The following is a 54,514-nucleotide window of genomic DNA, read 5'->3' as shown; positions in this document are numbered from 1 at the left end:
GGCTCAACCACGCCGGATACCTCTGGGCCTTCGCCGCTCCGAACGGATCCCCCGGGGCCAAGGCCCACTACCGCCGCCGTCGCGACGAGCACGGAGACTGGAACGCCGCCGCCCGGAGGAACCTGTTCAACCGAATGCTCGGCCAGCTCTACCACTGCCTGCAGAAGCACAAGTTGTTCGACGAAGGCACCGTGTTCCCCATCGAACTCGCGGCTGCCGCTTGACACCTTGGCAACGTGAGGTGTCTGGCGGGTCCTCACCAAGCTGCGCACCGACCCGCCCGCGCCACATACCTTCTGCGCGCCCTGCTTGTCTTGACGAACCTCGAATTGTCTTGACGAACCTCGAAGTCACCCGCTGAAGATCGCCTACCTCACCTGCGCCGTCGGCGGCGGTGGCGTGAGGGAGTCTCGCTGCTGGTCTCGCCAGGTGCGACACGCCGCAAGACGAGCCTCAACCCATGGATCGCTCTCGAGCACGGGAGGCAACTTGGTCTCCTCATCAAGCACGGATCCCGCCAACTGTTGCGCCGTAAGGCCGGTGGTGTCCCTCACATCTGCTCCACTGAGGTCAGCGCCGAGCAGCGTCGCCTCGCTGAGCAGGGCGCCACGCAGATCGGCTCTGGCCATGAGTGCTTGGTCGAGGCATGCTCTCGCGAGGCATGCGTGACGCAGGTCGGCGCTGGTAAGGATGGCACCACTGAGCTCGGCACCCCGCAGATCAGCGCGGCAGAGGTCCGCCCACGTCAGCAGCGCCCGGGAAAGACGGGGTGGAGCAGGGAAGTCGAAGCTGCGGAGCGACAATCCGACAAGCTGCGTAGATCGAAGGTCGACCCGGCGGGCTTCCTCCCGCTCGGGTCGGCGGGCGAGAACCTCTACAGCCGCCCTGATGTCGGCGGAGGGCTCTGTCCCCCACTCGGGTACTGGGCGCGATGTTCTGGCTTCGTCTGAACCGGTCGGCACAGGGGGATCGGTCCTCCGCACCTTTTCACGGATGAATGCGGACAAGACGCTCACCGCTGTGGCGTGTTCCTGAGGTGACTCCGCCATGACGTGCTCCAGGCCGTATATACCGCCCAGCCGTTCTTCGAGCTTGTCGGACGCCAACTGTCCGACAGCCCTGCTGAACCGTTCGGTCACCTGCCCACGCCGCGACAGCTGATAGGTGCGAGCGGTGTATCCCAGTCCGAACAGTACGGACGCCCCAGCGAACCCGGCCAGCACCGTCTGGCGCACAGCATTCAGCGCGTCGGCCCGGTCTTTGCCATGAAGATCTCCAACCGTGTCACCAGCCACCCACCACGACAGGGGTCCCAGAACTACGAAGATGCCCACGACAACGACAGCCGTCCCCACTGCCAGCCCGAGGGCCGCCCGGTGACGACGTATCAGGCGAACCGAGTGTGATCCGATCCTTGCGAGAGGGCAATTGGCCATGGGGCCTATTCCACCGCACGAAGCCCTGCCAGACGTTGCGTCTTCAGGTTGGCGGAGGTTCGCTCTTGGTCATTGCTCCCTGTGTCCGGCGCGATGGCCTTGCCGGCAGTGCTGCGCGCACGGTCGCAGGCTCACATCGCGATGCGGGGTCAGCCGGGCAGCTCGGTGTGCAGCCGGATCGTGGTGCCCTCTTGGGGGGTGGAGCGGATCTCGACGAGGTCGCACATCTGGTGCACCAGCCACAGTCCTCGTCCGCCGATCTGCGTGCGGGTGGGTCTGGTGCGGCCGGCGAGGGGATCGCTGATGTAGCCGGCGTCGCGGAACTCGCACACCAGGCGATGGTCCTCCCTCCAGGTGCGCAGCACGCCCTGGCCGCCGCCGTGGCGGATGCTGTTGGTGGCGACTTCGGTGGCGGCCAGGTGCAGCTCGCGCAGCCGCCGGCCGCTCAGGCCGAGCAGTTCGGCGCAGGTGGTGATCTTCTCCCGCAGCGCGGGCAGGTCTCCGCTGGCGTAGGCGAATTCCTCGTACGGGTCGCAGGGGTGGGTCAGCGGGGAGAAGTCGAACGGGGCCTGCGGGTCGAAGCCGGTGCAGGGGGCGCTACGGCCGTCGCTGCGGATCTCGGGGTGGCAGCGGGTCATCTGCTCCAGCGCCGCCTGCTCACCAGCGAGGTCGTAGGGGCACAACAGCCACCAGGCCGGACCATTGACGAACGCCCTGTTCAGCAGCCACTCGTGGTAGCGCAGCTCCTCCACCTCGGCGCGGGAGCGGGCCTGGTCCCAAGGGGACTCGCCGATCCCGCGCACGGGCCGCCCCTGCGCGGCATACTCTGCGATCCACTCCTGCCAGGCTGCGATGAGCCGACCCGGATGGTGCGCCAGCGGGCTGGTGTCGACGTACTGCACCGCGTCGTCGTCGGGGATCTGCGCCCGCAGCAAGGACGCCTTGTCCCCAGGGACGGCCACGACGACGGCCTCGCCGCCGTCGACGGCCTCACGGATGAAGCCCACGGTGCCCTCGAGGAACTCCTGCCGGCCGTGGTAGGGGTACAGCTCGTGCCGGTAGCCCTTGCCCGAGGTTTCGGTGCGGGAAAGGGAGGGAGTCACGGCGCCATCACCACCGGAATCGAAGGGTCTGCGAAGCCCGACAGCTCCCAGGCCAGGCGGACGGTCTCGTTCGTCCCCTCCAGCACCACCTTGCGGTCGGGCAAGCGCCTGGCCGCATCGGCCAGCGCGCTCATCCCCGCGGCGTCGAGAAAGTCCAGACCATGGCACAGCAGGCGCACGGTCGCCGTCTGCTCCAGCAGTGTGCCCAGGACGGCGGCGAAGGCCGGCGCCCCGTCCGCGTCGACAACCCCGCTCACAGTCCAGCCGTCCTTCCCCGTCCGGTACACCTGGAATGCGGGGGATGCCGGACGACTGCCCAGGTGGTGCGGGTGTACGCACCCGGCGTGTTCGGGTGCACCAGCGCCGCCGTCGCCGCGCGGGTAGGCGCACACCACCAGAGCTCCGCTGTCCGCGGCGAACTCCTCCAGATCGAGCTCGCTGCGCAACAACCGCTCCGCGCTGCCCGCGGAACCGTCGCAGGTCGCCTGGTGCAGCACACGCAGCGAACGGTATCCCTCACGCTCGGCGCTGGCGGCCTCACGCCGCACCGCGGAGATCAGAGAGCCGTCCAGCCGCGCGGGATCAAGCACCACCGGCGCGAAGGCAGCACTCGCCCGGGAAGCGGAGCCGATGATCAGCACCTTGTCGCCGAAGAGAGCCCCATCCGCGAGGAACGCACGGCTGCAGTCCACGACGTCATCTGCAACATCCAGCACCTGCAAAACGTGGTCACCGGCCCCGACCTCATCGAGCGTCGCCAACGTGCGTGTGGCTCTCATGCCATCCTCCCCTCGCCCTTCCCAATGCCCACCCTACTGACCAGCACTCACGTGGAACGTTGTGTGCGGTCAGGGGGTGGAAGGGACCGCGCGGCGCAAGGGTTCGAGGTCTCCGTAGAGAGCGGCGTGGAGTGCGGCGGCGAGTTCGCGGGCGCGTTCCTCGCTTTCCACGCCATGTATCAGGAAGTAGACCGGTCCGGCGTAGGCGTCCAGGTCGACCTCGCGGCTGTTAACCAGGCGAGTGATCGCATCCCGGACTGCCTCGTTGACGGCGTCCGCGACCGTGTGGCCGGGACCGGCGGTGAGCGTGTCCGCCTTCACGGTCCACCGCCGGCGTGCTTCGAATTCAATAGCGACGAATACGGCGTTGCGCGCCATCGCGTTGCGGTAGGCGTCGTGGAAGGCATCGGTGCCGGTGCCGGTGGCATCCGGGATCAGGTGGGCGGGGCAAGGAACCGGCATCGGCTGCACGAAGGCAATTGTGCCAAGAGCCGAGATTCAATCGCATCCGCGACCCGCGGGCGCCCGCGGGCACGTCAGACGCCGCCGTCACGCCTCACACGCCCGGTGACGCACCCTTGCGTGGGGCGCGGAACGTCTCGCTGGCGAGGCTGACCCCGGTGGACGGATCAGCACAATCGGTGTGACACTTGCGGCTTCCGGCGCGCTGTAACCGGTGAGCCGTGATCACAGCCGTGCAATGCCCCGCTCCCCCCGTGCGGGGCATTGCGCTCCGGGGCGGGCAGGTGCACTCCCCCGTCGCCTGCCCGCCCCCCTTCCGTAAACGGACGAGACCTGGCAACCAGGGAGCCACGTCGCGCAGCTTGACGTGGTGGTGCTGGGATACGTGGCGCAGCACGCTGAAAGCATGGTCGGGTCACCCAGTGGCAGTGACCCCTTTCGTTGACGTGAAGGCCACCATCGAGACCGTTACGGGAGCAGCCGCTCGCACTGCCCGGCTCGGCGTCGAATCCTCAGCCCGTGACCGCAATCCCTGTCATGGCGGGCTTGTCGCCATCATGGTGAGGTAGACCCCGAATGCCAGGGAGAACGCCGCGGCAGGCGCCATCAGAACGCACGCGTTACGCAAGCGAGCCCTGGAGGTCGCCAGCGCCGCGGGGAGCAGGAGAGGGAAGGCGAGGAAGAGCAGGCGCGGCCTGCTGGTGAAGAAGTGAGCCCCGGCGAGAGCCATCACGATCAGCGTCACGCTGTAGACCAGCAGGGGGAGCGGCTGCCGGTCGAGGAGGCTCAGGACGAACAGGAGCACCGTCCCGGTGACGACGACCGCAGCCGTGTACTGGCCCAACGATCCCTTGGCCAGCATCAGCTGCTTGAGTTTGGCCTCGATGATCCGGGCGATGGCCTCGGTGTAGCGGTCCTGGAAGTCGGGGCCCTCCAGCCTGTCCACGGTCATGGTGTCCATCAGCGCCAGGGCGCTGTCGATCTCGTCCTCGGACACCTCGACCGGCGGCGGGAGCAGCTCGGTCGGATCGCGGATCTCGTCCGGCCAGCGCATCGCGTGCAGGACCAGGACGTCGTCGCGGACCCGCAGCAGGCCTAGTCTCTCCCTGCCGGACCAGGCGTACTTCGCCACCGCCACCTTGCTGGAGCGGCCGAGGGCCTGGACGAGGAGCTTGTACGGCTTGGCCGCGACCTGGCCGGCCGGCTGCAGGTAGTAGCCCTCGGCGATCCGGATCGGGTCGATGAACTCCAAAGGCACGAAGGCGTCGATCTCGATCGCCTTCGCCGTCGGCAGCGGCAGGTTGCTCAGCTCCTCGTCCGTGATCGCGATGACCTGGGTCTTGGTCAGCTCATAGCCCTTGCCGATCTCGGACTGGTCGACCTCACGGTCCTCCAGCTCGCACACCTTCCGGTAGCGCACCCGGCCCATGTCCTGAAGGTGGTACTGATGGAAACGGATCGAGTCGTCCTCCGTCGCGCTGACCACGTTGATCAGCACCGTGACCAAGCCAAACGAGATAGCGCCGCTCCAGATCGTTCGGGGCATGGCGGACCTCCGAAGCAGCCCCGAGCAACAGCAGCCCACGAGCGCCACAGCCCGAACGCATCCACGAAGGCAGCCGGCTCAGCCGAGCGATACGGCGTCCGCCTCTGGTCCACGAGAAGGGCGTTCGGCCTGTTCAGGCGCTGGGATGCGAGGCTTCCTTCAGCTTCCAGCCGCTGCCGCTGCAGCCGTCCTGCAACGGCGGGAACCGATGCCCCTTCACGTCGGTGCTGTACCGGTGGCTTTGCCCGCAGTCGCACTCGTAGATCCCTGAGGCGGGACGATCTCGCCGGGGTGGAAGACCTTGTCGCTGTCGTCGCTCATACGACCTGTGTACGACGCGAGCGGCCACGCGGCGACCGCAGCGCACCGGTCACGTGCGGGAGGGGCTCCGGGGCCGGGCACGGTCCAGGGCCCCTCGTCTGCATACGCGTCCACACGGAGAGGGGATTTGGTACGCGTTGCCATGCCCAACGGGCGGTGGTGCAGAAAGGTCACGCCGTACCCGGTGCCGGGCACGGGAATGTCCACCGGGGCTGTGGGGTCGAACAGCACGTGATGGTGAAGGGGACAGTGTCCCCGGGCCTCATCTAGCGCATGCGGGGACGATCGTTCGGCTGAAGCCCCGCATAGCCTTTCGCCGCGTAGGCGACCGCCCTTCACGATCACACCCCTAGCGGGTAAAAGCGCCGGCCACCATCGGCCCGGGGCTTTTTGCTTCACCCCAGCAGGCCCAGGACCGTGTCCGGACGGCAGTGGACGCACGCAGGCACCTGCCGGCACAGCGCATCGAGCGCCTGCTGCCGGGTCGCCGGGCGGCACCGGCCGCTCTTGGCCACCGCCCAGCAGTCGCCGGTGTGCACGGCGTCCACGTTCCTCCGGTTCAGCCCGTACTGGATCAACCAGTCCGGCAGCGCCGGCCGCATCTCCTCACCCCGGCGACGCTCAGCCTGGCGCCGCTCCTCCTCAGCGATCCAGCGGTCGATCAGCGCCAACTGCCGGACAGCCTGCTGCGCCACGACACGCCGCGCGAAGCGCAGCGCATCAAGACGCGAGAGTGGCTGCTCACCACTTGTCCTGTGACAGCGAACCTTGACCGATTGCCACTGAAGTCTGACCGCCCGGGGGCGCTCTACTGGCGGACCGCCGAGATCAGTCCGCCGGGCCGCTCCTCGCGCTGCGGAGGGGCGCTGATCGGGCGGCCGTAGGCGGCGGCGCGCTCCCGCACGGTATGGCAGCTGGCCTCCCAGCCATGCCCGGCCAGCCAGCCCACCGGGTCGTCGGGCATCTCCGAGACCCACATGGATGCCGCCGATCCCGGCACGGCGTCCGCACCGAAGCGCTCGATCACGCCGCGCGAGCCCAACGTCAGCCCCATCCGACTGCCTGCCGCCGACTGCGCGCTGATCCGGGCCAGCAGCAGCTCCACCGCGTCCTCGGGCAGATAGATCAGCAGTCCTTCGGCGATCCACACGGTCGGCACCGCCGGGTCGTGCCCTGCGGCCGCCAGCGCGCGTGGCCAGTCGTCACGCAGATCCACTGCGACGGTGATCCGCTCGCAGCGTGCGACGGCCCGCTCTTGGCGCAGCACCGAAGCCTTGAAGTCCAGTGGCGCGGCAGTGTCGACCTCGAACAGGCGGGTGCCCTCGGGCCAGTCCATCCGGAAGGCCCGGCTGTCCATGCCGGCGCCGAGCAGCACGACCTGCCGGACCCCGGACGCGGAGGCCTGCTGCAATAGGTCGTCGAGGAACTTCGTCCTGATGACGATGGAGAACGACACGGCCAGCCGGCGGCGGCGCGCGGCCTCGTCATCGGGCTGCGGCGGCGAGGAGGGCCACAGGCCGCCAGCGGTGGCGAAGGCCTGTGCCAGTGGGTCGCGGAACAGCGCGTTCTCCCGCTCGGTCTCCAGCGCCCGCACTCTGGCCACCCCCACCGCCGTGGCCCACACTCCCGACGGCTGCACCCGCTCCTGCTCATCAGTCACCACGCCAGCCTAGGCGGACCGCCCGGCGGCCTGATCTGGGCGGTCCTCCAGCAGCGCGCCTTCAGGCCGGTCGAACCTCCGGTGGCAATCGGTCAAGGTTCGCTGTCACAGGACACCCCTCACCTGCCACTCCCATGCTGGATGTGTCTTTACTTGCCCAGAAATTCGAACAAGCGATCTAATTACGATTATGCACCGCGTGGACTACCTCACCGACACCCAGGAGCGCATCCTGCGCTGCATCCGGCAGGCGATCACCGATCACGGGGAGGCACCGACCGTGGCGGAGATCGGAGCAGCACTCGGCATGCGCAGCCGCGCCAGCGTCCACTACCAGCTGGTGGAGCTCGAGGCGAAGCAGGCGATCGTCCGCGAGCCGCACCGGCCGCGCGGGATCCGACTGGCATGACTGAGGAAGCCGACCGCTATCACCTGCTGCTGTCCCTCGGCGGCCGGCCGGCGCAGCACGGATGGTGGGCGCGCGAGACCACAGCCCGCAGCAAGTTCAACAGGTGGGTGGGATCCGCCGGCACCACGGGGCAGCCGCGGGTCACCCTCACCGACCAGGAGACGGGCGAGGTCCTGGCCGTCTGGCCCGACCAGCCGTAGCCGCCGGCCGGCTACTCGTCGGCCCGGCCCTCTGGGGGGTGGCGTACGGCCTTCTTCACCGCCTGCTCCAGCCCGTAGCGGTTCTCCCCGGTCTTCGCCGCCCGCGCGGTGACGGCCGCCCGCACCGCCGTCGACACCTCAAGCCACCGGCGCCACTGCACCTCGTAGGCCCACCGCCAGGCCCGTGAGCTTCGCATGCTCCCCACCGCGGGTGGGAGCGTCAGCCCTGCGGCGGATATTCGGTGGTGTACTCCTCCACAGGGCCGGCCCGGTCCGCGGCGTACTCCGCGCGCGCCTGGCGGTCTTCGTCGCTGAGCGCGGGATGGACGGGTGGCGTGGCCGGTGCGGGCCACAGTTGGACCAGGTGCCGTTCGCCGTGGTCGCCGATGCCGGGTTCGGGGTCATCCGCGTGGCAGTACAGGCCCATCCGCACCCAGGACTCCTGGTCTGGCGAGGTGGGAAGCGACAGGGGCGGTTCCTCTTTCGGCCAGGCGTCTGTGATCTCGTCGGGATCGAGGGTGGCGAGGTGAACTCGACCGCTCTCGGCGTGCAAGCTGAGCTCCTCCGCCGGCTCCCACGCGTCGTCCGCTTGTGAAGCGGGCTCACTGTCGTGTATCTGGACGGTGAGTTGCAAAGGCCCGGTGTCGGTGGTGGTCAGGACAACGGCGCTCGAGGAACCGGCGGGTCCGCAGCGCCAGCCGTAGGGCGTCTCGTCGGGGTAGTCGTCGTGCTCGGTGAAGCCGATGAGGTATCCGCTTTCGCCGAGGTCGACGGTGAAGTGTGCTTCTTGCACCAGCATGAGGGCTCCCGTTCGCACTGCGAGGGTGCTCCTCCCCGGCGAGCGTGGGAGGAGCACCCTCGGTCTAGCACAGGGTGGTGCGGTGGTTCAGACGATCACGTAGAAGGGGTCGTGGTCCATGACGTGGAAGGCGCGGCGCCAGTTGGTGATGGTGGCTCCCTGGCTGTCGTTCTCGGCCTTCTTCACCCAGGTGATGGTGCGCTGCCGAAAAGGCCGTACGCCGACACCCACGCTGCGGATCATCGCCGAGGACATCGCCGGTAACGCGAACTTCGACGCCTTCACGGCCAGTCGGTAGACGATCCGCAAGATGCTGCGAGGTCGGACTGTCCCGCCGAACTGGGCAGTGGTCGACGCAGTCCTGTCGGTGCTGTGTGCCCGTGCTGGCATCGGGCCGGACCTACAGCGCTGGACGGGTGGTTTCAACGAGGACTCGACCACACACCGAGAGAACCTACGGAACCTGTGGAACGAAGCGCTGGACGCTCCGGTCCCTTCGCCCGTGCGGCCCTCCGGCTGGGGAGCCGCAGCCACTATCTACTCCTACGAACCGCCGTTCTGACACCGCAAACTGTGGAGGCCGGACCGCATCATGCGGTCCGGCCTCGACGTCTCCGTCCTGGTTCCAGGCCCCAACAGCCGGTCCGTCAGGTCTTTGGAGGAGATACGCCCGAAGGGCGCCCCCGCGAGGGCGCCCTTCGGGCGTATCTCCTCCAAAGAAGACCCCAAGCCTGTTGTTGGGGCTCATCCCTCGGCTAGTGAATACGCAGAGTGATGACCGAGAAGAGAACGCTTCTCTTGCCCGCTGCCACCTATGCCGGTTTCAGACCGACCGGCAAATGGAGGGTGGCGTCGCCTGGCGGCGGCGGACGACGGGGGCTGATTATTCGTCCGCCCACCGGTTGCGGTCATGCTCTAATCGCCGGATGACGAAGATCGAATCAGAGCTGATACGACGTTGGCTGAACGGCTGGACCGTGGCTCGCTCCCTGCCCGAGGCCGAGCCGGTCGAGTCCGCCGGGGACGGCCTGCGGTCCAAGTGCGACCAACCCGGCCGCGAGGTCGAGGTGTTCGCGCTGCGTGCGGACGAGGAGCCCGCGTCCTTGGCACGGCTGGCGGCAGCCGTCGCCACCGCGAGGCAGACCACCTGGCTCACGGTACCTACGCTGCGCCCAGGCACCGTCGAAACCGTCGTCGGCGCCGCCGGACTGGAGTTGCTCCACCGGTCAGAGTGGTTCATGACGACCAATCTGACCGAGCACCCGCAGCACGCGCCCACCGCGCCGTACGAGCGCGAGGTCCGCACGGAGGGACCAGTCACGGTCGTCTCCCTCCACGCCTCCTCCGGAGAGGTGGCGGCGCGCGGCACCATCGCTGTGGTCGGCGCCGATGCGATCGCCGATCGCATCGAGACGGACGCGGCGCACCGGCGACGCGGCCTGGGCCGCGCCATGATGAGCGCTCTGGCGGAGGCCGCCGTGGCCCAGGGCGCCCGTACCGGTCTTCTCATCGCCAGTGAGGAAGGCCAGCGCCTCTACTCCTCCCTCGGCTGGCGCCACGAAGCCGACGTCCTGATCGCCAGGGGACCGGTGGTCCCCTCCAACCGGTAGGACTGGCTCACGCCGGCTGATCCGGCCTTACGCACGGCGCACTCCTGCGGATCCCACCGAGCGAAGATGTGCGGATTTACCGCGATTGCCTGTTCCGGCTGTATTCCGGTTGACCGCCAATCTCGGCTGCCCCAGAACTGCAATGAAGACTTCATGGCAATGGGCTTACCACGGCCGGCGACGAAGCGCTGCTCTGAATCGACCGGTGGCACCGCCCCCGCGCCCCCGAGATAGACCGCCCTCGGCTCCTATGACGCCCCCACCCTCACGGAGCGCATGTGAAGTCGCCCAGTCGCTTCCTCGCTGAGGTGTTGAGGTCATGGGGGCACCGGGTTCGGGGCGATGATGCCGAGCGCGCAGCGCAAGATGCGTCTGACTCCCCCAACCACTGGAGACCGGGCCCCGCCCAGCTCAGCACCGGGGGCCTCCCCCAGCCCCAACCGCGACCCACAGTGCCTGACATGGCCGGTCGCCGACGGGAGTAGCCGAATCCGGTTCGTCAGCGGGAGCCGAGCCGTTGCCTGACGGCGCGTGTCCGTGGCATTTTCGGCCACACACCGGCGGCGTCCGGATGCGCCGCGTAACCTCGCAGGCATGGAGGCACCCACACCCGGTGCAGCGCAAAACGCCGCAACGCAGGATGTCCAGAACGAAGCGCGTCGGCGGCTGGACGCGTACACCTACCTCAGCGCGCCCGAGCGGCTGGAGCACCTAGCCATCTTGCGGGTCTTCTGCGGGACCCTGCTGGCGGACCTGGCCGTGCCGGACCTCCTGGCGAAGCTCCGCCAGGCCGGGGGCCCTGCCGCCGGGCTCGACGCCGACACCCTCGCCGTCCGGCTGGAGCAGCTGGTGCGGTGGGGAAACTTGTTGCGCAGCAGCCACACCGTGAAAGCGTCCAGCATCAGCGAGTACCAGCGGTCCCGTGCTCGCTACCAGCTGTCGAAGCTGGGCGAGCGCATCCAGCGGGACGCCGATGGCGTCCTGGCCGAGGCGGACGCGGCCCGCGAGGTGAGCAACGAGCTGCTCGCCCTGGTCGAGCGCGGGCTCAGGGAGCTGGCCGAGCTCGTGACCGCGCCCGGCGGCATCGAACCGCAGGACGGGCTGGAGCGGGTCAGCACGCTGTTCGTGCAGTTCACCGAGTTCGCGGATTCCGTCCGTGACTTCTACGCCTACCTCGGCCAGGTTCTGGCCCGGTACGACCTGGACAGCGCCGAGTACCAGGGCTTCAAGGAGCTGCTCCTCGACTACGTCGAGGCGATCACGGAGGACGTGGCGTTCCGCGCGCCCCGGATCTCGGCGGCGCTGGACACGCTGTGGCCGCACGTCCTGGGTCTGCTGGCCCGGCTGGACGCCCACGCACAGGGTCTCACCGGGCTGTCGCCGCAGGGCGACGGCCGCCCGGAGACACGGGTGCAGCGCAGCCGTGGGCGCGAGTTCGCGGACTGGGGGGGCCTGCGCGGCTGGTTCAGCGACACCGACGGGCAGGGCAGCCAGGTGGATCTACTGCGGGACGCCACTCTGCGCGCGTTGCAGTCGCTGCTCGCCAACGCCAAGCGGATGCTGCGGTCGGCCACCGGGGAGATGTCCCGGCGCAAGGACCTGCTGCGGCTGGCCCGATGGTTCGAGGAAGCGGCGCCGCAGGACGCGCATGACATCGCTGTCGCCGCCTTCGGGCTGTACGGCTCCCGTCATCTGGGCATACCCCCGGCCACCGACGAGGTGGTGCCCGCCTACACGAGCTGGTGGACCGGGCCGGTGGTCGAGGTGCCGGTGGCCCTGCGGGAAAGGGGCAGCCGCGCCCAGCGGGGCCGGACGTCCGCGGTGGAGGACCACTCCGCGCAGAAAGGGCGGCTGCGTGAGGCAGCCCGTGAGCGAGCCGCGGCCAGGGCAGCGGCGGCGGACGAACTGCGCAGTGCCTCAGGCCGGTTCGCCGAGGTGCGTCTTACCTCTGCAGCGCTCGGTCTGCTCCTGGAGCTGCTGGCCACCGCACTCGGGAACGCACAGCTCCGGCGTCGCGCCGACACGGACGGGGCGGGCGCGACGCAATTCGACCTCGACCAGGCGCACAGCGAGGACGCCGAGCTGGGCATCCGGCTCACCGTGCGACGCACGGCAGGCGCCCGGTGCGTCTTGCACTCGGTCGACGGCGACCTGCTGTTGGACGGCCTGGAGCTGGACGTCGGCCGTACCTCCTCCGACGTGGCCGACGGCGATGCGGAGGTGAGCGTGTCATGACCCTCCCTTCGACACACGACGTCGCCCTGGCCGCCGAGCGCCGCAGCGCCGCCCGGCTGCTGCTCGCCCATCCGCTGGTCACCTCGGACGGCCCGCACGCCGACCTCTTCCCGCTGATCCGCAGGCATGCCGACTGGCTGGGCAAGCGGTTCCAGCAGGTGCTCGGCTACCGCCTGCTGGTCGACAGCTCATACGCCCGGCTGTTCAAAGCGGGGCTGGGAGCAGGCGCGGGCCGCTGGCTGGAGCGCGCCACCGGTACCCCCTTCACCCCGCACACCTACGCCTGTCTCGCGCTGGCCCTGTCCGTGCTGGTGACCGCACCCGAACAACTGCTGCTGTCACATCTGGTGGCCGACATCAGGGCCGCCGCAGCCGACGCCGAGATCGAGCTGGAGGAGACAGGTAGGGCGGCCGGGAAACGGACCTTTGTAGCGGCTCTGCGCCTGCTGGTCGAGTGGGGCGTCCTCATCGAGACCGAGGGCCATGTGGCCGCTCTCGCGCACGATGCGGGCGGAGAGGCCCTGATCACAGTGGACCGCGAGCTGGCCCGCGTCGTCGTCGCCGGCCCGCTCGCCCAGGCCCGTGACGGCGCCGACCTGGTCCGGCGGGCAGCGGACCCGGGGTTCGGCGGTCCTCGCACCTACGTGCGTCGGATGCTCGTCGAGACACCCGTCGTCTACCTGGACGAGCTGACTGACGCCGAACGCGACTGGTTGCGCACCCGGCAGCGCCGCGAAGCGCAGGCGTTCTCCGAACTTCTGGGCCTGGAAATCGAGATCCGCGCTGAGGGAGTGGCGCTGGTGGACCCCGAGGACGAGCTGACGGACCTGCACCTGCCCGGCACCGGGACGGTCGCACAGGCCGCGCTGCTGCTGGTGGAACGGCTCGTGGACCGGCTTCGGCCACAGGAGCCCGGACACCCGGCGACCGGAGGGACGCTCGTCATCGGCGTGGCTGTCCCGGACGGCCTCGTAGACGAACTGCTGGCCGAACTGGTCGCCGAGTACGGACAGCGCAGCAACTGGCAGCGTGGCTACCTGGAGGACATCCCCGCCCTGCGGGAGGCCGTGCTGGACCTGCTGGCCCGCATGCGGCTGATGGCCCGCACCGGCCGGCTGCGTGCTGAGGGAGATGGGTTGCCGGAGGGGTACGCCGAAGAGGCACCGGAGGGACGCACCGTGACCGATGTCCGCAGGGCACGCCCTGGCGGTGACGGTTGGGTGCTGCTGGCCGCGGCGGCACGCTACGCCACCCACGTGACCGTGCGCCCGGCCACCGCCGTCGGCAAGGGCGCCGACGTTCAGGAGGAGTTGCCGCTGTGACCACCGATGCGCGTGGACTCGTCCCGCTGCCGCGTTCAGGCCCCACCACCACCGCCCGCACCCGCTTCCGGCTGCACCGCGCGGGCATCCAGAACGTCTGGCAGTACGACGAGCAGGAGTTCGCCTTCGGCGACGGACGGCTGCTCCTGCGCGGCAAGAACGGCGCGGGCAAGTCCAAGGCCCTGGAAATGCTGCTCCCGTATCTGCTGGACGGCGACTCACGGGCACTGGACGCGACGGGCACCGGCCGGACCACTCTCGCCTGGCTGATGCTGGACGGGTTCGAGCAAACCAACCGTCTCGGCTACCTGTGGGTGGAGTTCCGGGGCGCGACCGAGGGCGGCGACCATCGCCACCTCACCCTCGGCGCCGCCATCCGCGCCTCGAAGTCGGCGCAGAAGGCGCTGCCGACGTTCTTCGTCACCCCGCTGCGCGTCGGTGAGGACCTGACCCTGGTCGAGAGCGGAAGGCCCCTGCCGGTCGACCGGCTCAAGGAGATCGTCGGCTCCGACAACGTCACCGACCGCGCGGTCGTCCACCGCTCGCGGGTGGCCCGGGAACTGTTCGGCATCACCGACGCGACCCGTTACCGCAACCTCACCCAGCTCCTCCACCGGCTGCGGCGGCCCACGGTCGGGGACCGCATCGAGCACGGTGGACTTGCTTCCCTGCTGAACGAGACCTTGCCGGGACTCGACGAGGACGTGGTCGAGAAGGTCGCGCACAACCTCCACGACCTCGACGCCGTACGCGACGAACTCGGCCGCCTGGAGCGCACCGATACGGCGCTGCGCACCTTCCTCACCAGTTACCGCGGCTACCTGTCCGGTGTCCTGCGCACCTCCGCGCAGGCGGTGAGCCGGGAGCTGGAGATCCTCGCGCAGCGACGCCGGGCGACCGGAGACGCCGCACAGCGGACCAGCGAGCTGAGGACGCAGGAGGAGGAGTCGGAAGCCCGGCTGGAAACCCTGCGCGAAGAGGAAGAAGCCGCCCGGACCGACCTCGCCGCCCTGCACTCCAGCCGCGCCTACCGCAGCCTGCGCGAACTGTCGGAACGCCGAAGCACGGTCGAGGCACTGCACACCGCCGCCGTGTCCGCCTTCACCGCCCTCAGCAACGCACACGGCGCAGAGGACGGCGCAGCCGAGCGCCTGGCCGACGGTGTCGACCACCTCGGGAGCCGGCTCGCCGAACTGGGCACCGATCACCGGCAACTGCTGACGCAGGCGGAGAAGGCCGGACTTCCCACCGGCCATCTCGGCGAGGCAGTCGCCCTGCCCCGCACGGTCCGCTCCCAGGCCGACGAGATGGAACTGACCGCTCCGGACGGGAAGACGCACATCGTGCAGCACCGGTCGGCCGTCCGTGTGGACACGGCGGCGGTGCAGGACGGACTGCGGTCCTGGCAGACGCAGCTGGAGGACGCCGAGACGGTCGTGAAGAACCGGACCCGGATGGTCCAGGAGGTGACGCGTCTCACCGCGCAGGCCGAGAAGGCCCGAAGCCGGGCGGAGCAGGCCGACACCGAGCGGGAATGGCTGGAGGGCGAGGCGGAAGACGCCGCCAGCCGTCTCGACGCCGGCCGCGACAAGGTCGCCGAGGAGAGCGGTGCTTATGCCCGCCGGGTCGCCGAGTGGGTCACCCGCACGCGAGCCGCCGTCGGGTCCGACTGCCCGCCGCTGGATGCCGTCCACACCACAGTCGCCTACGACAACTCCCCCGACGCCCCGTTCGTGGACCGCACGCTCCCGCCCGACACCGACAGCCAGGCGTGGCAGGCCGCCCATGCCGCACTGGAGCCGTACAGCGAGGAACTCACCAGACGCCGCGACGCCCTCGCACTCACCGTCGGCCGGCTCGATGAGGAAGTCGGCCGCCTGGCGAGTCAGAAGCATGACTGGGAGCGACGTACAGATCCCGAACCGCCGGTCCCCCACCACCGCGTCGCCGAAAGGACACCGGGCACCGGAGCGCCGTTCTACCGGCTGGTGGACTTCACGGATGATCTGAGCCCCGCGCGTCGGGCCGGTCTGGAAGCAGCGCTTGAGGCCAGCGGAATCCTGGACGCGTGGGTCGGCGCGGACGGTGCTCTTGTCGATCCCGGCACCCGTGACACTCTGCTGCGTCCCGGCCCCGCGCTGCCGGATGGGCCGACCCTCGCTTCGGCCTTGCGCCCAGCGCCACAACCGGGGTGTGGAGTCACGTCCGCCCAGGTGGAACACCTGCTGACCGCCATCGCGCTCGCACCGGCCGAGGAAACGACCGCTCATGACGCGGTGCACTACGACGGAAGCTGGCGTCTGGGCATCCTCAGCGGCCGGCACCACAAGAGTGACGCCGAGTACGTGGGAGCCGCTGTACGCGCCGAGACCCGACGGCGCATCCTGGCCGAGCTGGAACAGCGGCTCACGCAGACGGAGCAGCGGCTGGCCGACGCCCGTCACGAACTCACCGAGGCCGACGCCCAGCGTCGGGCCCTCAGGCTCGCGGAACAGGACTTCCCACAGGCACGCGGTCTCGCCGACGCCTGGAGCAGAGCCGAGTCGGACGAGAGGAGACTGCGTGACCTGACCGGCAAGGCCACTAGCGCGGCACGGCTGGCCGAGGAGGCCCGCGCCCTGGCCGTAGCCGCCCGCGCCGAGGCGGACGCCACCGCCACCGCCCATGATTTGCCTAGCGACCCCGCCGAGCTGGAACGCGTACGCACCGCGCTGGCTGCCCTTCACACCGGCATCGAACATCTTCGCCGAGCGATCCGCAGCACGGGCGAGCGGCTGGGCACCCATCACACCGATGCCGAGCGATACGAACGCGCCCGTAGAGATCGCCTGGCCGCGGAGGAGAACTACCGGCTCGGCCTCACCGGGCTGCGTACCGCGCAACAGGACCTGCGCACCCGCGAGGAGGCCATCGGGGCGACCGAAGAAGAGATCCTCACCCGCGAGCAGGAAGCCAGACAGCGCATTGCACACGCCGCCGAGGCCGTCCCGGCGGCACAACGTATCCGGAACGATCTACACGACCGGCGCGTGCGCGCGGAAGAGGAGGAGAAGCGCCTGCGCGAGGGCCTGGCCGCCCAGGAGACGGCGGTCATCGCGACCGGCAGCGTCCTTCGCGGCGCACTTGGCCGGCCGGAGGTGGTGCGCGGCGCCGGGCTGGACCGGTCCTCACTGCCCGAGGACGTGGTGGACGATCCCGGCTTGGACGTCCGCAGCCGTCTGCACGCGCTACAGGCACTGGCCGACACGGTAGAGCAGGCCCTCGGCCGTCCGAAAGGCGAGGTGTCGGACAGCACCCTGCTCAATCGGCACACCGACCTGCGCGACCAGCTGGCCGGCGGTTACGACGCGCAACTGGAGGAACGCGACGGCATCAAGGTATGCCGCCTGATCGACGACCACGGTTCCCACGATGTCGCGGCCGTGGGTGAGCGGATCGCTGTCCAGGCGGCAGAGGCTCGGGGACGGCTCACCGAGCGCGAACGTGAGGTGTTCCAGCGGTTCCTGACCGGCGAGCTCGGCGACCATCTCTCGGCCCAGGTCATCACCGCGGCGCACCTGGTCGCGGCTCTCAATGACACCCTGCGGACCGTACGCACCTCTCACGGCCTCGGCGTCGAGCTGTTGTGGAAGCTGGACGAGGACGTCGACGCAGACGTGAGGGCGGCCGTGGAGCTGCTGCACAGTCCTTCGAGCCTGCGCACGCGTGAGCAGACCGAGCAGCTCCGCGAGGTGCTGCAACGCCGGATCGAGGATGCCCGACGGGCCGATCCCTCAGCCGGTTACGCCGCCCACCTGCGGACCGCGCTGGACTACCGCGACTGGTTCCGCTTCCACACCTTCGTGGTCGAGGACGCCGCTCCGGGACGGCGGCGGAAACTGACCGGCCGCACCGGGCTCAGCCAGGGCGAGCAGCGAGTGCTTTCCTACCTCGTGCTCTTCGCCGCGGCCGCCGCCCACTTCACCAGCCTCGCCGAGTCGGCACCCCACGCACCGCGGCTGATCCTGCTCGACGACGCCTTCGCCAAGGTCGACGAACCCACCCACGGGCGGCTGGGGCGGATTCTCGTCGATCTCGACCTCGATTTCGTCCTCACCAGCGAACGGCTCATGGGCAACTGGCCGGAGGTGCCGTCCCTGCACATCTACGAGTGCCTCCGCGATCCCCATGTGCGCGGGGTGGCCACCCTGCACTACACCTGGAACGGCCGGCACCGGCGCCTGGTGTCCGTATGAGCAAGCTGCCTGCGGCGACACGGGACTGGCTGGCCGGTCCCGGGCTGACCAGGCTCTGGGAAGCGGTACGCAAGCGCCTGGAAAGCAATGGCGTGCAGGCCACCGGTTCCCTCCGGTTGACCTCGGTGAGCACCCAGGAACGCAACGACCTGTCGCTCCTTCTGGGCAAGCCCGTCACAGGTGCTGCCGTGACTGTGCGCCTCGACGCGCTCGACACGCGGCTGCGCGCCTCGGCGGCCGGACTCGGGCTCAGGGACGTTATGGAGGAACTCGGGCCTCCGCTCACTGACCGCCGTGCCGTCCGCGCGGGCATAGCGGCACGGCGCGAGCACATCTGGTCGTCGCTCGCCTCGGCGCTGGACGCCTCTCCGCTCGCCGGCCAGGAGTGGACCGGCCGGTGGTGCGACCTGCTGCGTCGTACCGGCGTACCGAGAGGAGTGACACCTGAAACGGCGATAAGAACGCTTCGGCAGGCTGTCCAGATCCTCGTCCTCCTGCTCGGCACGGAGGGGGGTGGCACCCGAGGCCGAGGAGAACTCGCCGCCCTGGCGACCGGGTCCGCACACGGCCTGGACGACGGCACCTGGCTCGCACGCCTCGTCCAACGCGGCATCGCCCTCGCCCACGGCACCGAGTTTCCCGGCGACGCGGCCGGCCGGCGTGCGCTGTGGCGTCTGGTGTCCGTCACACCGGACGAGGTCTCCAGCACAGTACTGACCTACGGACTGCGACCCGTCGGCGGAGGCTGGCGGGAGCAGGCTCTGAGGCAGCGAGCCGACCATCACGCCGAAGCCCACCTCACCTCACGGGACCTGCACGACCTGCAGCTGCAACTACCTGCCGGGACAGTGATCCACATCTGTGAGAACCCGCGCGTGGTGGAGGCTGCGGCGGACGCTGCCTGCGTCCATGCCCTGGTGTGCACCTCCGGCAGCGCCGCCACGGTGGTCCTCACGCTCCTCGATGCCCTCGCCGCCACCGGCTGCCATTTCGCGTACCACGGCGATTTCGACTGGCCGGGCATCGCTCTGGCGAACCGGATCATCCGCCGCTACGGAGCCCGGCCATGGCGCATGGGCGCCGAGGACTACGAGCATCTGGCCGCTCGCAGCCAGGCCGGGCGAATCCCGCAGCTGCCGCTCGACGGCCAGCCCGTCAGCGCGGCCTGGGACCCGGGCCTCGCCCCTTCGATGACCGCTCTCGGGGTGGCGCTCCATGAGGAGGTCACCCTCGATCTCTTGGTGGCCGATCTGTCACTCCAGGCATAGAGACGACACATCCGTCCCTACTTCGACCAATCTGCTCCGCAAGTCCCTTCCAGTTCCCGACTCGGGTGCCGCTCTGGAACCGGAAGTGGGGTCAGAGGTGGTGTCGTGCCGTTCCTGGGAGTTCTGGGGCGGCAGCGTGTCCGTAACCGTCCACGCTGTCAGTCCCTTTCGGCATGATTGATGTCCACACGTACACCACCGTGCCCGGGTGGGTCCGACCGAAGGTGAGGGCACGGTGTCCGAGAATGGAGCCCGATGGCCGCGGCGGAACCATCTACATCCCTCCCTTTCGATTTCCTGCGTACCGTCGTCGCGCAGGCGTCCGACGACTCCCCGCCCACGCGCATGGCTATCGAGGCGATACGCACGGCACCACAGGGCGAGGACCGGGACAGCCTGCTTATGGCCCTGCTGACGAGACCGCTCGCACAATCCGCGCCCGAGTGGCTGTTGGCCATGGCGGTGGAGAGCGATCTCAATCGCGAACCGCGACCGTACATGACGACCGACCACATGCAGTTGACCCGTGTCGCACTGTCACACGCGGCCTGCTCGGACGATTACCGGGCGCAGTATTTTCGGGAGTGTACTGACGCGCGACTCGGTGTGCTCGGCCGGAGAGAGGAAGGAGGAGCGCTCATCCGCGCCGTAGTTGCTGAGCTCCACTGTCGCTCACCAACGGGCCTAACCATCACCCCCGAGCTGCTGACGGCTCCGACGCCCGCCCAAGCCGTACTCGGTGAAAGGGGACTGCACGAGAATGTGTTTGGCGCAGCCCTCGACTGCCTCCCGTGCGGGCCGGCGAAGCATGACGGGGAGGAGGACATCGAGGCGTGGATGGAGCGCCACCGTGCCGCATCCGACGCGTGGGACAGCATGTGGACCGGTGTCCTCCGGGCGCAGGCCGGGCATCACCGCCGCCTGCTGGCCTGGTCCGCGCAGCGCCCAGCCACCGATCGCGTGGTGCGAGAGCACCTTCTCGGCTCCTTGCCGTGGCTCGTAGAACCTGCCTTGTTGTAGGAAGTCGCCACGCGCGACCTGGAATCCTTTGCGCGCGCGGTCCTCGTCACTCGGATTTCCCGATCCTGCCGGGACAGGCTAACGCCGATGCAGGCGCGGGAGCGCTACGCCGACGAGCTGACGGCCGCGTCCCAGGAAGAGCGGGATTACGTGGAGCGATTCCTCGACGAGGAAATGCAGTCCGGGTACGTCCAGAGCATGGCCTGCCGCTCTGCTGTCGCCTGGGTGGAGCGCGCAGGCAAGCAAACCTGGCGGTTTCTCCTCAACCCCGGCGAGGCTCAGCATTTCGGCCGCCCCCGGGAATGGCTGGCGTCCCAAGACCTCCTCGCCGCCCTTGGCGCCCGGTTCGCGATCATCTCCCTCACCGCCCTGGGCCTCTGGGAACCGGACACCGATTCGCGCTACCCGGTCGTGCGCGACCTCGGCTGGCTGCAGGCAATGCTTGTACATCTCCCCGAAATCCCTGACGAGGCACGACGGAAAGCACGTCTCGTGGTGCAGGAGACCAGGCGGGCCCTGTCGACCTGTTCCCCTAGGCAGGACTATTCCCCCAGCCATTCGGCATGGGAGGAGAGCCGACGGGTCAAGGAACAGATCAACACCATCATGCCGCTCGTAACCGATCCCGCCCCCGCCCTGTCGGGCCGACATACGACTTCCCTCGGCGCCCCGCAAGACGTCGGATTCAAGAAACTGGCCGACGCCGACGAGGACGTTGTCGTCGCGTACCTGGACCGGCACACGGGCAACGACACGCTCGTCGAGGAGGCCCTGCTTCCTTCGTCGCCCGCTCCTATCGAAAGTCCCTCACCTTCGACGACGTACTGGCTCGCCACTCCGCCCCGCAGCAGGCACTGCTTGACCTCACGCTGCACCTGCGCAGGCGCCTTGGCAGAGGACCAGACCTGCGCCGAAGCTGGGTAGAGATCATGCTGGCCCAAGCAGAGTGCCCTACGGAGTTGCTCCGGCTGCTGCCTGCCTGGTCAGCGCTGAAGGCCCGCGGCCAGCGCTACGACACCACCCATCTCGCAGTCGCCGCCTACGTAACCGAGGTGCTCAGGGATAGTGACGCGGCGTGGCAACGGTTCGCAGCCAGCCCCATGTCGCACGCCGGCCCGGGCGCCTGGTATCGACTCGGCGACCTCCTCGACACGGCAGTCGAAGGGACCGCATGGCCGACGCCTCCGCCGGGACGATGACGGCAAATATGTCGATCGGTCTCAGCCTCGTGGAGATGGATCCCGAGCACCTCGCCAAGTAGAAGACATGAATGGCGGGGTCCGGGTGACTAGCTCCTCGGGAGCCATCTGGGAGCCAACCCGCTCCCCAACCCCCTTCGACGCCACCCGAGACCACCGCACCCCAACGCTCTGACTAGGCCAAACAGCAATTCGGCCGGTGTCGATCCTCACCGAACCTCATTCGGGACGAAGCAGTCGCTGTGCAAGACAGCCGCTGCTTCGGGACGTCAGTCGCTGTGCAAGACAGCCGACGCAACGGGTGCAGTCGGCGTAACGCTTCGCGGTCAAGGTCGGCTGGCATCCGCGTCCACGCCACGGTTCTCGTTCGAGTCGGATCCAGGCTCGACACGCTGCTGTGCGTTACTGCCATACTGACGAGACGCTGGACTGAGCCCAGCACTGCTGGGTTCCGGACTGTGTGCACTCATGGCACTTGTATGCCGTCGCGCCACTCGCTCCAACCGTGAGGCAACGTCTCAGACTGCGTGCGAGAGGATGATGGCTATGGTGACTTCCTTGCTGGTTGCTGGCCGTCAGATGGTGGCTGGCGTCTGCGAAGGCATCGTTGGCGGAGCCTGCTTCGCCTTGATGACGGGTGCAGCAGTGCCGGGCTGAGTCCAGCGTTTTCATGTCGTCCTCTGACATCCACCGCTGACATCAACGAGGACGGACATCGAAGCACTCGCGTGACCCTGAACGCACGCCGCATCGGCTCGGATCCATGGCTGAGCCGAGGACGGATTGAACTCCTAAAGCGGGTGTCGCAGGTTCGAATCCTGCCGGGGGCACAGCGAGAAGGGCCAGCTCAGGAAGGATTTCCTCCCAGGCTGGCCCCTCGGCGTTTCAGGGGCCGTGCCACAGGCATGCCACTACGGGCCCGCAAGGTCCTTCTCGATCGATCTCTGTAGAGCAAGCTACGGATCAGAAGGGGGCCGTGCTCCAGCCGTGCCGATCGAGCGGGGAACCACGGGGAACACCGGGCAGTCACGTCACCCGGACGCAAGAGCGGCCCCCGACCGAAGACCGAGGTCAGGGGCCGTTCTCAGGCCGTGCTCGGTCAGCGGGACGCGGGCGGAATGCTCTGGTCGTACTGGAAGACGTTGCGGGGGTCGTAATCTGCCTTGATCCTGCGCAGTCGGCCGAAGTTGGATCCCCAGTAGGCGGTCTCCCAGTCCTGCATGCCGATGTTCGGCACGTTGGCGTAGGCGCCGTCCACGTAGGGGCGCAGTGCCTGGCTGAATTCGGCGATCCAGGCCTGGGCCTTCGGGGTGAGCGGGTCGCGGACGCCCCGCTGGTCACTGCGCTTGCCCCAGCCGACGCCGGGCTCGGCGTAGAAGAGCGCGTCGCGGTGCGGGAACGCCGTGCCGCCGTGGGGGGTCCTCCTGACCGCACCCCCGAACGCCTGAACGAAGTAGTTGCTGTCGTCCGTGGGCGCGTCCTTCATGAACGAGGCGATCACGTCGATCGCCTTGGTCGGGAACGGCTTCTTGGTGAATTGCGAGTAGAACTTCCAGTTCGCGGGTTCGACCGCGATCGGGGTCTGGAAGCCCGCATACACGTCGCCCCAGTTTCCTACCTGCACCGTCACCTTGGGGCTGCCGATCGACAGGATCAGGGCCAGCAGCTTTTTCGCCTCCGCGGGTGTTCCTTCCGCGAGGACCGCGAACAGCAGGATCTGGTTCGGGTGAATTTCGAGTTGGGTGCCAAGGCGGTTGTCGAGGTACGGCGCCGTGCGCTGGTAAGCCTCGAAGACCCTGCGCAGGTCGCCGACTCCGTCCCACGTGACCTGCATATAGGTGACGCTCTTGAGCGGGGCCAGTTTGTAGGTCAGTGAGGTGACGATTCCGAAATTACCGTTGCCCGCTCCGCGCAGCGCCCAGAGCAGGTCCGCGTTGTGGTTCAGATCGGCCTTGATCACCTTGGCACACTCGTCGCCTTCCGCGACGACGACCTCGGCGCCGATCAGGCTGTCGCAGGCCATGCCGAGCCAGCGGGTGAGGAAGCCGAAGCCGCCGCCGAGCGTCGCGCCGGCCAGGCCCACGCTGCCTTCGGTACCGGTCGTCACCGCGAAGTTCTGCTTCGCGAGCGTGGTCACCGCTTCCAGCTGGTTGAGCCCGGATCCCACCGTCGCGACGCGAGCGGCGCTATCGATGTGGACCGACTTCAGCTCGCTGATGTCGATCACGAGGCCGCTGTCGACGTTCGACCAGCCCTCAAGGCTGTGACGGCCGCTCCGGATCCGCAGCGCGACGTCGTTCTGCCGCGCCCAGGTCAGGGCGTTGACCACGTCCTGGGTGTTCTGAGCGAAGACGATGACCAGCGGATAGTGGGAGAAGAGCCGGTCCCAGCCGAGGCGCGCGTCCGTGTACCCGGGGTCGTTGGGGCGGACGATGCGGCCGGTCAGCTTCGCCGGCGGGCACCGTTCGCCATATGCCTCGCTCACGGTTGCCTCGGTCACGGCACTCGTACCCGGGGCTTCGGCCGCCGCAACGCCCGGCACGACGACCGCGCCGGCACCTGCGACCGCCGTCGCCTTGAGCAGTCCGCGACGGGAAAAGTCGTTCACGTTCTGTGTCCTCTCGCCTACCGATGGCTACAAATATGCCCCTTATGGGCTATTTACGCGAGGCGGGCGTTTGCAAGGGCGCTCACGGTAAACCGTCTCGACACGCTCGCAACCTCAGACGGGGCGCCTGACGCCGCAGCTCCGCACCTCCCGCGTCGATCGCGCCGAGACGAAACCCGTCCGCGCAACGGCGAACCGGGGCGGCGCTTTGATGCGCGCGGAGGTCTGACGGACGACCCGGGAGACCTTTCAGATTCCGCCCCTTGGACCACGGACCATGACGGTTCTCTGACCGGCCTCAGGGCAGGGCAGCCCAGCGACGGCCACTGACATCCATCACTGACATCATCGGGCCCGGACATTGGCGGATCTTGACGGCCGAGTGCAGAGGCACTACAAAGCCACATCACGGCACCATGGGGGCCGTGATCGAACTCCTAAAGCCGGTGTCACAGACCTGCTGAGGGGGGTGGCTGAGACCGGCGGGGCTGCAGCGAGACACACGCGCACCTGATCGGGCGGCGTGCGCGCCGTCGTGGCTGACTTTCGTCGGCTGAGGCACAGACGATCTCCAAGACGAACTGCCGCCCTCACCGGTGGAGGGCAGCGACAGCCTTGACTCGGCCATTGAAACTCCAGCCCAAAGCCGCTACGCCGACCGCATGGTCACGGCACAGACCTTGGCCAATTGGCGCCGAGGTACTCTCAAGGACTCGGTGTGGTTGGGCTGGCGACAGGGCCTGGAGCGATACACGTTCGCGAAGTTCCTGCTGTTCGCATGCGCGGGGATCGCCTCGGAGGGGCTCATGGTGGTCTTCTACAAGATCCACGCGTGATCGCTGGTGCTAGCGTGCGGTTCATGAGCCGCACACTGCCTGGATCGATCGGATCCGGGGCCGTCGCTGGGCCGCCCCGAGGACGCTCAACGACGACCAACGCTGACAACCACCGACAGCTAAGTCGCAGGTCGCAGCGTTGATCGATTGCACGGCCGCAGGTCAGAGTCCTGGGCCTTCACTTCTTCGGCATCTGAGCGAGGACGCGTCCAGCTCCGCTGAACGACCGAGAACCGTCAGGGAAGCTTCCTCATCGCGCGCAGCCCCACCCAGTACGCGAGGAGTGCAAGCGCCAAGCTGACGAGAGCGGCAACCACGTGGGCGTACTCGTAGTGCAGGTGGTTCGCCGTTTCATGGGCAGGGTCGGAAATGAAGAGAAAGGCGGTTGTGGCGGCCAGGATGGCTCCCGCCTGGTCCTTGGTCCGCCGTGCCTTTGGCTCGGAGTTGCTTGTCACAAGGCGGTTGTATCGAGCACTCGGGACGGTGCGCAAGATCCGCTGCGCGTCAGCTAGGTGGGCCCACTCACGGGGACCATCCGCGCCGACCGCGGCGCAGTACGCCGCTCTCCAAGGGACCTGTACAGCAACGAAGTACAGCGACCACCGCAACCGCAACGAACCACCACCAGCCTGAGACGACTGGCTGACGTGCCGGGCAGGCCCCAGCGACCACTGTGCCGAAAGTTCGCATCGAGGAGCACACCGCGACACCCCCGCTCAGGCCGCCCCTGGGCCGCGCGAGGGCGCTCGTTCAGCATGATGGGCAGTGGTGATCAGGCGCGCCAGGCCCCCAGGCCCGCATCCGTGAAGCAACAGGTGACGCCTGCGCCCCAGTCCTCGTCTTCGTGCCAGACGGCGGGGTCGGCCAGGGTGGCGAGGAGCTTACCGGCAGGTATGACCATGTAGCCCTTCTTCGGATCAGGGAAGTAGCACACCTCGATCCAGCCCTTGTCGACCCATTGGACCAACGGCGCGACCTGCGGTTCGACCCAGGCGATGCGTTCTTCAAGGCTCCACTCCGCTTCCGGGCTCCGCAGGACGCCATAGGGGCCGGTCAGCCAGCCGCTCACCTCGCAAGTGCAGACCAGCAGCTCCTCCTCTACCGCAGTCCGCTCCTCCGCTGGCGGGAACCCGCCCGACTGTGGCGCCGGGAAGGCGTCGGCCCTGAAACGTGCGTCGACGGCCTCTGGCACCGACAGCCAGATACGGTCTGTGGATGGCGTAGTCGGTATCCACTGGTCCGGGTCGGTCAGCACCGCGTGCAGCTCCCGCCGGCTCAAGACCGGGTCGGAGGGAGCGGACCACGGGCCGGACGCCTGGCGGACATCCAGCAGCCCCCGCTCGACCAGGCCCAAGGCCGCCTCGGCCAGCCGGGGCACCAGCTCCCGCGCTTCCCCTTGGGTGTAGCTACGCGGGGGCGGGGCCTCAGAGTCACCGGCCCAGCGCAGCGCCGCTCCGTAGTACTGCACCATGCCGGCCAGCTGGTGCTTCTGCATGGCTCGGCGCAGCAGCGCTTGCTCCGCCACGGCCATGGACGTCCACGTGCTCATGACCGGCATGGTTCCAGACGCCGCGGAGCTCTAGCGTCGAGGGCCCTGACCCGGCATCCTGGGGCCGTCTGTGGGCCATCTTCCTCGTCCAGCAGTGGCCTCTTGGAGGCATCAGCGCGCCGCTATGTCCGTCAACCACCGATGACCACGGAGCGACGAATCAGAAGGCTTCTGACATCCACAGCCGACATCAACGACGCCGGACGGGGGCATACACAAGCGTCCCTGTCCGGCCGCTGCATCAGACGACGCCAGCAGTCGGAACAGGCTCGGATCGAACTTGTAAAGCGGCGCTCCTCCCGGGAATCCACGGACGTGCCACCGGTTGGCGACGCCCTGCCGCAGCAGGTCACCCCCGCAGCGGGCCCTAGATCACCTCAGCTTCCCAAGCTGAGGGCTCAGGCGCCGTCGTCACAGGCTGGCCCGCCGTGACTTGCTCTGGTCGCGGCACGGACGGTGCGGCTTAGGCCGGTGGGGTGACGGCGGCCATGACAAGCAAGTGGCCGTTGACAGCCTCCATCACGGAGCGGGAGAAGCGGCTGAACGCCGCCTCGTACGGTTACACCGGGCGACTCGGTAACGCCGAGTACGACCACCTCCTATCCGGCGTCGCGACTGTATAGCGAGTCGGTCCTCCTGTTCACAGCGTCAGCGGCATATCGCTGACGAGTGCTCGACGCGCAGATGACCCCGGAGTTCCTAGCTCGGATACCAACCGCAGCGTGGAGATCGTGGCCCTGCTAGCGTGCCGCCGTGCCTTCGGAGATACCCCAGCTCGTTGACGAGCTTGTCGCGCAGATGAGGTCTGGTTCGGCTCGTGGCTACCGGCGGGCGTTGTCGCGGTTGGGGGACACTGCGCGTGCGGGAGGTCCCGCGAGTTTGACCGCCGCGGTCGAAGCTCTTGCTCCGTGGCTGCCGGGTTTGGCCGGCGACTTCGCCAAGACGGCCCTCCTGGCGGGGGCGTGCGTCGAGTGGGGCGGTTCACCAATGGCGCTCGCCGACGTGCTGCCACAGCGTGCGGCGGAGGCGATGATGCTCAATGATCTGGTCCCGGGGTGCTGGGCCGAAGCGGCTCCCGGGCGGCCGTTGCCGGAGCAGGTGAGCGCCAGTACGAAGCAGCTGGTGCAGGCTCTTGTCACCCTGGCCCGACCGAAAGGGCGGCCGGACAAGGGGGACATGACCCGGATCGCCATGTCCTGGTTCGATATGGAGGACTGGCTCAAGGCGCTGATCACCGTCTTGGAGCACGGTCCCTTCCGGGCGGCGGTACCCACTGAGGTCAAGGCTGAGCTGCGGGAGTACGCAGCAGCGGTCGCCGACCGGTCGCAGCGCGCCGCTTGGGTCAGAGACCTGGCTGCCGTCCTGGATGACGAGCCGCTGGTCGTCCTCAACCCCCGTGCGCGGACGGGTTATGCCCTCACGATGAGCGGTGTCGGGGACAACTTTCAGCTGCACACCCTGCTCGCGGACCGGCTTATCGGCGACTCCGACCAAGGCATGGTCCCAGGAGCGCGCCCCGACCGCTCGTGGGTCGCGGCAGCGACGGACGCTGACCCGTACCTGGGCCCCGGTAATCCGGCGCTCCGCCGTTTCCGCCTTTTCGACGGCCATGGCGCCTACGTCTACCCGGAAGGGGTGCCCGCCGACATCGAGCCGCTCGATGGCACCCGGGTGCTGGTACTGCACCCACCGAACGGAGACTATGGCATGGGCATCGGCCGGGTCTTCCAGAATATGATCCCTACCCTCAACCTTGATCGGGTCCTCGAACCGGACGAGGCGGAGTTCTGGCTCACCCGCATCGCCCCCGCCGTCGACAACGACTTCATGGCTAACTAATACCGCTCTGGGGCTGTCGTCGAAGTGCGAAGAGCTCACCGTGGGCCGCGGCGAGGGCGGCTTGCAACTGGCGACGTCTTCGCGGTGTTTGCGGGACTCGGTGGCGAGTTGCTGAGTGAGGTGGCGGATCAGGGTGCTGGCGCTGCCTCGGTGTCGGATTGTGGGCGTCGTCGGGGGCGGCATCGCGTCGTGCCCTGCGGAGGGCCTCGACCTGCGGGCGCAGGACTGGGCGGCGGTAGATGAAGTCGGCGGACACGCCGGCCGCCCTGGCAATCGAGGTCACGCTTACGGGATCGCGTGTCTTGCGGGAGGGCCGATCGTCAGCAGCGTCACCGTCATGAGCGAACAACCCCAGATAGTGGCCACCCCGCGGGCCCAAAGCCGGTCCTTTGCCGCCCGTCAGCGACACCAGCGGCACTCATCAGCAACCCCGGATGTCACCTCATCAGCCTCGAACTGGGCGGCGACCCGAACGATCCCCGCAACCTGTGGGTGGAAGAACCCGACCCCGGCCACCGAACCCACGGCGTCAACAACCGCAAGGACTCCGTCGAAGCACCGCTGCACACCGCGGTCTGCACGGGCAAGATCACACTGGCAGCGGCCCAGAAGGCGATCGCCACCGACTGGACCACCGCCCTGCACAAGCTCGGACTGAGCTGACAGCCCCTCACCGCACCCCGCACGTCTGCCGGCTGACCGGCGCCCGGGTGTCTGCGGTCCTCCGACCGTGGCGCTCTGTAGCCGCCGTCCGCACACGGGCCCTGGCCAAAGCCGGGCCGGTCACCTGAAGCTATTCGCCGTGGAGGGCCGGGTCGCCCTCCTCGATGTGGCAGGCGGGGCTGTGTCCCTGCTCCATGAGCCCGAGCGCCCACGGCATCGGCCGAACGCCCTTCAGCCGGACCATGCCGGGGGCGAGCCCCAGACGGAAACCGGCGGGCTGGGCCTTGCCGGAGGCGCTGTAGGGCAGGAAGTCCACCGGCGAAGGGCCCGGGCTGGGATAGACGACGCAGCCGGAGCACACCGCCAGCGGATACCGGCCGGTCATCCTCGCCATAGCCAGCAGTCTGCGGTGCAAGCTGATCCGGGCCTTGGAGACGACCGCGGCACGGATGTCCGGCCGCCAGGTCGCCCGCTCGAGGGCCGGCCACCGCTCGCCTTCCCGGTGGCGTCTGCCTCGTGGGCGTTCACCGAGCTTGCCGATGCCGCCCTCGACGGTGGCCTCGATAGCCGCAAGGACGGTGGCCAGAGCGGGGTCGACCTGCCTGTGCCGGCCCATCGCTTCCAGAAATTCGGCGTCGGGCAGGTCCGGGGTGACGCCGAGGTCGGCGAGGGTGTCGAGGTAGGCGCTCTTGAGGCGGTCGTGCCACGGCTGCAGGTAGGCGCCCTTCTCGCGGCGCAGATAGGCCTCCAAGGGGTGCACGTTGCAGCCGAGTTCCTGGGCGTAGGCGACGCTGTGCGTCTGGTACCAGGCCGGGCCCTCGGGGCGATGACCGGTCGGGGTGAACGGGCTGGGCAGACGGGGGCCCACCTCGACGTGCGAGAGGTCGACCAACCAGCAACCTGGAATCCTGGGGTCGAACGGCGGATCCACGACATGCACAGGCTCCGACAGGCCCACCGGCAGACGGGCGGCAGCCGCCAGGAGCGGCGCATTCACCTCCACGCCCACCGCGAAAGGCAGGCGGCGCTCCTCATCAGTCAGCAGGTCACTGTCCCGCACCCACTCGAACGCCTCCTCGTCCAGGAAGGCGCCGCTCCACCCGGACTGGACGACCAGGGGGTGAGCGGGGCCGGCTTCCGGGGGCGCCGGATCCACCGGCTCCGTGCCGAGCGAGCCAGGGTTGGGGGCGGGCACCCAGTTCCCGGTCGCCTTGTCCCGTTCCGGGCGGGTGGGCGGGCGCAGCGCGGTCATCAGGTCAAGGCCCGCCAGGGCGGGCGAGCCGCGCGGGGTGATCACCCGCTCCGCAAAGACGCCGAGCGTGCGGGCGATGCCGGCCGGATCCATCCCGGCGACACCCGGCCACAGACGCTCATCCAGGGCGTTCCACGGCAGGATCGCCAGTCGTACGCCCTGCCGCGCTCCCCCTTCGACCGTGAGAGAGATGCGGGTCCAGGGGCCGAACCCCCGGCGCGTGAGACGCCAACCGTCTTTAACCAGGGATTCGACCACGGGGTGGTCTTCGGGCAGGTGCCTGCGGTACTCGTCGTGGTCCTCCAGATGCTCGGGCAGTCCGAGCCTCGCGGCCGCGGCTGTGGTCAGCACGATCAGCGGATCGGCTTCCTTGCCGTACCGGTGCAGACGCGGCGCACCAAGACCGGACTCGGCGCCCGCCCACTGCACCAGCTCCGCCACCGAGGCCGCCGGGCACTCCAGGACGATGCCACCGCTGCCATGGGCGGCGCCGTCACCGTCCAGCACGGCGAGCGGACCGTGAGGGAACCGCGGATCGGACGCCGGGGGTGCCGCAGCCCTCTGCGGGGAGCGGCGGCCTGTCTCCTCATCGGACGGCTGCCGGGCGCGGGAACCGGCCGGGCCGGTGGCTTCCTGCTCCCCCGGCACCGGCCGGCGCCTCGAGGCTGTGGCGGCAGCGGGACCGCCCTCGGCGGGCGCGGGGTACTTCGCCGCCCAGCCCTCAAGCAGCCGCCGGTACGCCGCGAGCCTCGGACCCTGCGGCACCGAACGGCCGTTCTCCCAGTTCTTCACCGTCTGCGTCGTCGCCCGCATCACCCGGGCCAGAGCGGACTGGCTGATCCCTGCAGCCTCCCGCAAACGCGCACACTCCACCGGCGGCGGCAACGACGCGCCTTCCTCCAGCAGCGCATCCACCGCCGCGAACAACTCCGCCTCCGACACCACCCACCCCACCTCCCCTCACTGGGAGGCCTTAACCGAATATTCGCCCTGTCAGTTCCCGACGACCACCTCCAGTAGCCGCAGACTTACGGATGGTGTGAGTGGACACCGTCCGACCCATACGTGTGGAGAGCGACCGCGGAGAACTCAGCGGTAGCGCTGACCCACTCCGCCCGACCTCTGCGCGTGGGGAGCGACGGAGAGACCACCACGGCGCGACTTGTGCCCCGTGGGGAGCGACGAACCGTACAGCAAGACGCTGCCCTGCGGCCGAACGGGCCGCGAGGGCGCATCAGGAGGCGAGCACGCGCTGGTGCAGCTCGGTGACGACCTTGCGGGCAGAGGAGATCGCACCGTGCTGCCAGGCGTCCAGATAGCTGAGGTAGTCGCCGGCGAAGTACACGTGCCCCTGGGCCGTGTTGAGCGGCGCGTACGCCGGTGCGTCGGGGCCGCCGGGCATGGAGTGCCAGGCGCTTTCGAGGTAGGGGACGAGCTTCCACTGGTGGGAGTAGGACGCGGCGAGTTCGCTGCGGTACTTGCCGCCGTGGATCTTGACGCCCTGGTCGAGGGCGCGTTCCAGGCGCTGGGCAGGGGTGAGGGCCGAGTACACGTCGGAGTGGGCGCCCGTGTTGTAGTAGCCGATGATCAGGCCACGCTCGCCAAGGTGCCCGTAGGACGGGTACCAGATGTGATCGAGGTCCAGGTCGGTCTCGGTGATGCCACCGAAGATCCTGAAATCCCTCTCCCACCAGCGGCTCTTGTACTCGAGGCCGATCTTGGAGGCGTAGGACGGTTTCACCGCCCGCAGGGCGGTCTGCACGGCGGTGCCGAGGTTGTGCGAGGTCTTGGCCAGGATGTGCGGGGCGAGGGTGGCGATGCAGTAGTCGGCCGTGATGGTGCGGGTACGGCCGTTCTGGGTGTAGGTGATCAGCACGCCGTCGGAGGTGTTCTTGATGTCGGTGACGGGTGCGCCGGTGCGGATCTTCTCCTCGCCTATGGCGCGGGCGAACGCCATCGGTATCCGGTCCATGCCGCCGACGGGCTGGAACATCAGCATCGCCTGGTCGTAGCCGAACTCGAAGGAGAAGTAGCGGCCCACGTTGGAGGCGAACACGTCGGAGAGGGAGGGTACGTCGCCGAGTTCCTCGCCGGGGGTGCCGGCGGCACCCGGGTCGACGCTGAAGCCGCGGTGTTCGGTCCCCGTGTACGTGTAGTCGGAGCCGAGCGAGCCGTAGCTCTTGAGGAAGGTGAGCAGCCGTTCCTTGTCGTCCGCCGTCAACTCGGCATCCAAGGCACCAGAGTTGGTGGCCTTGGACAGCAACTCGGAGACGTAGCCGTAGACGTCGGCCTTGGCGGTGCGGTACTGGACCGGCGCCTTCATGCCGGTGGTCTCGTTGTAGATGAGCGCGCCGGCATTGGCGTTGGTGAAGACCTCGATGGGCACGCCGAGCTCGCGGCAGTAGTCGAGGGTGACCATCCACTGGGCGAGGCGTGCGGGGCCGGCGTTCATGTACTGGCCCTTGCTGAATCCCGCGGTCTGGCTGACACCGTTGATGTCGGTCAGCCGGTCGCCGCCGCGGACGGTGAGGTTGCGGCCTCCGACGCGATCGCGTGCTTCGAGGACCGTACAGTCGTAGCCGGCCTTGCCGAGTTCGTAGGCGGAGGTGAGACCGGCGATGCCGCCGCCGATGACGACGACCTTGACGGGCCTGCCCTTGCGGCCCTGGAGGGTGAAGTCGCTCTGCCTAGGGGCGCGGAACGGTACTTCCTTCTCCGCTGCGTAGGCGGCGGTGGGGGCGAGGCCGAGCGCCCCCATCGTGGCGAACATGGCGCCGGCGCCGCCGGTCACACCCACACTGCGCAGGAACGCGCGTCGACTTGTTCCCGTCCCGACTTGAGGCTCTGCCATGGAGGGGCTCCCCTTCCGATCTTGAACGACGGGGGAAGCGTGCCAATGGACAGTTACGGCGTACGACGCATTCGTGTATCCCGCACGTTTCTGCAGGCGCAGAGCCGAAGAGACATCGACGCGCGGGACCGAAGGCACCCCCGACCGGCTGTGAGGCCAACGCGGCTGATGGCACGATGAGTCGGGATGAAGCGTGGGGATGCGTGCGCGGTGACAAGAGGCAGATTCAGACGGCGGTCCTGGGGAGCACGGACCCCGATGAGCCCCTGGTGCTTCCGCTGGAGGCGATCGAGTTGGAGGCCTTCCGTCGCCAGCACGACGGTGACACGTTCTGGTGCCGGCTCCTGCTCGGAGGCTGCGGCCTTCAGCTGACCACCAAGCTGTCCACCGGGTGTGCCACTTCGCCCATCACCAGTCGTCCGCATCGTCCAGGGCACTGCCGATGGTGCCGTGGTGACCGGCCTTTGACGGGTAGGTCACCTGAGGGGGAGCGCCCGATCCAGGCGTTTGCCGAGCCTCTCCCGCGGTCTGGAGCACGTTGCCCGCGACCACCACCGCTGCTTCCCCGACACCAGGTCTCGGCCACAACCCGCCACAATAACCGGCCATGACCACCTGGCTACTCCCCTTGCTCACCGCCGCCCTCGGCCACCTCGGACACTGGGCCCAGCAAGCTCTCATACGCCGCCACCAGCGCCAGGACGACGACCGCACCCGCATCCTCGCGCTGCGCGAGCAGTTGCACGCCCTCATCAAAACGGGCATTGCCCAGGCGGCCGACTCGCGCAACGACGCCTTGGTCCCCCTCGAACACGAAGCCCTGCTCCTTTACCGCAGGAAACTACGCACTCGCATCAGCCACGACCTCTCTCGTGCCCGCAACCCCCACCGCGCAGTGGCGTGGTCCGTCTACCTCTCCGACGCGGCGGCCTGTCTGGCCGCCGCCGGCCATGCTGGCCGTGATCCCGGCGGCGCGGCGGCCGGCCGACAAGCGATCTGACGCGCCGCATCAGGCCACGTCCGGCCCCGCAGACCACCGCCAGCACCACCCCTTGGGCGGCAGCGACTGGGGGAGTTCAGTCCAACGGCAGCAGTTCGGCCGTCACCGTCTGCGTCTTCTGCCGACGCCGGAGCTGCGGCTTGAGCATCAGCAGCTCCATGAACCGCTTCGGCGGCGGATAGCCGCCCGACTTAGCGGTGATGAACTCGCCGACCAACAGGGTTCGCGCGGCCACCGTGGTCGCGTCCGCGAGGACGTTCCGCTGGGCGATCGCATGGGACGCCGGCCGCTACCGGGAATCCGCCCGGCGGCGAGCGAGCCGGTGTCCCTGAACGTGAATCCTGTGATGCGGGCCGCCTTCGCCGATCGGCTCACACCGGGACGTGCACCGGGGACTCGGCACCGATGCGTTCGGCGGCCATCTGCCGGTAGTGCGGGCACTGGGTGAAGTCCTCGTGGTCGCAGTCCAGGGCGCACTCGATGAGCTTGAGTGAGGCTTGGACGGCAGCGATGCGGGATCGAAGGGCCTCCGCCTCCCGCTGGAGGATGCCGCGCCGGAGGCCGGGATCGGCAGTGGCGGCCAGGGAGCGGATCGTGTCCAAAGAGAGGCCCGCTTCCTTGGCCCGCAGGATCACCGCTACGCGGGTGAGGTCGGCAGGGCTGTAGCGACGGCGGCCGGCGCCGTCGCGTACCGGGCTGAGCAGGCCCATGCTCTCCCAGTGGCGAAGAACGTGGGTGGCCAGTCCGAAGCGTTCGGCGAGGGCACCGATGCTCAACGTCTCATGTTCGCCGCTTGACTTCATGCCGACATTAAGTCGCAGCCTGGCGCTCATGACCAAGGAAATGGGTGAGAAAGCGGGACAGGTGCAAGAGCCGACGGACGACCTCATCGCGCTCCTGGATGCGGCCGACCGCCTGCCCGGTGTCGTGGAACTGCGAGAGCGTTCCTATGCATTGCTGGGTGCGGGTCCCGGCATGTCCGTCGTGGATGTGGGTTGTGGTGCCGGACGCGCGGTGATGGAACTGGCTGAGCGGGGCGTCAAGGCCGTCGGCGTGGACCCGGACACGCGGATGATCGCCGTCGCCCGCGGCCGGTGGCCCGGGGCGGACTTCCGGGTCGCGGGCGCCCATGACCTGCCGCTGGCGGACGCGTCGGTCGACGGCTACCGGGCGGACAAGGTCTTCCACGAACTGGCCGAGCCAGAGCGCGCGTTGGCGCAGGCACGGCGGGTCCTCCGACCGGGCGGCCGCATCGTGCTGGTCGGGCAGGACTGGGACACCTTCGTCATCGACTCCGACGACCCTGTCCTGACCCGCACCATCGTCCATGCCCGTGCAGATCTGATCGCCAGCCCGCGAGCTGCTCGGCGATATCGCAACCTGTTGCTGGACGCGGGCTTCGACGAGGTAACGGTGGAAGTGCGCACCGGGGTCTTCACCGGGACGGCGATGCTGCCGTTGCTGGTCGGGCTGGCCGAGGCCGCCTGTTCGTCCGGCGCGGTCACCCGCCATGACGCGGACGGCTGGATCGCCGGACAGCGCACCCGGGCCGGCGCCGACCGGCTGTTCCTCGCCCTGCCGGTGTTCGTGGCGGCGGCAACCGTGCCCAGTTGAGTCGATAGGCGGCGCCGCGCCGGGTGTGGCTCAGTCAGGCTTGGGCCCGTGCTGCCGTATCGATGGCCGCACCTGCGGCGCGCGCACGTTGCCCCGTCTGCACCCGCCACCCGTACCGGGTGATCCCGCGTGGTTTGAAGACCGACAGTGCCGTGGTGGCGAACAGTACGGCCACGGCGGCCGCGGCGTCGAACACCAACTGTTCCCGCATCCCGCTGAGGTCGGTGCTGGTGAGATTCGTCCGTGCCGCCGCTTCCGCGACCTGGTCGGTGACCTGCATGTGCAGCAGGAGGAGAAACGTTGCCAGGACGGTCAGGGCGAGTTTCGCCAGCACCCAGTAGTGGCGGAACAGCCCCCATGTGGTGCCCAGCGACTGGATCAGCCCGGTCAGCAACGCCGCGAAGGCCAGCGGGACGATCACGTACCAGCCGGTCACGTCCATGGCGAGATAGGCGCCGCGGACACGTTGGGCGTCCTGGCCGGTCAGTCCGGCGACAGCGAGCACCAAAAAGGCGGCGACCGAGCCGAGCCAGCCGACAGAAGACGCGACGTGCGCGGTGAGCGCGACTTTGCGGAAGCCGGGCGGCGTCACCATCAGTGGCCGCCCCCGTGCATGCCAGGTCCCATCGCGCCGCTGAGGTGGAGCACGAGGAAGACCACGACGAAGGCCAGCGCCACCGCGCCGGACACCTTCACCCAGCGCGGCGTGCCGGGGGGCTTTTCCGGGCCGGGGGTGGAGCCGGCGGCGGGCCGGGGCGGCGAGTCGGCCGTACGGCCCGCACCTGCCGGATGGGTGCGGTCCTGCTGCTCTTCTTTCATGGCGGCAGATTTATCGAGACACGATGTCTCTGTCAAGTCGTGTTGTATCGTTGGCGTCGGCCCGTACACTGTTGTGGTGCCGAAGCTGTGGAACGAGACGATCGAGGAGCACCGCCGCGCCGTACGGGACACCGTGCTGGAGACCACCGCGGCGCTCGTGGCCGAGCACGGCCTGAGAGGCGTGACCATGTCGCGGATCGCCGAGCAGAGCGGCATCGGCCGGGCCACGCTCTACAAATACTTCCCGGATGTCGAGTCGATCCTGATGGCCGGGCATGAACGCCAGATCACCGGCCATCTCCACCAGCTGGCCGAACTCCGGGACCGCCCCGGCACTCCCGGCGAGCGCCTGGAGGCGGTACTGGAGGCGTATGCGTTCATCCAGCAGCGGCGGCACGGCCATGGCGGAGAGCTCTCGGCTGTTCTTCACCAGGGCGGGCATATCGCCCACGCCGAGCAGCATCTTCGCCACTTCCTCCAGGGCTTGCTGGCCGAAGGCGTCGAGGCGGGCCAGGTCCGGGACGACGTCGGGCCCGACGAGTTGGCGAGCTACTGCCTGCATGCCCTGGCTGGCGCCGGGGACCTGACGTCCAAGGCGGCCATCCAGAGGCTCGTCGCCGTGACGCTGGCAGGGTTGCGCCCCCAGAAGTGCGCATGACGTGGTCTTCGGTGGTTGCCACCGAGCGGGTCACTGTGAGTCCCGGTTTGGCGCATGGTGGTTGAGGACTGCCGACGCCGCTGATGATCGGGCGGTCGTGTGCGACACCGACGTATCAAAGCCTGTCTGATCGGTCGACCGGGCGGTGCGCCGTAACCAGCCACGAAGTGCTGAGCAGTCGCACCGTGTCGTCCGACGCCTCGTGGTCGCGCAGCAGTTCCGTCAGGGTGCGGCGGGCGCGGGCGCGCCCAGTCGTGTCGGCCTGCTCCATAAGGTGGCGAGCGGGGCCCGTCCCCAGCAGGAACTCCGCCGCGTCCTCGGCTCCGTGTTCCCACGACCCATACGCCTGCGCCCGGCTGATGGTGACGCCGGTAAATCCAGCCGCGGTGAGGACCTCGTCAATGCGGTCCGCGGAGGCCTGGGAGAACATGCCGGGCAGCCCGGGCCGCCCGAAGTCGCCGACGGCAGGAAGCCGCGCAGTGATTCCATCGCAGCCACCCAGTCGTTGAGCGTGGCATAGGCCGGGCAGACGAACGCCAGGCACCCGCCGGGGCGCAGCGCCCGGCCGACGTTGCCGAAGGCCGCTACGGGATCGGCGAAGAACATCACCGAGGCGACTGCGGCGGCGGCATGGCGGATGTTCACGGGGTGCCTCGAAGGAGTCGGTAGGAACGCCCGAGGCTGAGGCTGGGCGCGTCCGGATGAAGGAGTGGGGCGCGACCGCCCCGGCCCGCCGGTGTGAGCCGGCGAAGCCCGGAGCGGTCACGCGTGATGCCCTACAGCGATACCTCGGATCAGAGCCGGTCGAGGATGCTCTTCAGCTGCTTGACCTCGGCCGACTGGCCCGTGACGATGGCGCCGGCCAGCTTCTTCGCGTCGGCGTTCTGGCCCTTGTTCTGCTCGTCCTTGGCCATGGAGATCGCACCGTTGTGGTGCTCGATCATCATCTGGGCGAACATCTTGTCGAACTCGGCGCCCTTCATGGACTTCAGTTCCGTCATGTCCTTGTCGGACATCATGCCGTCGCCCATGTCCATGCCCGGCATGTCCCCCATCGCGGTGGGCTTGCCCCAGGACTGCAGCCAGCCCTTCATCGTGTTGATCTCGGGACCCTGGGCCTTCTCGATCTTGCTCGCGATGTCCTTGATCTCCGAGTCCGAGGCGCGTCCGTCGGCCAGCTTGGCCATCTCCACGGCCTGCTCGTGGTGCGGGATCATCATCTGCGCGAACTTGACGTCCGCCTCGTTGAAGTCGCCGGCCTTCGCGGTCGCCGAAGGCGTGGCGGAGGACGCACTGCTGCCGTGGTCCATTCCGCTCATGCCGCTGTGGTCGTCGCTGCTGCCGCAGGCGGAGAGCAGCAGGGCTCCCGCAACGGCCACGCCCGCGGCGGCGATGCGGCGGCTGGACTTGCGGCGCAGGGCGCGAGTGAAGGAGTTCACGATCGGTTTCACCTCGTGTGTCGGTTCTTCTGGCTTGTGTGGCAGCTGGAATCGCGGGGTCGCGCGGGATGCGCGCCCACGGGGCGATGCGGCCTACAGCCGAAGGACCGACAACTGGGTGAGATCCGGCCCGCGTGGCGGAGGGTGGGGCCGTTGCAGGGCAGACACCCGGGCGAGGAGGCCGGGCAGCCAGTCGGGATGGCGTGAGAGCGCCGCACGCAGCAGCGCGGCGAGGACCCCGGCGCCGACCATGACGGCGATGCACAGGGACAGCATGTCCATCGCCATCACGGGCGAGTGCGTGGACGTGGAGTGCTCCGGGCCCGCTGCCTGACTCCCGCCGCTGTGACCGTCCGTAGCAGCAGTGTCGTGGGCTGCCGGACCGTGGTCCATGGCCGGAGACGATGTCTGGGACGCGGTGCTCATCCCCGCAGAGGATGAGCTGTCCGGGTGGCCCACGGTGTGCATGATGAACACACCGAGCGCGAGCACGACGACGAGCAGCAGGTGCGCGAGGGCGCCTGCTGCTCGTACGCATCGGCTCACGTTCACCGTGGGACCTCCGAATCGACGATCTTCTCTGTCCGAGAGTACGGAAACGGAAGTCCGCGCGCTCACGCAGCCGCCGACGAGCGTCCGGGCAAGAACGGCAGCCGCCCGGTGGGTGGGCCGGGCGCCTGCGGTTCCGGGGCATTGCTCTGGCGGCTATTTGAAGGACCGCAGTCGCAGCTGTTGGTGACGACGAAGACCGAGGAGAAGGCCATCGCCGCACCGGCGATCATCGGGTTGAGCATGCCGAAGGCGGCCAGGGGCAGGGCGGCGACGTTGTAGCCGAAGGCCCAGAACAGGTTGCCCTTGATCGTGGCGAGGGTCTTGCGGGAGAGCCGGATCGCGTCAGCGGCCACCCGCAGGTCGCCTCGTACGAGGGTCAGGTCGCCCGCCTCGATCGCCGCGTCCGTGCCGGTCCCCATCGCCAGGCCCAGGTCGGCCGTGGCCAGGGCGGCCGCGTCGTTGACGCCGTCGCCGACCATCGCGACCGTACGGCCCTCGGCCTGCAGACGCTTGACGACGTCGACCTTGTCCTGGGGCAGGACCTCGGCGATCACCTCGTCGATTCCCACGGAGCGGGCGACTGACTCGGCGACGAGCTGGTTGTCGCCGGTGAGCAGGACGGGACGCAGGCCCAGCCGCCGCAGCTCGTCCACCGCCTCGGCGCTGGTGTCCTTGATGGCGTCGGCCACGGTCAGGACGCCGCGCGCTGCGCCGTCCCAGGCGACGGCTACCGCCGTACGGCCCTCCGCTTCCGCCTCGGCCTTGGCCTCGGCCAGTTCGCGGGGAAGTTCGATGACCCATTCCTTCAGGAGCCGTTCGCGGCCGACGAGCACGGCGTGGCCGTCGACGACGCCCTGGACGCCGAGCCCGGCGACGTTCTCGAAGTTCTCCGGCACCGGCAGGCTGCCCGTCCGGTCGATCGCCCCCGCCGCGATGGCCTGGGCGATCGGATGCTCGGAGGCGTGTTCCAACGAGCCTGCGAGTCGCAGCAGTTCGTCCTTGTCGACGCCTTCGACGACGTACACCTCCTGGAGGGCCATCCGGCCGGTGGTCACGGTGCCGGTCTTGTCCAGCACGATGGTGTCGACGCGGCGGGTGGACTCCAGGACCTCCGGGCCCTTGATCAGGATGCCGAGCTGGGCTCCGCGCCCGGTGCCGACCATGAGCGCGGTCGGGGTGGCAAGACCGAGCGCGCAGGGGCAGGCGATGATCAGGACGGCGACGGAGGCGGTGAACGCGGCGGTCGCGTCCCCGGTGACAAACAGCCAGGTCAGCATGGTGCCCAGCGCGAGGAGGATGACCACCGGTACGAAGACCGCGGAGATGCGGTCGGCGAGGCGCTGCACCTGGGCCTTGCCGTTCTGCGCGTCCTCGACCAGCCTGGCCATCCGGGCGAGCTGGGTATCGGCGCCCACCCGGATGGCCTCGATCACGAGCCGGCCGCCCGCGTTCACGGTCGCGCCGGTCACCGCGTCGCCCACGGTGACGTCCACCGGCACGGACTCGCCCGTCAGCATGGAAGCGTCCACCGCAGAGGCGCCCTCCAGAACCGCACCGTCCGTGGCGATCTTCTCACCGGGCCGGACGACGAAGCGGTCACCGACCACCAGCTGCGAGACCGGAATCCGTACCTCACTGCCGCCGCGCAGCACCGAGACGTCCTTCGCACCCAGTTCGAGCAGCGCCCGCAGCGCCGCGCCCGCCTTGCGCTTGGACTTCGCCTCCAGGTAGCGCCCGGCGAGGATGAACGCGGTCACGCCGGCCGCAGCCTCCAGGTAGATGGAGGAGGAACCGTCCGTGCGGGAGACGGTGAACTCAAAGCCGTGCCGCATCCCGGTCATGCCCGCCTGCCCGAAGAACAGCGCCCACAGCGACCAGCCGAAGGCAGCGAGCGTGCCGATGGACACCAGCGTGTCCATGGTCGCGGCGCCATGCCGGGCGTTCGTCCAGGCCGCCTTGTGGAAGGGGAAGGCCCCCCAGACGACGACCGGAGCCGCCAGGGTCAGCGACAGCCACTGCCAGTTGTCGAACTGCAGCGCCGGCACCATCGCCATCAGGACCACGGGTATGGAGAGAGCCAGCGAGACCAGCAGACGCTGCCGGAGGGAGAGCAGCTCTCCGTCGGCCGCCGGGGCGGCTTCCTCCTCGGCCTTCTCAGCGGCCGGGGAAGCGGGGGGCTCCGGCTCCTCGACGGTGTAGCCGGTTTTCACCACAGTGGCGATGAGATCGGCGACCTCGACGCCCTCCGGATACGCGACCTTCGCCTTCTCGGTGGCGAAGTTGACCGTCGCCGTGACGCCCTCCATGCGGTTGAGCTTCTTCTCGATCCGCGCCGCGCAGGAAGCGCAGGTCATGCCGCCGATGGACAGTTCGACCTCGGATATAGCGGAAGGTTGCGTGTCGGGGGACGTCTTCTCCGATGCCGTGCTGGTCATGCGTAGCTCCTGAAGGAGGCCGGGGCGTACGGCGTCCGTATCAGCGGAGCGGTAAGTCTCGGCGCGGGCAGGGAATGCACGAGGCCGGGGACGGGAAACCCCCGGCCGCTGGTCAGGACTGGCCGACGAGTTCGTAGCCGGCCTCGTCGACGGCGGCGCGGACGGCCGCCTCGTCGAGCGGCGCGGCGGAGGTGACGGTGACCTCGCCGGTCTCGGCGACGGCCTTCACCGCGCTGACGCCCTCCAGCGCGGATATCTCCTGGGAGACCGCGCTCTCGCAGTGGCCGCAGGTCATGCCGGACACCTTGTAGACGGTGGTGACAGCGGCTCCCTGGACCTGGATGACCTCCGTCGTGCCGGAGCCGCAGGAGCAGCCGCAGCAGGAGCTGGTGTTCGTCTGTTCGGTCATGGTTCTTCCTCAGCGGTGTGGATGCGTGGGTCGCCCTCGGGCACGGCGGCAGTTCCCCGCGCCCCTCGACAGCGACAACACTATACCCCCAGGGGGTATCCCTCTACTCCCCGCCTGCCTTCGCCCCCCTTCGGCTTGGACGCGGCTATCCCGGCCGGACAGGCCCCGACCGTGCGGCGTATTGGCCCATACGTGCACGTAACCTGACTAAGCGTGCTAATCGGTTTACGATCTGTCGCATGCTGCAGGAATCTGCCGGTCGCGCGGATACGCGCAAGCCGGCACTCGTCCTCCTCGTGGGTCTGGTGCTGATGCTCCTGGCCCACGTGGTCGCGTGTGCCGCGCACCCGGCAGAGAGACATGACCATGCTGCGGCAAGGGTCGCCCCGATGGCCTACGAGGAGCCCGGCTCAAGCAGTCCGCGCCTCGCGGACGAGACGGTGAGCTGCTCCTTGGACCACGGAGCTCACGACCATCCAGGCCACGGCCTTGGGTGCTGCGGCTCGGCCGACTCACCCGCTGACGTGCGCGCACCCGCGGGAGCGGCGCTCCTGACGCTCATGCTGCTCGCTCTGCTCTGCCTCCGTCACCGTGTGGCGGACCTCCTTCCATCCGGCGCGCCGCCAGGTAGAGATCTGGCCGCCGTATTGGCTCCTGATGGATGTCACCTGCTGCGTCTGGTCTGCGTCAGCCGTACCTGACCGTGCCCGCCCGGCGAAATCAGCCGGGCCGTCCGGCACATCCCTGTACGGCACACGCGCGGCCCTCATGGTGAACGGGCCGTGAAAGGACCCCCACATGAGCACAGCCCTGCGCAGCATCAATCCGCGCGACATCGACTCCTTCCTCGCGGCACACGAACTCCCCGGGCGGGCCGGCCTACCGCGCCGATCGCCCGCCGGGATGGTCGGCAACACACCCGTCCTGTGGATCGGCGAGCCCTTCAACCCTCCTGGCCGCGGCTTCTGGGCCAAGCTGGAGGGCACCAATCCCGGCGGGATCAAGGACCGGGCGGCGCTCCACATGATCGCCGCCGCCCGCAAGCGCGGTGAGCTCGCGCCGGGCGCCCCGGTCATCGAGTCCACCAGCGGCACGCTCGGCCTCGGACTCGCCCTGGCCGGGATCACCTATGGCCATCCGGTCACGCTGGTCAGCGACCCTGGAATGGAACCGCTCATGGTGCACCAGCTACGGGCGCTCGGCGCGCACGTGGAGGTGGTCACCGAGCCCCATCCGGTGGGCGGCTGGCAGCAGGCACGCCGACAGCGCGTACACGAGCTGCTCGTTCGTACGCCGTCGGCCTGGTGCCCCGACCAGTACAACAACCCCGACAACGCTGACGCCTACGCGCCCCTCGCCCTCGAGCTTATCGTCCAGCTCGGCCGGATCGACGTCCTGGTGGCGGCGGTCGGCACCGGCGGCCACTCGGCCGGGATTGCCCGCACGCTTCGCACCTTCAACCCCGAGCTCAGGCTCGTCGGCGTCGACTCGGTCAACTCAACCGTCTTCGGGCAGCCCGCCGGACCGCGCCTGATGCGTGGCCTGGGCAGCAGCATCCACCCCCGCAACGTCGACCACACCGCTTTCGACGAAGTGCACTGGGTGGCCCCCGGCGAAGCGGTGTGGACCTGCCGCGAGCTGGCCCGCGGCCACTACGCCAGCGGCGGCTGGAGTGTGGGCGCGGTCGCCCTGGTCGGCAACTGGCTGGCCCGTACGCAGCCGGAGCACATCCGTATCGTGGCGATCTTCCCTGACGGCGTCCATCGCTACTGGAACACCGTCTACAGCGACGACTACTGCCGCGAGCACGGCCTCCTCCACTGCTCCCCGGCCGCCGACCCGGACGAGATCGCGCACCCGGGCGACTACGTGGTCGAGCGGTGGACCCGCTGCACCAACGTCACGGTGCCGGAAGGGGCTCTCCGATGAGGTCCCTGCTCATCCAGTTCCGGTCGTTCAACGGGTGCGCCCGCCTGCTGATGGTCCAGCAGTTCACCATCAACACCGCCTTCTACATGCTCATGCCCTACCTTGCCGTCCATCTGGCCGACGGCCTGGGCATGGCCGCCTGGGCCGTCGGCCTGGTGCTGGGCGTGCGCAACTTCACCCAGCAAGGCATGTTCCTCATCGGCGGAACGCTCGCCGACCGAATCGGCTACAAGCCCGTGATCATCACGGGGTGCGTCCTGCGGACCGCCGGGTTCGGCCTGCTGGGCTTCGTCGACTCGCTGCCCGCCCTCGTCATGGCGTCGGCGGCGACCGGATTCGCCGGCGCGCTGTTCAACCCCGCGGTACGCGCCTATCTCGCACAGGAGGCCGGGGACCGGCGCGTGGAAGCGTTCGCCGCCTTCAACGTCTTCTACCAGGCGGGCATGTTCATCGGCCCGTTGGTCGGGCTCGCCCTGCTGGCCGCCGACTTCCAACTGGTGTGCACGGTGGCCGCGCTGCTGTTCCTGGCCCTGACGGTCATCCAGCTGCGCAAGCTGCCGGTCCGCACGAACAGAGCGCCGGCCGAGCGCGGCGGCGTACTGGCCGACTGGCGCACGGCGATCGGCAACCGGCCGTTCCTGCTCTTCTCCGCCGCCATGATCGGCTCCTACATCCTGTCCTTCCAGGTCTACCTCGCCCTGCCCCTGCAGGCACACCACGTGGCCCCAGACAGCGGCGACGCAGTGACCACCGCCCTGTTCGCGGTCTCCGCAGCCGTCGCCGTGGCGGGCCAGCTGAAAATCACCACCTGGGCCCGAGCACGCTGGTCTGCGCAGCGCGCGATCGTGTACGGCATCGCGCTCATGGGAGCAGCGTTCCTCCCACTGACCGTCGGCTCAACCGCGGTCACGCAGGCCTCCGGCCTCCTGACCTGGACGGCGGCACTGGCACCCCTGGTCATGGCGGTGGCCCTGCTCGGACTGGGCACCGCGGTGGTCTACCCCTTCGAGATGGACACCGTCGTCTCCCTCGCCGGCGGACGCCTGGTCGCCACCCACTACGGCCTGTACAACACCGTCTCGGGCCTGGGCATCACGCTGGGCAACCTCGCCACCGGTGCCGTCTGGGATGCTGCCCAACGTCTGGGACGGCCAGAGCTGACCTGGTGGGCCCTCGCGACCACCGGCGGGATGTGCGCCGGCGCCGTCAGTCTCCTGGCCCGATGGGGCCGCGCGCCGTCTCACCCTCAACCCGCGGGGGTCACCTCATGACTGCGAGCCCAGCCTGCGGCGAGCTCGAGAGCTGGCCGGCACGGCAACGAAGGACGGACCCCTCAGCCGAGTAGGGCCTGCTCAGTGGCCGACATACCCCCTGCCGGTATAGTGGCGGCGGCTCCTGCCCAGCGAAGCACGCATTTGAACTCGTCTCCGAGCGGCAGGGCCGGTCCTTGATCATCACCAGCAATAGGGCGCCCAGCGACTGGTATCCCCTCTTCCCCAACCCGGTCGTCGCCGAGTCGCTGCTGGACCGGCTGATCAACTCCAGCCACCAGGTCATCATGAACGGCCCCAGCTACCGGCCCAACAAGCGACCGAAAGGACCCACCACCACGACCGAACCACCGCAACAATAGGCAGCCCGCCGGATCACCGGTCTGCTCGGCACCGCTGTCAGTGGTGCGGAATACGATCCGGGGATGCGAGCTTCAGGAACATTCAAAGTGGCCGACTTCACCCCAGCTCCGGTGCCCAGCCCGGCGATCGAGACCGCGGTACCCGTCGGCCTCGCCACGATGAACAAGCAGTACGAAGGCGAGGTCGTCGGGCGCTCCGCCACCTTGTTCACCGCGGCGTTCGACCAGTCCACCGGCACGGGCACCTATGTCGCGATGGAGTCCTTTGAGGGGGCGCTCCATGGCCAGTCGGGTGCCTTCAACTTTGCACACTCCGCAACCACCCTGGGCGAGGGCAGGCAAGGCGACTTCTTCATTATCGTTCCGGGCAGTGGAACCGGCGAGCTGGTCGGGATCACCGGGGCCGGAGGCATCGCCGTCGACCCGGACGGCACACACCGGATCTGGTTCGACTACGACCTCGGTCGATAGCCCGGCAGCTCAAGCCCTCGGCCAGAGTCCGATCGAAGCGACGGTGGCGCCACAACGACATTGAGTTCCGCGCTGACACCGGACAGCTGACGTTCCCCCACCCCTCCGTCTGCCTCACCCCTCTTTCCCATCGAGCATCACAGCCTGGCCATGGGGTGGGGAATCGGCCGACCGTCGACAGGATCGAGCCCGCAAGTGAGGACGAAAAGCCCAAGCCCCGCTGTACACAGGCCGACAAATGGGCCATGAACTACGCCGCCGCCAACCAGTTCTACGAAGGCCACCTGCGCGTGCCGCGCAAGCACACCGAGGAGACGATCGTCGGCGAAGACCAGGAGGAACGGCAGCTACGGCTCGGGGCATGGATCAGCAACCAACGCTCGCGGGCTGCGACGCTGTCACCGGAACGCGTCGAGCAGCTCTCCAACATCAGCATGCGCTGGACATAGCCGTGCGACTGCGAGACGTATCCACCATCTAGGACGGGCGACGGTCGGTCGATGACTCAGCTTGATCTTTAACCCTTGGCGAAGCCTCAGTGACAGGGGAAAGCCCGGCCACGCACAGCAGCGGGTCGATGAGCTTGAACCGCGCGTCTCCTGGCGAATCGACGTCCGAACGCCCTTACTTGGAGGCAAGACGTGCGAAGCCGACGGTGCTTGCAAACACCACTGCGGCCACGATGATTGCCCAGTTCACCTCCACCGCCCCGTCACTGACCTCGAGCGTCAGCAGACACGGCCCCGGAGCGTACTTGCGGCCATTCGTGACCAGCTCGCTCACCACCAGCTGGACCATGCCCATCGCACGGGCCGACACCGGAAGCCCATGAACCGCCTGCACATCCGCCAGGAACGAACGGGTCAGGGCGCGGGCCTCGGCGATTTCCTCGCTGCTCTCGAACGCGGCGGACACCGATGTCGGCCCGCTGACCAGGGACTCTCGTCCCTCGCCTTCTTCTGCCTGCACCATGCGGCCCGCCTTGCACCCTGAGCGTCTTCACCCGCTACACCGTTTGCCCCCGCAGCCTGGCTCCAGACTCGACAAACGGGTGATCCGACGAACCTTACTCAGCGTTGCCGCTTACCCGACGGGGTTCAGGAACACCCCCGGCACTCACCAATTGGCGACTGGCCCCAGACGCCGGAAGCGGGCTCTCAAATCGGGGCCCGTTTCTATAATTTCCGCAGTTCAGAAGGGTAACAGCGGCTTGGATGACGGGGCGCTACCAGCGGTGGAGGTCCTTGGTGAGTTCGCGGTGCCACTGGGTGCGGCGCGCCCCGTACTGCGCGGCCGTCTGGCCGACTCGATCCGCGACCGCGCCGTGATGCCCGTGTGGTTCGTGACCGTACTCGGTGCCGTGCCGCCGGCGAACAAGACGCAGGAATGGCTCGACCTCGCCACCCAGGTCCTGGCCTACCGGGTCACCTACGACATCACGGACCAGGTCGTCGCCCTCGGACCGGAACCCGACGAGGGCGCGAGCAAACATCACTCATGCGAGATGTGTTGATCACGTGGAGAGTGCAGAATTCCCTCACTCCGCAACCGCAGGTCCGCTAGGAACTTCGCATGTCTGATCAAGGGAAGACCTTGCGTGCGATCCTGGCGCTGTCGTCGATCGTCGTCGCTGCCTGCGCGTTGACGGTGACGATCAAGGTGGTGGCAATCGGCGAGCCTCGGCTGCTGGATCCGGACACTGTGGCACGAACTGCGGCTGCCGCAGCACGGGGACAGGACCAAGCGACCACCGACGGGGTCACCTGCCCGGCCGCCATCGAGGCACGAAAGGGCGCCACCTTCACGTGCGTCGTCTCGACCAAGCAGAACCCGACCGGCTTGGCAGTGGACGTCAAGGTCGTCGACGATCAGGGCCAGCTGTCAGCCCACTAGACGATCAAGTCCGATCTGGCCTCGATCTTGCATGAGGGTCCGTCAGCTCTCTGACGGACCCTTTGCGGTGAGTGTTGGTGGAGGTTTTCGGAGTCTGGGCAGGTCGCCCCCTCCGGAGCCCTTCGCCGTGGGTAGCGCCTGGAAAGTGCCTCCGGCGGTGACGGGAACAAGGACCTCACAGGTCGCGGTGCCCGTGCAGCTCCAGCGGCAGACCGTGCTCCGGGTCGGTGAGAGCCTGCACCAGCTCGGCCCGGCGCAGCCCGGTGTCGCAGTCGTGGTCCAGCTCCAGGATCCACCACTCCCCCAGCCGGGCCTCGTGACCGGTGACGACCTACGGGACGGCAACGGTATGCAGGAGTCCCAGGCGGCGGAGCAGGCCGCTGGGACGCCAGGCCGCCTCCCGCCAGACGGACTCGTAGGTGAGTGGACAGTCCAGGTGTCGCCGGCCAGCCAACTCGCCTCCGCCGTTGCTGCGGACCTGGTCGGCCAGGACGCTCTCCGCCTTCAGGAACGCGCGGCGGGAGAGGCCGGTGAGCTGGATGCTGGTTGGCTGACCAAGCCGGCGAAGTTCGATGCCGCGCTCGGTCCGCGCGCAGATCCGATCTCCCCAAGCTGATCCAGCTCATCTGGGACAAGAAGATGGACCCCGGCAAGGTCTTCGACCTTACCCTCCCCCTGGAGCAGGCCCCCAGCGGGCTACAAGGCGATGGACGAGCGCGCGCAACCAAGGTCCTGCCACCCGCTGAGCACCGGGCCGACAGCCCCGCTCGCGCCCTCCCCCCAAACGCACGGACGGAGAACCCGACCACATGGTCCTGATCTTGGTAACGGGAGCCTCGAGCGGGCTCGGCTACACGACGGCCGACGCGCTGGCCGAGGAGGGGCACGACGTGGTCGTTCACGCCCGCACCCCGGCACGCGTCACCGCCCCGGACAGGAGGGAGCCGGTGGGCGGGCGCGGTCACCGGGGATGCGGACCCCTACGGCGAGCAGTCATCTTCGGCGCCCAGCAAGCCAGTTGACTCCTACCACCGGCCTACGGCCACCCCGACCTGCCGTCAACCCACGCCATCGCCGGGGCTCGGACGGTACGACACCGAAGGCCGCCTTCAGTACGTCGGCCGCACCGCCACCCTGGCCCGGGCGGCGGGTGTCCGGGGGAGCACACGTGATCGGCCTGGTGCGGGGGTTCGGAGGAAGATCCTCGATCGCTGCCGGCGCATGGCTACCGTCCGCCGCATGCCGGTGGAGAACGTGCACGGAGGTCGACCGGACAGCCGGGCGGGCGGGTCGGACGTCAGGTGAGGAAGGCGGTCACCGTCTTGGTGAACCAGTCGGGGTCTTCCTCGGCGACGAAGTGCCCAGTCGGGGCGACCGCGCCCTGGACGTTGTCGGCGTGCGGGGCCAGGGCCTGGGCGGTGGCGGTGCCGGAGTGGGCGGAGCCGACGGCAAGGATGGGCATGGGCAGCTTCCGTTCGGCGAGCAGGGCGCGGTTCTCGCGGCCGTCGTCCAGGAGGGTGCGGTAGTGCTCGAAGCCGCCGCGCAGTCGTTCGCGGCCGGTGTACGCCTGGGCGTAGGCGGTGAGGTCGTGGTGGCTGAAGGTGCCGGGGTTGGACATGGCGGTGAATGTGGCGGTGACGAACTCCAGTTCGTGGCCGTCGAAGAGCATCTCGGGGCCATGGGGGCTCATGAAGAAGCCGAAGTGCCACATGCCGCCCTCGGCGACGTTCATCGCTTCCTCCAGGCCGAGGCCGGGCAGGAGGGAGTCGACCAGGATCAGGTGGGAGATGTCCTCGGGGTGGGCGGCGGCCCAGGCGAAGGCGATCATGGAGCCGATGTCGTGGCCGGCCACGGCCACGGGGCCGGTGCGGTTCAGGGCGGTGAGGATGCCGCGTATGTCGTCGGCCTGGTTGGTCTTGGCGTAGCCGCCCTCGGGCCGGTCGCTGTCGCCGGTGCCGCGCAGGTCGGGCACGACGACGGTGTGGTTCTGGGCGAGGTCGGGCATGACGCGGGCCCAGGCGCGTGAGGTCTGGGGCCAGCCGTGGAGCAGGACCAGGGCCGGTCCGCTGCCGCCGACCGCGACCGACAGGCGGGTGTTGTTGGTGTCGATCTGCCGTACGGAGAAGCCGTCGGGAAGCCAGTCGGCAGTGTTCACGGCAGGGGCCTTTCGTCGAGGAGAAGGGTCAACAGGTGTACTGAGGGGAAGGCCGTACCGAGGCGCTTGGGGTGAAGGGCTTCGCCACGGCAGGTGACGCGTGGCGGTGGCGACGTCGTGGTCACCCTGCGGGGGTGGCCAGCCGGCGCAGGCGTTCCTCGCCGATCATGGTCAGCATGTCGGTGTGCTGGGGCTGCCAGCCGAGGTGCTGCTGTGCCCGGACGGCGCGGATGCGGCCGGAGGCGGCCATGATGAGGGTGCCGAATTCGCCCCATACGCCGCTGGCCTCTTCGGGGGTGAGACCGCGTGTCGTGACGCCGAGGTCAGCGGCGACGCGTTCGGCGATCCAGCGGTTGGGGATCTCTCCGGCCACGGCGTGGTAGAGCCCGCCGGGCCGGCCCTTTTCCAGGGCGAGGCAGAACAGGTGGGTCACGTCGTCGATGTGGACGTGACTGTAGGTGTTCAGCCCTTCGCCGATGTAGCAGGCTGCCCCTGTCGTGGCGACCGACTGGTAGACCATCGACACGTGGCCGTGATCGCCGGGCCCCCAGATCAGACCGGGCCGGATGACCATCGCGCACAGTCCGTCCTGGGCCGCGGCCAGGACGGTGTCCTCGGCGGCCTTGCGGTAGTGGGCCAGGGGTTCGGGCGTGAACGGGTCGTCCTCGGCGAAGACGTCCGGGCTCCAGGCGCCCGCGGTGCGCTGGATCAGTACTCCGTTGCCGGACAGGAAGATCAGTGTCTTGTCCGTGCTGGTCAGCGTCCGGGTGAGGTCCTGGACGGTTGCAGTTTCCTGTTCCGGTCCGGTCTGGGCGGCGTAGATGACCGCGTCGGCGGCCTGGGCCGCGTCAATGACGGCGGGGCGGTGCTCGTCCAGGTCGCCTGCCACGGGGGTGATGCCCTGGGAGTCGAGGGTGGCGGCAGCGCTCTTGGTGCGGGCCAGCCCGGTGACCGTGTGGCCTTCGGCGGAAAGGTGCCGGGCGAGGGCGCCGCCGACGAAGCCGGTGGCGCCGATGATGAAGATGTTCATGGAGGCTCCTTCAAGAGGGCAGGGCGCTGAGTTCGCCGCCATCGGCGAACAGGACGGCGCCGTTGATGTAGGAGCTGGCCGGGCTCACCAGGAAGGAGACGATCTCGGCGATCTCGATTGGGTCTCCGGCGCGGCCGCGGGCGTTGGTCTTGTCCAGCATCGCGGTGTGCTCGCCGAGCATGGCCTTGGTGCCCTCGGTGTGCACGGGGCCGGGAGAGACGGTGTTGACGCGTACCCCGGACGGGCCGAACTCTGTTGCCCAGTAGCGGGTGAGGATCTCGGCGCCGGCCTTGGAGGCGCCGTAGGCGGCGCCGATGGGGGCGGGCATGCGGGCCGCGCTGGAGCCGATGATCACGATCGAGCCCTGGCCGCGCTCGGCCATACCGGGCGCCAGCGCGCCGACCAGCAGGAACGGGGCGCGCGTGTTGACGGCGACCTGTCGGTCGAAGCTGGCGGCGTCGGTCGCAGCGGTCGGAGCAAATTCGTACAGACCTGCGCTGTTGACCAGGATGTCCACCGCTCCGGCCTCGGCGGCCAGGCGCAGTGTGTCATCGGCGTTGGTGAGGTCTGCGGCGACGAAACGGGCGGTGCCGCCCTCTGCCGCGATCTCCTTGACCAGGGCTTCGCCGCGGACCCGATCACGGCCGTGCAGGACGACGTTCGCGCCCTGGGCGGCCAGGTTCTGCGCGATGGCCTTGCCGATGCCTGAGGTCGCTCCGGTCACGAGTGCGGTGCGGCCCTGCAAAGCGTTGTCGGCGCTCATGGTGATCTTCCTCGCTGTGGTCGTTCGGCGCGCGGCACGGATCACGGCCGGCACCCTTTACGGAATCCACTATGCATTCCAGATGTTCTGTTCGCAAGAACATCTGTTGTCGAGCGCATGTAATACGATGTGCGGGTGAGCGCATCCACGTCCGAGAACAAGAAACCGCGCGCCGAGGCGGAATCCCTGGCGCTGGACACCGACCTGGGCTGGGCGATCCGCATGGTCTCCGCGGCGTTCCGTCGCGTCGCCACCGACTCCGTCGCGGACCTGCCCGGCGGAGCCCGCGGCTACCTGGTCTTGGTGGCACTGGCCGGCGGTGGTGAGCCGCCGTCGCAGCTCGCCCTGGCCAAAGAGGTGAGTCTCGACCGCACCGTGATGACCTACCTCCTCGACGACCTAGAAGCCCACAAACTCGTGACCCGCAAGCCGGACCCGCGCGACCGGCGCGCCCGCCAGGTCCTCATCACCGACACCGGACGCGCCCGCCTGGCACAGGTACGCGAAAGCCTCGGCGCCGCCGAAGCACGCCTCCTCACCGACCTCGACCCCACGGACGCCGAGCAACTGCGGACGCTGCTCGCCCGCGTCGCCCAGACCGCGCAGCGCGAAGTCATCGCCCCCGACGAAGCAGAGTGCTAGCCACACACGGCCTTGCGGCGCAGCGGCAGGGCAGAGGGCCGAGCCGCCTATCGGTGGAAGAACACCCTCCTCACGGCTCGTGCGGCGCAGGCACAGCGTGCGCGCTCCGGCCTGCTGGGCCGGTGGCCGTGCCGCGGGCCCCGTGGGCGGCATAGGGGGCGTCGTCGCCGCCGCTCTCGGCCATCCAGTTCGCGGCGGTCTGCTCGCTGAAGACGAGCAGAGGGCTGAAGACGAACCCGGAAGCTCGGCGGCGAGGTCCATGAGCGAGGCGTTTCGGGTGGGCCTGGGCCGGACGCCGAGCGACTTGAGCCTGCCGGACAGACTGACCGGCTCCATCAAGGAGCTGTTTCCCGACCGCGGGTGAGGTGCGGTCGGGGCAGGTGGGGTGAGTGTCACGGTGCGGGGACGGCGCGGGCCAGGGCTTCCAGATCTCCAGGTGCTTTCTGGCTGCGTCTGATGGTGTTTGGGGGGTAAACGGGTCAGGATGAACCAGCACTGCTAGGACGCAAGGCGGACCGGATGGACCAGAGCGCGGGGGACGACGAGCGGGAGCCGCTCGTCAGCGAGTCCGTCTCGGTCTCTCAGGCTTTTGAGGGCAGCGAGGAGATCGCCGCGGCCCGCGACCTGGCGCGGTTATTTCTGCGGGACGTGCAGGCTGTTCACGGGCTGCCGGTGTCCGGCCGAGTGATGGGCATGGTGCAGGTCTTGGTGAGCGAACTGGTGACCAACGCCCGCAAATACGCGCCCGGACCGTGCCTGCTGACGCTCCAGATCGAGGACGGGACCGTACAGATCACTGTCTGGGACAGCAGCACGACGCTGCCGACGATCCTGCCCCCGGACCCCGGCCGGGTCGGACAGCACGGCCTGGAAATCGTGATGGCAGTCTGCGCGAGCTTTGCCGTCCACCGGGAACCGGTAGGCAAACGGATCACGGCCAGCGTCATGCTGGCCGATGATCCTGGCGGCGCGGCGGCCGGCCGACAGGCGCTCTGACGCGTAAGATCCAGCCGCGTTCGGGTGCTGTCGCGTCCGGCAATGGGTTGTGAAGCAGCGCGGCATGAAGTCCCCTGACCGGGCCGACGCCGCGGCTCTTGGCCGCGTACGAGCCGGAGACCCTGAACCAGCCGCGCCGGCGGTCTGCTCAACTGGGCAGGTGAGGCAGCAGCGTAGTGAGATCCCTGCGCACGCGTGCGGCCAGGACGGCCGGGTCGTTCGCGGTCCACTGGTGGGCCACGCCGACCGTGTCGGCTGCCTTCGAACGCGAGGAGCTCTTGTGGGGGAAGGCGCCGCCGGTCATCCGGGCGGTGAAGGTCGCAGGTGCCGGCGGGCGCGGCAGGAACAGCAGCGGGTCGTGCGGGGTGAAGTCGAAGTGACCGAGGCAGGCTGCGGGCTCCTCGTCGAACATCTGCGGCTCGGTCCAGTCCGACGCTGACCACCAGCCAGGCACGGGGGCGGTCCGGGTCGTTGCACAGCCACAGGCCGAACGTGCCGACCAGCAAATGCTCCTCCCACTTCCAGACCTTGGCCCGCGGCTCGAGGTCGGCGGCGCCCTCGATACGCAGCGGCATCAGCGCCTGCTCGAAGGGGTTGATCACATCGGTGTAAGCGGTGCGCAGGGCCGCGCTGGCAGCGTGGTCGACCGTCAGCTCCCGGTCCGGTGCGATCTCCCACTCCAGGCCGTCCGGCACCTGACCGTCCAGGTACTCGCGGATCGGATCGAGGACCGGCGGCAGATCGTCCTTGCCGCGCCGGGCGTGCTCGGCTGCGGGCAGGCTGACCCACCACGCGTAGTAGGGCGTTCCGCACTTATAGGAGTCATAGTCGACGCACCGCTCGTAGACGCAGCCGAGCGAGGCCGCCAGCTGCG

49 protein-coding genes and 5 pseudogenes are annotated in these 54,514 nt (G+C 68.9%); 25 read left to right on the top strand and 29 right to left on the bottom strand.

Annotated elements, in window-relative coordinates:
* A pseudogene (locus AB0950_RS35860) lies at positions 1–224 on the top strand (IS110 family transposase); the annotation flags it as partial.
* Between the two features lie 144 nt (positions 225–368).
* On the opposite strand, the gene AB0950_RS35855 reads toward AB0950_RS35860, so the two are convergent.
* The 7 genes from AB0950_RS35855 to AB0950_RS35825 all read right to left on the bottom strand — a co-directional run bounded on the left by AB0950_RS35855 (position 369) and on the right by AB0950_RS35825 (position 7,307).
* Positions 369–1,334 carry a pentapeptide repeat-containing protein gene (locus AB0950_RS35855; RefSeq protein ID WP_366780316.1) on the bottom strand — a complete coding sequence of 322 codons (966 nt, stop codon included), beginning with the start codon at positions 1,332–1,334 and terminating at the stop codon, positions 369–371.
* A 251-nt stretch (positions 1,335–1,585) separates the two neighbouring features.
* A complete protein-coding gene (locus tag AB0950_RS35850) occupies positions 1,586–2,539 on the bottom strand; it encodes a sensor histidine kinase (protein ID WP_360162813.1) in 954 nt (317 codons plus the stop codon).
* On the bottom strand, positions 2,536–3,318 hold the full coding sequence (locus AB0950_RS35845) for an MEDS domain-containing protein (RefSeq protein WP_360162816.1): 783 nt from the start codon (positions 3,316–3,318) through the stop codon (positions 2,536–2,538). The genes AB0950_RS35850 and AB0950_RS35845 overlap by 4 nt, the downstream gene beginning before the upstream one ends.
* 69 nt (positions 3,319–3,387) lie before the next feature.
* Positions 3,388–3,780 (bottom strand): hypothetical protein, encoded by a 393-nt coding sequence (locus AB0950_RS35840; RefSeq protein WP_366780318.1) that lies wholly within the window; start codon positions 3,778–3,780, stop codon positions 3,388–3,390.
* Positions 3,781–4,315: 535 nt separating this feature from the next.
* Entirely contained in the window at positions 4,316–5,326 is a 1,011-nt protein-coding gene (locus AB0950_RS35835; RefSeq protein ID WP_366780314.1) for a Ku protein, read from the bottom strand.
* A 716-nt stretch (positions 5,327–6,042) separates the two neighbouring features.
* Positions 6,043–6,318, bottom strand: a complete 276-nt coding sequence (locus tag AB0950_RS35830; RefSeq protein ID WP_366780313.1) for a DUF6233 domain-containing protein — start codon at positions 6,316–6,318, stop codon at positions 6,043–6,045.
* A 137-nt stretch (positions 6,319–6,455) separates the two neighbouring features.
* Positions 6,456–7,307, bottom strand: coding sequence for a class I SAM-dependent methyltransferase (locus AB0950_RS35825; RefSeq protein ID WP_360162828.1), 852 nt, complete (start codon positions 7,305–7,307; stop codon positions 6,456–6,458).
* A gap of 190 nt (positions 7,308–7,497) precedes the next feature.
* Here AB0950_RS35825 and AB0950_RS35820 point away from each other — a divergent pair, with 190 nt between their 5' ends.
* Both AB0950_RS35820 and AB0950_RS35815 read left to right on the top strand, forming a co-directional pair.
* Positions 7,498–7,716 carry a hypothetical protein gene (locus AB0950_RS35820; protein WP_360162830.1) on the top strand — a complete coding sequence of 73 codons (219 nt, stop codon included), beginning with the start codon at positions 7,498–7,500 and terminating at the stop codon, positions 7,714–7,716.
* The gene (locus AB0950_RS35815; RefSeq protein ID WP_360162833.1) at positions 7,713–7,916 is read left to right on the top strand and encodes a hypothetical protein; all 204 of its coding nucleotides are present in this window, start codon (positions 7,713–7,715) and stop codon (positions 7,914–7,916) included. The genes AB0950_RS35820 and AB0950_RS35815 overlap by 4 nt, the downstream gene beginning before the upstream one ends.
* Before the next feature lie 11 nt (positions 7,917–7,927).
* Here the strand turns inward: AB0950_RS35815 and AB0950_RS35810 are convergent, their stop codons facing one another.
* From AB0950_RS35810 to AB0950_RS35800, 3 genes are all read right to left on the bottom strand, one after another.
* Positions 7,928–8,113 carry a hypothetical protein gene (locus AB0950_RS35810; protein WP_360162836.1) on the bottom strand — a complete coding sequence of 62 codons (186 nt, stop codon included), beginning with the start codon at positions 8,111–8,113 and terminating at the stop codon, positions 7,928–7,930.
* 23 nt (positions 8,114–8,136) lie between these two features.
* On the bottom strand, positions 8,137–8,715 hold the full coding sequence (locus tag AB0950_RS35805) for a hypothetical protein (protein ID WP_360162839.1): 579 nt from the start codon (positions 8,713–8,715) through the stop codon (positions 8,137–8,139).
* 87 nt (positions 8,716–8,802) lie between these two features.
* On the bottom strand, positions 8,803–9,000 hold the full coding sequence (locus AB0950_RS35800; RefSeq protein ID WP_360162842.1) for a hypothetical protein: 198 nt from the start codon (positions 8,998–9,000) through the stop codon (positions 8,803–8,805).
* A gap of 641 nt (positions 9,001–9,641) precedes the next feature.
* Here AB0950_RS35800 and AB0950_RS35795 point away from each other — a divergent pair.
* From AB0950_RS35795 to AB0950_RS35765, 7 genes are all read left to right on the top strand, one after another.
* Positions 9,642–10,325, top strand: coding sequence for a GNAT family N-acetyltransferase (locus tag AB0950_RS35795; RefSeq protein WP_366780312.1), 684 nt, complete (start codon positions 9,642–9,644; stop codon positions 10,323–10,325).
* A 594-nt stretch (positions 10,326–10,919) separates the two neighbouring features.
* Positions 10,920–12,560, top strand: coding sequence for a TIGR02677 family protein (locus AB0950_RS35790; RefSeq protein WP_366780311.1), 1,641 nt, complete (start codon positions 10,920–10,922; stop codon positions 12,558–12,560).
* Positions 12,557–13,882: a TIGR02678 family protein gene (locus tag AB0950_RS35785; protein ID WP_366780310.1), complete on the top strand. Its 1,326-nt coding sequence runs from the start codon at positions 12,557–12,559 to the stop codon at positions 13,880–13,882. The genes AB0950_RS35790 and AB0950_RS35785 overlap by 4 nt, the downstream gene beginning before the upstream one ends.
* Positions 13,879–18,117: a TIGR02680 family protein gene (locus AB0950_RS35780; RefSeq protein ID WP_366780309.1), complete on the top strand. Its 4,239-nt coding sequence runs from the start codon at positions 13,879–13,881 to the stop codon at positions 18,115–18,117. Before AB0950_RS35785 ends, AB0950_RS35780 begins: the two co-directional genes overlap by 4 nt.
* Complete coding sequence (locus AB0950_RS35775) at positions 18,114–19,385, top strand: TIGR02679 family protein (RefSeq protein ID WP_366780308.1); 1,272 nt, start codon at positions 18,114–18,116, stop codon at positions 19,383–19,385. The genes AB0950_RS35780 and AB0950_RS35775 overlap by 4 nt, the downstream gene beginning before the upstream one ends.
* 255 nt (positions 19,386–19,640) lie before the next feature.
* Positions 19,641–20,405, top strand: coding sequence for a hypothetical protein (locus AB0950_RS35770; RefSeq protein ID WP_366780307.1), 765 nt, complete (start codon positions 19,641–19,643; stop codon positions 20,403–20,405).
* Between the two features lie 87 nt (positions 20,406–20,492).
* Positions 20,493–21,329 (top strand): hypothetical protein, encoded by an 837-nt coding sequence (locus tag AB0950_RS35765; protein ID WP_366780306.1) that lies wholly within the window; start codon positions 20,493–20,495, stop codon positions 21,327–21,329.
* A 1,374-nt stretch (positions 21,330–22,703) separates the two neighbouring features.
* Here the strand turns inward: AB0950_RS35765 and AB0950_RS35760 are convergent.
* From AB0950_RS35760 to AB0950_RS35750, 3 genes are all read right to left on the bottom strand, one after another.
* Entirely contained in the window at positions 22,704–24,089 is a 1,386-nt protein-coding gene (locus tag AB0950_RS35760) for an FAD-binding oxidoreductase (RefSeq protein ID WP_366780305.1), read from the bottom strand.
* Positions 24,090–25,284: 1,195 nt separating this feature from the next.
* Complete coding sequence (locus tag AB0950_RS35755) at positions 25,285–25,503, bottom strand: hypothetical protein (RefSeq protein ID WP_360161559.1); 219 nt, start codon at positions 25,501–25,503, stop codon at positions 25,285–25,287.
* A 317-nt stretch (positions 25,504–25,820) separates the two neighbouring features.
* The gene (locus AB0950_RS35750; RefSeq protein ID WP_366780303.1) at positions 25,821–26,597 is read right to left on the bottom strand and encodes a hypothetical protein; all 777 of its coding nucleotides are present in this window, start codon (positions 26,595–26,597) and stop codon (positions 25,821–25,823) included.
* An 879-nt stretch (positions 26,598–27,476) separates the two neighbouring features.
* Between AB0950_RS35750 and AB0950_RS35745 the strand changes: the two genes are divergently transcribed.
* A complete protein-coding gene (locus tag AB0950_RS35745) occupies positions 27,477–28,436 on the top strand; it encodes a hypothetical protein (RefSeq protein ID WP_366780302.1) in 960 nt (319 codons plus the stop codon).
* 438 nt (positions 28,437–28,874) lie between these two features.
* A pseudogene (locus AB0950_RS35740) lies at positions 28,875–29,099 on the top strand (hypothetical protein); the annotation flags it as partial.
* Positions 29,100–29,229: 130 nt separating this feature from the next.
* Here AB0950_RS35740 and AB0950_RS35735 read toward each other — a convergent pair.
* The gene (locus AB0950_RS35735) at positions 29,230–31,296 is read right to left on the bottom strand and encodes a helix-turn-helix domain-containing protein (RefSeq protein WP_366780301.1); all 2,067 of its coding nucleotides are present in this window, start codon (positions 31,294–31,296) and stop codon (positions 29,230–29,232) included.
* A gap of 289 nt (positions 31,297–31,585) precedes the next feature.
* Complete coding sequence (locus AB0950_RS35730) at positions 31,586–33,202, bottom strand: flavin monoamine oxidase family protein (protein ID WP_366780300.1); 1,617 nt, start codon at positions 33,200–33,202, stop codon at positions 31,586–31,588.
* A 607-nt stretch (positions 33,203–33,809) separates the two neighbouring features.
* On the opposite strand from AB0950_RS35730, the gene AB0950_RS35725 reads away from it, so the two are divergent.
* Positions 33,810–34,202 (top strand): hypothetical protein, encoded by a 393-nt coding sequence (locus AB0950_RS35725; protein ID WP_366780299.1) that lies wholly within the window; start codon positions 33,810–33,812, stop codon positions 34,200–34,202.
* Between the two features lie 76 nt (positions 34,203–34,278).
* On the opposite strand, the gene AB0950_RS35720 is transcribed toward AB0950_RS35725, so the two are convergent.
* Together AB0950_RS35720 and AB0950_RS35715 are read right to left on the bottom strand one after the other, a co-directional pair.
* Positions 34,279–34,437, bottom strand: a complete 159-nt coding sequence (locus AB0950_RS35720) for a hypothetical protein (RefSeq protein ID WP_360161548.1) — start codon at positions 34,435–34,437, stop codon at positions 34,279–34,281.
* Between the two features lie 136 nt (positions 34,438–34,573).
* On the bottom strand, positions 34,574–35,005 hold the full coding sequence (locus tag AB0950_RS35715; protein WP_360161546.1) for a MerR family transcriptional regulator: 432 nt from the start codon (positions 35,003–35,005) through the stop codon (positions 34,574–34,576).
* 28 nt (positions 35,006–35,033) lie between these two features.
* Here AB0950_RS35715 and AB0950_RS35710 point away from each other — a divergent pair, with 28 nt between their 5' ends.
* Positions 35,034–35,816: a methyltransferase domain-containing protein gene (locus tag AB0950_RS35710; RefSeq protein WP_366780298.1), complete on the top strand. Its 783-nt coding sequence runs from the start codon at positions 35,034–35,036 to the stop codon at positions 35,814–35,816.
* 34 nt (positions 35,817–35,850) lie between these two features.
* On the opposite strand, the gene AB0950_RS35705 is transcribed toward AB0950_RS35710, so the two are convergent.
* Positions 35,851–36,411, bottom strand: a complete 561-nt coding sequence (locus AB0950_RS35705) for a hypothetical protein (protein WP_366780297.1) — start codon at positions 36,409–36,411, stop codon at positions 35,851–35,853.
* On the bottom strand, positions 36,411–36,635 hold the full coding sequence (locus AB0950_RS35700; protein WP_360161540.1) for a hypothetical protein: 225 nt from the start codon (positions 36,633–36,635) through the stop codon (positions 36,411–36,413). Before AB0950_RS35700 ends, AB0950_RS35705 begins: the two co-directional genes overlap by 1 nt.
* A 76-nt stretch (positions 36,636–36,711) precedes the next feature.
* Between AB0950_RS35700 and AB0950_RS35695 the strand changes: the two genes are divergently transcribed.
* The gene (locus AB0950_RS35695; protein ID WP_366780296.1) at positions 36,712–37,293 is read left to right on the top strand and encodes a TetR/AcrR family transcriptional regulator; all 582 of its coding nucleotides are present in this window, start codon (positions 36,712–36,714) and stop codon (positions 37,291–37,293) included.
* A 115-nt stretch (positions 37,294–37,408) separates the two neighbouring features.
* Here the strand turns inward: AB0950_RS35695 and AB0950_RS35690 are convergent, their stop codons facing one another.
* From AB0950_RS35690 to AB0950_RS35670, 5 genes and pseudogenes are all read right to left on the bottom strand, one after another.
* Positions 37,409–37,723, bottom strand: a complete 315-nt coding sequence (locus tag AB0950_RS35690) for a hypothetical protein (RefSeq protein WP_366780295.1) — start codon at positions 37,721–37,723, stop codon at positions 37,409–37,411.
* A gap of 364 nt (positions 37,724–38,087) precedes the next feature.
* Entirely contained in the window at positions 38,088–38,732 is a 645-nt protein-coding gene (locus tag AB0950_RS35685) for a DUF305 domain-containing protein (RefSeq protein WP_366780293.1), read from the bottom strand.
* Positions 38,733–38,825: 93 nt separating this feature from the next.
* Positions 38,826–39,284 (bottom strand): DUF6153 family protein, encoded by a 459-nt coding sequence (locus AB0950_RS35680; protein ID WP_366780292.1) that lies wholly within the window; start codon positions 39,282–39,284, stop codon positions 38,826–38,828.
* 153 nt (positions 39,285–39,437) lie between these two features.
* Positions 39,438–41,719: pseudogene (locus AB0950_RS35675) on the bottom strand (heavy metal translocating P-type ATPase).
* Between the two features lie 112 nt (positions 41,720–41,831).
* Complete coding sequence (locus AB0950_RS35670; RefSeq protein WP_360575998.1) at positions 41,832–42,128, bottom strand: heavy-metal-associated domain-containing protein; 297 nt, start codon at positions 42,126–42,128, stop codon at positions 41,832–41,834.
* A gap of 798 nt (positions 42,129–42,926) precedes the next feature.
* On the opposite strand from AB0950_RS35670, the gene AB0950_RS35665 reads away from it, so the two are divergent.
* The 5 genes and pseudogenes from AB0950_RS35665 to AB0950_RS35645 all read left to right on the top strand — a co-directional run.
* On the top strand, positions 42,927–44,057 hold the full coding sequence (locus tag AB0950_RS35665; RefSeq protein WP_366780290.1) for a PLP-dependent cysteine synthase family protein: 1,131 nt from the start codon (positions 42,927–42,929) through the stop codon (positions 44,055–44,057).
* On the top strand, positions 44,054–45,328 hold the full coding sequence (locus AB0950_RS35660; RefSeq protein WP_366780289.1) for an MFS transporter: 1,275 nt from the start codon (positions 44,054–44,056) through the stop codon (positions 45,326–45,328). The genes AB0950_RS35665 and AB0950_RS35660 overlap by 4 nt, the downstream gene beginning before the upstream one ends.
* Before the next feature lie 77 nt (positions 45,329–45,405).
* Positions 45,406–45,690 (top strand): ATP-binding protein, encoded by a 285-nt coding sequence (locus tag AB0950_RS35655; RefSeq protein ID WP_366780317.1) that lies wholly within the window; start codon positions 45,406–45,408, stop codon positions 45,688–45,690.
* A gap of 63 nt (positions 45,691–45,753) precedes the next feature.
* The gene (locus tag AB0950_RS35650; RefSeq protein ID WP_366780288.1) at positions 45,754–46,161 is read left to right on the top strand and encodes a DUF3224 domain-containing protein; all 408 of its coding nucleotides are present in this window, start codon (positions 45,754–45,756) and stop codon (positions 46,159–46,161) included.
* Between the two features lie 182 nt (positions 46,162–46,343).
* Positions 46,344–46,610, top strand: a pseudogene (locus tag AB0950_RS35645) (helicase associated domain-containing protein); the annotation flags it as partial.
* Between the two features lie 247 nt (positions 46,611–46,857).
* On the opposite strand, the pseudogene AB0950_RS35640 reads toward AB0950_RS35645, so the two are convergent.
* A pseudogene (locus AB0950_RS35640) lies at positions 46,858–47,133 on the bottom strand (ATP-binding protein); the annotation flags it as partial.
* Between the two features lie 262 nt (positions 47,134–47,395).
* On the opposite strand from AB0950_RS35640, the gene AB0950_RS35635 reads away from it, so the two are divergent.
* The 3 genes from AB0950_RS35635 (at position 47,396) to AB0950_RS35625 (ending at position 49,076) form a co-directional block, all read left to right on the top strand.
* Positions 47,396–47,674, top strand: a complete 279-nt coding sequence (locus AB0950_RS35635) for a hypothetical protein (protein WP_360161524.1) — start codon at positions 47,396–47,398, stop codon at positions 47,672–47,674.
* 59 nt (positions 47,675–47,733) lie between these two features.
* The gene (locus tag AB0950_RS35630; RefSeq protein ID WP_360161522.1) at positions 47,734–48,054 is read left to right on the top strand and encodes a DUF4333 domain-containing protein; all 321 of its coding nucleotides are present in this window, start codon (positions 47,734–47,736) and stop codon (positions 48,052–48,054) included.
* A gap of 809 nt (positions 48,055–48,863) precedes the next feature.
* The gene (locus tag AB0950_RS35625) at positions 48,864–49,076 is read left to right on the top strand and encodes an SDR family NAD(P)-dependent oxidoreductase (protein ID WP_366780287.1); all 213 of its coding nucleotides are present in this window, start codon (positions 48,864–48,866) and stop codon (positions 49,074–49,076) included.
* A gap of 275 nt (positions 49,077–49,351) precedes the next feature.
* Here the strand turns inward: AB0950_RS35625 and AB0950_RS35620 are convergent, their stop codons facing one another.
* The 3 genes from AB0950_RS35620 to AB0950_RS35610 form a co-directional block, all read right to left on the bottom strand.
* Positions 49,352–50,209 (bottom strand): alpha/beta hydrolase, encoded by an 858-nt coding sequence (locus AB0950_RS35620; protein WP_366780286.1) that lies wholly within the window; start codon positions 50,207–50,209, stop codon positions 49,352–49,354.
* Positions 50,210–50,330: 121 nt separating this feature from the next.
* Positions 50,331–51,239, bottom strand: a complete 909-nt coding sequence (locus AB0950_RS35615) for an NAD-dependent epimerase/dehydratase family protein (RefSeq protein WP_366780285.1) — start codon at positions 51,237–51,239, stop codon at positions 50,331–50,333.
* Positions 51,240–51,249: 10 nt separating this feature from the next.
* Complete coding sequence (locus AB0950_RS35610; protein WP_366780284.1) at positions 51,250–52,002, bottom strand: SDR family oxidoreductase; 753 nt, start codon at positions 52,000–52,002, stop codon at positions 51,250–51,252.
* A gap of 135 nt (positions 52,003–52,137) precedes the next feature.
* On the opposite strand from AB0950_RS35610, the gene AB0950_RS35605 reads away from it, so the two are divergent.
* Both AB0950_RS35605 and AB0950_RS35600 read left to right on the top strand, forming a co-directional pair.
* Positions 52,138–52,644, top strand: a complete 507-nt coding sequence (locus AB0950_RS35605) for a MarR family winged helix-turn-helix transcriptional regulator (protein ID WP_360161514.1) — start codon at positions 52,138–52,140, stop codon at positions 52,642–52,644.
* A gap of 519 nt (positions 52,645–53,163) precedes the next feature.
* Positions 53,164–53,640, top strand: coding sequence for an ATP-binding protein (locus AB0950_RS35600; protein ID WP_366780283.1), 477 nt, complete (start codon positions 53,164–53,166; stop codon positions 53,638–53,640).
* Positions 53,641–53,788: 148 nt separating this feature from the next.
* On the opposite strand, the gene AB0950_RS35595 is transcribed toward AB0950_RS35600, so the two are convergent.
* The gene (locus AB0950_RS35595) at positions 53,789–54,052 is read right to left on the bottom strand and encodes a hypothetical protein (protein ID WP_360575983.1); all 264 of its coding nucleotides are present in this window, start codon (positions 54,050–54,052) and stop codon (positions 53,789–53,791) included.
* Positions 54,053–54,514 lie beyond the last annotated feature (462 nt).

Source organism: Streptomyces sp. NPDC007189 (assembly GCF_040703635.1).
Lineage (GTDB): Bacteria > Actinomycetota > Actinomycetes > Streptomycetales > Streptomycetaceae > Streptomyces.
The sequence above is the reverse complement of the archived record's forward strand: the minus strand, read 5'-3'. Positions and strand labels throughout refer to the sequence as shown.

Bases quoted from the DNA above. Each gene is read 5' to 3' on its own strand.
- AB0950_RS35845 (WP_360162816.1), bottom strand. From the start codon at position 3,318: ATGAGAGCCACACGCACGTTGGCGACGCTCGATGAGGTCGGGGCCGGT.
- AB0950_RS35840 (WP_366780318.1), bottom strand. From the start codon at position 3,780: ATGCCGGTTCCTTGCCCCGCCCACCTGATCCCGGATGCCACCGGCACC.
- AB0950_RS35835 (WP_366780314.1), bottom strand. From the start codon at position 5,326: ATGCCCCGAACGATCTGGAGCGGCGCTATCTCGTTTGGCTTGGTCACG.
- AB0950_RS35820 (WP_360162830.1), top strand. From the start codon at position 7,498: ATGCACCGCGTGGACTACCTCACCGACACCCAGGAGCGCATCCTGCGC.
- AB0950_RS35815 (WP_360162833.1), top strand. From the start codon at position 7,713: ATGACTGAGGAAGCCGACCGCTATCACCTGCTGCTGTCCCTCGGCGGC.
- AB0950_RS35810 (WP_360162836.1), bottom strand. From the start codon at position 8,113: ATGCGAAGCTCACGGGCCTGGCGGTGGGCCTACGAGGTGCAGTGGCGC.
- AB0950_RS35805 (WP_360162839.1), bottom strand. From the start codon at position 8,715: ATGCTGGTGCAAGAAGCACACTTCACCGTCGACCTCGGCGAAAGCGGA.
- AB0950_RS35795 (WP_366780312.1), top strand. From the start codon at position 9,642: ATGACGAAGATCGAATCAGAGCTGATACGACGTTGGCTGAACGGCTGG.
- AB0950_RS35790 (WP_366780311.1), top strand. From the start codon at position 10,920: ATGGAGGCACCCACACCCGGTGCAGCGCAAAACGCCGCAACGCAGGAT.
- AB0950_RS35785 (WP_366780310.1), top strand. From the start codon at position 12,557: ATGACCCTCCCTTCGACACACGACGTCGCCCTGGCCGCCGAGCGCCGC.
- AB0950_RS35775 (WP_366780308.1), top strand. From the start codon at position 18,114: ATGAGCAAGCTGCCTGCGGCGACACGGGACTGGCTGGCCGGTCCCGGG.
- AB0950_RS35770 (WP_366780307.1), top strand. From the start codon at position 19,641: ATGGCCGCGGCGGAACCATCTACATCCCTCCCTTTCGATTTCCTGCGT.
- AB0950_RS35765 (WP_366780306.1), top strand. From the start codon at position 20,493: ATGCAGGCGCGGGAGCGCTACGCCGACGAGCTGACGGCCGCGTCCCAG.
- AB0950_RS35750 (WP_366780303.1), bottom strand. From the start codon at position 26,597: ATGAGCACGTGGACGTCCATGGCCGTGGCGGAGCAAGCGCTGCTGCGC.
- AB0950_RS35730 (WP_366780300.1), bottom strand. From the start codon at position 33,202: ATGGCAGAGCCTCAAGTCGGGACGGGAACAAGTCGACGCGCGTTCCTG.
- AB0950_RS35725 (WP_366780299.1), top strand. From the start codon at position 33,810: ATGACCACCTGGCTACTCCCCTTGCTCACCGCCGCCCTCGGCCACCTC.
- AB0950_RS35715 (WP_360161546.1), bottom strand. From the start codon at position 35,005: ATGAAGTCAAGCGGCGAACATGAGACGTTGAGCATCGGTGCCCTCGCC.
- AB0950_RS35710 (WP_366780298.1), top strand. From the start codon at position 35,034: ATGACCAAGGAAATGGGTGAGAAAGCGGGACAGGTGCAAGAGCCGACG.
- AB0950_RS35705 (WP_366780297.1), bottom strand. From the start codon at position 36,411: ATGGTGACGCCGCCCGGCTTCCGCAAAGTCGCGCTCACCGCGCACGTC.
- AB0950_RS35700 (WP_360161540.1), bottom strand. From the start codon at position 36,635: ATGAAAGAAGAGCAGCAGGACCGCACCCATCCGGCAGGTGCGGGCCGT.
- AB0950_RS35690 (WP_366780295.1), bottom strand. From the start codon at position 37,723: ATGTTCTCCCAGGCCTCCGCGGACCGCATTGACGAGGTCCTCACCGCG.
- AB0950_RS35670 (WP_360575998.1), bottom strand. From the start codon at position 42,128: ATGACCGAACAGACGAACACCAGCTCCTGCTGCGGCTGCTCCTGCGGC.
- AB0950_RS35665 (WP_366780290.1), top strand. From the start codon at position 42,927: ATGAGCACAGCCCTGCGCAGCATCAATCCGCGCGACATCGACTCCTTC.
- AB0950_RS35660 (WP_366780289.1), top strand. From the start codon at position 44,054: ATGAGGTCCCTGCTCATCCAGTTCCGGTCGTTCAACGGGTGCGCCCGC.
- AB0950_RS35650 (WP_366780288.1), top strand. From the start codon at position 45,754: ATGCGAGCTTCAGGAACATTCAAAGTGGCCGACTTCACCCCAGCTCCG.
- AB0950_RS35630 (WP_360161522.1), top strand. From the start codon at position 47,734: ATGTCTGATCAAGGGAAGACCTTGCGTGCGATCCTGGCGCTGTCGTCG.
- AB0950_RS35625 (WP_366780287.1), top strand. From the start codon at position 48,864: ATGGTCCTGATCTTGGTAACGGGAGCCTCGAGCGGGCTCGGCTACACG.
- AB0950_RS35615 (WP_366780285.1), bottom strand. From the start codon at position 51,239: ATGAACATCTTCATCATCGGCGCCACCGGCTTCGTCGGCGGCGCCCTC.
- AB0950_RS35610 (WP_366780284.1), bottom strand. From the start codon at position 52,002: ATGAGCGCCGACAACGCTTTGCAGGGCCGCACCGCACTCGTGACCGGA.
- AB0950_RS35600 (WP_366780283.1), top strand. From the start codon at position 53,164: ATGGACCAGAGCGCGGGGGACGACGAGCGGGAGCCGCTCGTCAGCGAG.
- AB0950_RS35595 (WP_360575983.1), bottom strand. From the start codon at position 54,052: ATGTTCGACGAGGAGCCCGCAGCCTGCCTCGGTCACTTCGACTTCACC.